Source organism: Phragmitibacter flavus, assembly GCF_005780165.1.
In the GTDB taxonomy this organism is placed as follows: domain Bacteria; phylum Verrucomicrobiota; class Verrucomicrobiia; order Verrucomicrobiales; family Verrucomicrobiaceae; genus Phragmitibacter; species Phragmitibacter flavus.
In genome coordinates this window covers 173014-229313 of sequence record NZ_VAUV01000010.1, presented here as the reverse complement: position 1 = coordinate 229313, position 56300 = coordinate 173014, and the positions used below count along the sequence as shown (strand labels likewise).

Below are 56300 nucleotides of genomic sequence, written 5' to 3'. Positions count from 1 at the left end.
CGGTCTTTGCGGGCGGTGAACTGGAGGAGTTCGGGGTTGTTGTCGATGAAGCGGGTGGTGGCGTTACCGGTTTTGAAGTCGGCGTGATGGATCACGTTCATGAGGAACGGGATGTTGGTTTTGACGCCGCGGATGCGGAATTCGCGCAGGGAGCGGTCCATGCGGTCAAGGGCCTGCTGGTAGGTGCGGCCGTAGACGGTGAGCTTCACCAGCATGGAGTCGTAGTAGGGAGTGATGATGGCGTTGGTGGCGCCGAGGGCTCCATCGAGTCGGACGCCGAAGCCGCCGGCGCTGCGGTAGGTGAGGATCTGGCCGAAGTCGGGGGTGAAGCCGTTTTCGGGGTCTTCGGTGGTGATGCGGCACTGGATGGCGTAGCCGGATTTTTCGATGTCGGGTTGCGCGGGGAGGCGCATGGGTTCTTCGTGGAGTTGGTGGCCCTGGGCGATGAGGATTTGGGAGCGAACGATGTCGATGCCGGTGACTTCTTCGGTGACGGTGTGTTCGACCTGGATGCGGGGGTTCATCTCGATGAAGAACCATTCGCCGGTTTCGTGGTCGACGAGGAATTCGACGGTGCCGGCGTGGGTGTAGTTGACTTCCTTGGCGAGTTTAATGGCGGCGTCGCAGAGTCCGTCGACGACGGATTGGTCGAGGCCGTAGCTGGGGGCTTGTTCGATGACTTTTTGGTGACGGCGCTGGACGGAGCAGTCGCGTTCGTGGAGGTGGAGGACGTTGCCGTGTTTGTCGGCGAGGATTTGGACTTCGATGTGTTTGGCCTTTCCGACGAATTTTTCGAGGAAGACGGCGCCGTTGCCGAAGGCGCGTTCGGCTTCAGTTTGCGCTTCGTCGAGGAGTTTTTCGAGGTCCTGGGGTTCGCGCACGACGCGCATGCCGCGACCGCCGCCACCGAAGGCGGCTTTGATGATGAGGGGGAAGCCGATTTTTTTGGCGATGGCGATGGCGGCTTTGCGGTTGGAGACGGGTTCGTCGGTGCCTTCGAGGATGGGAACTTCGAGTTTGCGGGCGATGTTACGGGCGGCGGTTTTGTCGCCCATCATGTCGAGGATGTCGGCGTCGGGTCCGATGAAGGTGATGCCGGCGGCGGCGCAGGCTTTGGCGAACTGGGGGTTTTCGGAGAGGAATCCGTAGCCGGGGTGGATGGCGTCGACGCCTTTTTCTTTGGCGAGGGTGACGATGCCTTCGATGTCGAGGTAGGCGCCGACGGGGCCTTTGTCGGGATTGAGTTCGTAGGCTTCATCAGCTTTGAAGCGGTGGGGGCAGAAGCGGTCTTCTTTGGCGTAGATGGCGACGGTGCGGATGCCGAGTTCGGTGGCGGCGCGCATGATGCGGATGGCGATCTCCGAGCGGTTGGCGACGAGGAGTTTTTTGAAGGACTTGACGGAAGTAGGCTTGGATTTAGGCATGGGAAATTGGGTGCGTGGCGAGATTGTGACTGGGGGTGGGGGGCATTGCAAGTGTGGGGAGGGATTCAACCACGAATGGACACGAATTTACACGAATGGGGGGAGGGATTTGGGAAGGGAGTCCGATCCTCCACAAATGCACACCGACAAACACGGATGTCTTCGTGTGTGCGACTTTTACCGAAATGGTGTCTGTCTGTGTCCTGCGACTGAGGGACTTCGCAGGGGTCTGGATGACTGCGGGTGTCGAAGACAGCGGCAGGGGTGAATGCCCGCAGCGGCGACTAGGAGCGGCTTTTTTTGGCGAGTTTTTTGCGCGACTTGATGTTGGCTTGCAGAAGGGCTTGCTGAAGCTCGGTGGTCCGACGTCGGCTCTGGGCGAGGGCGATTTTGGTTTGCTCCAGTTCTTGCAGGACGGTGATGGGAATTTCGGGTGTGGAGGGTAACTCTTCAGAAGTTGGTGTCGGTGAAGGCAAGGGCGCTGGTTCGGTCGGGGCGATGGCGGGGGCTGGGAGGGGGTCGTGCTGGGGGGCCAGCTTGAGGATTTGTTCGGTTTGATGGCGCGAGACGGCGAGTTCTCTTTCGAGTTCGAGCACGCGGGCTTGTGCAGCGGGCAGGGCGCTGCACATTTGTTTAACGGTGTCGAGTTCCAGTTGTTTATCGTCGATCTGCCGGCGCAGAGTGTCGAGTCGGCTGATGAAGGTGGCGTTTTGCAGGCGGATATCTTCGTTCTGCTTTTCGGTGAGGGTGCGCCAGGCGTTCACGTCATCCCTGGCGGCCAGGGCCAGTTGCTGGTGGGTGCTGATTTCTTCGAGCAGTTTGCTGTTGGCTTTCTCAAGAACAGCGGTATCGCGGCGTGCTGAGACGAGCGAGTAGAGAAGAAGGAACGCGAAGAACGCGAGGAAGGACGTAAACCAGATCAATTCGGCTGAATGCATAGAAGTTGTGTATGAGGGGCTGCAAGCAGAATGCGTTCCATGGTGCCATGGGGGAATGAAGCATGACGCGGCGGGGCGCTTCAGAGGTTTTTTGGTTGTTCGCTGAAGTGAATTTGGTAGAGCTGTTGGATGTCCCCCTATTCTGGTTTTGTTGTTGCTCCCAGAGTGGTGCTTTGGTGGGAGTGATCGGGGGTGTTTGTTTATTCGACATCAAACTGCTGTTCGCCGTCGACTGGACTTGGGGCGAGCCGAGGGAGATGAGAACTGGAGCACAACCACCAACTGGAGCCCTCCTCCGGCGGTAAATGGGGGGAGTTCAAGGACGATGGAAACGACGGACGGGCAGAATGCCCGTCGAACCCACAGGCTGCAAGCCTGTGTCACTCAAGGGCAGATGAGATTGACGGTGGGGAAGTATTGGCGGTAGCGGGCGGGATCGCGGGTGAGGATGGTGTGGCCTTCGGCTTCGGCGTGGGCTCCGATGAAGAAGTCGGGCAGCGGGGCGTTGCGCTTGCCGCCGGATTTGCGGTAGGCCAGGAAGGCTCGCGAGGCGGGGAAGGCGGCGGAGTAGGGGAGGGGGAGGCGTTTGATTTGAATGTGCGAGAGTGCTCGGTCAAGTTCTTCAGGGTCGCGATAAGACGGCAGGAGCTCGGTGTAGATGATGATGTTGATACCGACGGAGCCTTTGTGAAGAGCATTGCCAAGGGCCGAACGTGACCAAGGTGCCCAGTTTGGGTCGAGGTTGGCCAGATCGAGGAGAACATTGGTGTCAACGAGGATCATTTCAGTCCTCGCCGCGGGTCATGGCCATGATTTCATCCGTGGTCATGCTTTTGTTGGTAGCAGATCCTGCAAAGCGGTCGAGCCAGGCATTGATTTGATCGGACTGATCATTGTAGTCGCATTTTTCAATGACGGCCTGTCCGTTGCGGGTGACAATTTTGACTTCGGCGCCGGGATAGAATCCGTAGTGTTCGCGAATGGCGAGAGGGATGGTGATCTGGCCTTTGACGGTGACCTTCATGGCAAAGTAATACCATGAGGGGTATTACCTGTCAATTTTGCGTGGACCGAGGTTGCGTGGGAGGCGTATTCCTGCTTGGTTCGTCGCTCTTCTGATTATGTTTTTATCCAGGATCACCCATTTGACGGTTTTGTTGACGGTTTCGATGCTCATGGGGGCAGAGTTGGGAGACGGTGGGGGAGCGGTGACGAAGTCGAAGCAGAACAACATCACGGTGCCGCCGGAGCTGAAGGCGGAGGTTTGGGCGGGGGCGGCAATGCTGGCGAATCCGGTGGCTTTTGCGTTTGATGAGAAGGGGCGGATGTTTTTGGCGGAGACGCATCGTCAGGGCGTGGGAGTGCCGGACAACCGGGCGCATGCTTATTGGCTGGAGGACGATGTGAAGGCGCAGTCGGTGGAGGATCGGGTCAAAAAATATGAGAAGTGGCAGCATCGGACGCCATTGACGACCTTCACGGGGGCGGGGGAGATGGTGCGGATGATTGCGGACAGCAATGGCGACGGGGTGGCGGATTTGACCACGGATTTTGCAGGCCCGTTTAACGAAGTGCTGGATGGAACGGCGGCGGGATTGATCGTTAAAGATGGGGAGGTGTGGTTCACTTGCATTCCTCATGTCTGGAAGCTGAGTGACAAGGACGGGGATGGAAAGGCGGAGGTGAAGGACAAGGTGTTCACGGGGTTCGGTGTGCGCGACGCGTTTCGCGGTCATGATTTGCATGGGCTGGTGTGGGGTCCGGATGGACGGTTGTATTTCAGCATGGCGGACCGGGGTTACAACATCCCGATGCCGGATGGATCGCGGTTGCGGGATCCGATGGATGATGGACGTGGGGCGGTGTTCCGTTGCTGGCCGGATGGGACCGGGCTTGAGGTGTTTGCGAAGGGTTTGAGGAATCCGCAGGAGCTGGCGTTTGATGCGTTGGGAAATTTGTTCACGGTGGATAACAATGGGGACTCGGGTGACCGGGCGAGGCTGGTGCATGTGGTGGAGGGGGGCGATACGGGTTGGTGCATGACGTATCAGTATGGAACCCCAGCGATTACGGAAGGCGGGAAGTATGGTCGGGGTCCATGGGACGCGGAGGGCCTGTGGCATTTGCAGACCCCGGAGCAGGCCGCGTGGATTTTGCCGCCGGTGGCGCACATCACGGATGGTCCGAGTGGGCTGGTTTATTATCCCGGGGTGACAGCGATTGGGGATGAGAAGTATGCGGATTCGTTCTTTATTTGTGATTTTAAAGGGGCGGCGGCGAACAGTGGGGTGTGGAATTTTAGTGTGGAGCGGAATGGGGCGGGGTTTGCGATGAAGAAGATCGACAAGTTCGTGTGGAACGTGCTGGCGACGGATTGTGATTTTGCGCCGGATGGCCGGTTTTATGTGAGTGATTTTATCGATGGATGGACGGGCAAGAATGAGGGTTACATTTTTGCGGTGGCGGATGAGAAGTTGGTGAAGGACGCGAAGGTGTTGGAGGTAAAGGAAATTTTTGAGGAGGGGTTTGCGAAACGGGATGTGGTGGATCTGGCGGGGCTTTTGAATCATGCGGACATGCGGGTGCGTTTGCGGGTGCAGTATGCGTTGGCGGAGAAGGGTGGGGATGAAGTGCTGGCGGTTTTTGTGAAGCAGGCGAAGGAGGGCGTGACGGTTCCGGCGCGTTTGCACGGGGTGTGGGGGTTGGGTTCGTTGCGGCATCAGGTGACGGAAGTGGTGGAGGTTTTGGTGCCGATGTTGGATGACGCGGACGTGAATTTGCGGACGCAGGTGGCGAAGACGTTGGGAGACTTGAAGGGGGAGCCGATCGCTGGAGCGTTGTTGGCGAGGTTTGAGCTGGAGCAGGAAGCGGCGGTGTTTGCAGAGTTGGGAATTGCGCTGGGCAAGCAGTTGGCGGATTCCAAGGATGCGGTTCTGAAGAGAAAGGCGCAGGAGGTGGCGGTGGCGGTTTGGGCGAAGAATGCGGACAAGGATGTGGTGTTGCGCCACGCGATGAGCATGCTGTTGTCGGGGGTAGGTGATAGGGCGGCTTTGGCGGGGCTGAGCAAGCATGAGAACCGGTCGGTGAGGATGGGCGCAGTGCTGGCGTTGAGGCGTTTGCTGGCACCGGAGTTACGTGAATTTTTGGCGGATGAGGATGATTTGGTGGTGACGGAAACGGCGCGGGCAATTTATGATGCGAATGTGGTGGAGGCATTGCCTGCTTTGGCTGCTGTGCTTGCAAATGAGAAAACGGTCGGGGCCGGACAGGCGTTGACTTTGCGGGCGGTGAATGCGGCGATGCGGGTAGGCGATGCCAAGGTGTTGTCGGAATGGGCATCGAATGCGAAGGCTCCTGAGGCGTCTCGTCGGGAGGCGTTGTTTTTGCTGGCGCATTGGGCGGAACCTTCGCCTTTTGAGCGGGTGGTGGGATTTCATCGGCCTTTGGAAAAACGCGATGTGGCACCGGCGCTGGCAGCATTGAGTCCACATTTGTTGGAGCTGTTGGGAACAACGGGCAAGGTGGCGGACGAGGCATTGCGGGCGGCGTTGGCTTTGCGAGCCAAGTTGCCGGGGAGTTTGCTGGTGAGTTTGCTGAAGGATGGGAAGCGTGATGCTTCGACACGTTCGGAGGCGTTGCGGCTGTTGGCGCAGGAGAAGGATGCGGCGCTGGGCGAAGGGTTGGAGATATCGGCGGCGGCGGGGTCACCTGCGGAGCTGCGCATTGCGGCGGCCATTCTTCTTGCGGAGACGGATGCGGACAAAGCCGTGAAGGTGTTGGGTGAGGTGGTGAAGTCGGGCAAGACGGCGCAGCAGCAGCAGGCGGTTGCGGCATTGGCGGCGATGAAGGACGACCGAGCGCAGATGGCGGTGGTGGGGCTGATGGACGAGTTGCTGGCGGGCAGGTTGCCTTCAACGTTGAAGCTGGATGTGCTGACGGCAGCGGAGACGGTTCCGGCAGCGAAGGAGAAGCTGACGGCGTGGCAGGCGAGATTGCCGGCGGACAACATGTTTGCGGCTTTTGATGTGAGTCTGGATGGGGGGGACCCGGTGCGTGGAAAGGATTTGTTTGCGAATCACACGGCGGCTCAGTGCATGCGCTGTCACAAGGTGAGTGGTGGCGGTGGATTGGCAGGGCCAGAATTGAGCAAGATTGCGGGCCGCTTGCCGAAGGAGAAGTTGCTGGAAAGCGTGATCAATCCGAGCGCGGTCATTGCTCCTGGTTATGGGATCGCGTCGGTGACGTTGAAGGATGGTTCGTCGCTGGCAGGGATTTTGAAGGCGGAGGATGCGCAGTCGGTGACGATTTTGGATGGGGAAGGGAAAGAGGTGAAGGTGCAGTTGGCGGACATCGCATCGCGCACACCGGCGATTTCCTCGATGCCACCGATGTTCGCGTTGCTGACGAAACAGGAGATCCGGGATTTGGTGGCGTATCTGGCGACGTTGAAATAAGTCGGAAGTCGGAAGTCAAAAATTTCGGGAGCGGGTCTGGGGCGAAGTGCAACTTCGCGGTCCGCTGGCTTGTGGGCTTGTGTGGTGGCATTGGGTTTGCTTGAATGATGGTGATGCCACTGCAAATCCTCCAACATTCGCTGGCCCAGGTTTGGGTGGCGGAACTTCGTGATGTGAAAACGGAGACGGCGCGGTTTCGAAGTCTTTGCAATCGGCTGACGGCGGTGCTGTTTTTGGAGGCGACGCGGGATCTGATGCTTAGGTCTTGTGAGGTGCAGACTCCGCTGGAGGATTGCGAGGGAGCGGTGTTGGGAAGTGGGGTGGTGATTATTCCGGTATTGCGGGCGGGACTGGGGATGGTGCCACCGATTTTGGAGTTGATGCCGGAGGCGCAGGTTGGTCATCTGGGAGTGGAGCGGGATCATGTGACGGCGCTGCCGAGGTGTTATTATTCGAACATTCCGGAGATCACGGATCAAACGGTGATCATTGTTGATCCGATGCTGGCGACTGGAGGAAGTTTATTGCATGCGATTGGTGAGGCGCGGGCGGTGGGGGCCCGGGATCTGCGGGTGTTGAGCATCATTGCGGCACCGGAAGGGGTGGCGATGATTGAAGAGAAGGAGCCGAGGGTGATGATTTATACGGCGGTGCTGGATCGGTGTTTGAATGAGCAGAAGTATATTTTGCCGGGGATTGGGGACTTCGGGGACCGGTTGATGGGGACGTAGGTCAGAGTTTTAATCTAATTGACAGTGTTCTTGTGTGCATCATCCTGGGGTGAAATGAAAAAGATCACCTTCAGAGTCGAGGAGTCTTTGATCGAGCAGGGGCGGGCTGTTGCTCGCGAACGCAGGATGACGCTCAATCAGATGTTCCGTGAATGGCTGGCGGGGTTGTCAGAACCAAAGGAGCAGAATCAGAGGACGGCGGATCTGATGAAGAAAGTGGATTAGGTCGATTCTGGAGGGCGGTTTTCTCGAGACGAGATGAATGATCGCGGGTTCTTCGAGCGGGCTGTCAGAAATCCTTTTCGGGGGTGAGGGTTGCGCGGGGGGAATAGCTGTTTTATGTGAGTTGGACGATGGCAGATTCGTTCGTTCACCTTCATTTACATACGGAATACTCGATGCTCGATGGGGCGGTGAGGATTCCGGATTTGATGGCGCGGGTGAAGCAGTTGGGGATGCCGGCGGTGGCAATGACGGATCATGGCAACCTGTTCGGGGCCATTGAGTTCTATCAGGCAGCGCACAAGGCGGGGGTGAAGCCGATCATTGGCTGTGAGGCTTATCTGGCGCCGGGATCGATGGCCGACAAGAAGGATGTGGCGGGGCGCAAGCGCAGTTCGCATCTGACGTTGCTGGCGGCGACGAACGAGGGGTATGCGAATTTGGTGAAGCTGGTGACGAAGGCGCACCTGGATGGGATGTATTCGAAGCCGAGGGTGGACAAGGACGCGCTGAGGGAGCATGCGAAGGGGTTGATTTGTTTGAGCGGGTGTTTGGTGGGGGAGATCAATGAGTTCATTTTGTCGGATCGGGAGGACGAGGCACGCAAGAGCGTCGAGGAGTTCATCGACATTTTTGGGCGCGAGAATTTTTATCTGGAGATCCACAACCATGGGATGGATCAGCAACGGCGCATCATGGAGACGCTGGCGAGGTTTTCGAAGGAGTTTGGGCTGAAGCTGGTGGCGGCGAATGATGTGCATTTTTTGAACAAGGCGGATCATGAGGCGCATGATGTGATGATCTGCATCGGCACGGGCGCGAACGTGCATGACGAGAAGCGGCTGCACTATTCAGAGGAGGTGTATTTCAAGACGGCGGAGCAGATGCGGCAGTTGTTTGCGGAGTTTCCAGAGGCGTGTGATGCGACTTTGGAGATTGCGGAGAAGTGCAATGTGACGATGAAGCTGGATGCGGCGAGCATTGAGAAGTATCCGCAGTTCACTCCGCCGGATGGATCGGAGCGTGGGGAGTATTTGCGGAAGATGTGCATCGCCGGGATGGAGCAGCGGTATGGCAAGGAGCGGGCGCATGAGGATGCGTTGCTGACGGAGCGATTGGAGTATGAGCTGGGGGTCATCAACCAGATGAACTTCACGTCGTATTTCTTGATCGTTTGGGATTTTATCAAGTGGGCTCGGGATCATGGCATTCCAGTGGGGCCGGGACGTGGTTCGGCGGCGGGATCGCTGGTGGCTTATGCGTTGGGGATCACGGATCTTTGTCCGATCCGTTTTGGGTTGATCTTTGAACGGTTCTTGAACCCTGAGCGGGTGTCGCCACCGGATGTGGACATTGACTTTTGCCAGACACGCAGGCCGGAGGTGATTGAGTATGTGCGGCAGCATTATGGCGAGCGGTCGGTGAGCCACATCATCACCTTTGGAACGATGGGCGCGAAGAGTGTGGTGCGCGATGTTGGCCGGGTGTTGGGGTGGAGTTATGGCGATGCGGATCGCTTGGCAAAGATGATTCCGGCGGATTTGAAGATGACGCTGGCGAAAGCCCGGGAGCAGAATCCTGAGCTGAAGGTGTATCTGGAGACAGACGCGAATGCGCAGCAGTTGTGGCAGTATGCGACGTTTCTTGAAGGGTTGTCACGGAACGCAGGGATCCATGCAGCGGGGATTGTGATTGGGGATCAGCCGCTGGACAATTTTATTCCATTAACTCGTGGAAGTGAAGATGAGGTGGTGGCGCAGTTTGCGATGGGTCCGCTAACGGATGTGGGCATGTTGAAGATGGACTTCCTGGGGTTGAAGACCTTGACGGTGATCAAGGATGCGGTGGATTTTGTGAGGTTGAGAAATCCGGGCTTTGATCTGGATGCGGTGCCGCTGGATGATGCGGCGACTTATGAGCTTCTGAAGAAGGGCGAGACGATCGCGGTGTTCCAAATGGAATCTGGCGGGATGTCGAACACGTGTCGGCAACTGGAGCCGGACCGCATTGAGGAGATCATTGCGTTGCTGGCGTTGTATCGTCCGGGCCCGATGGATCTGATTCCGTCATTCATTGCGCGTAAGAAGGGGACGGAGAAGGTGGAGTATCTGCATCCGTTGCTGGAGGATGTCAGCAAGGAAACTTACGGGATTCTGATTTATCAGGAACAGGTGCAGAAGGCGGCCAACTTGCTGGCGGGATTCACGCTGGGGGCGGCGGATTTGTTGCGTCGTGCGATGGGTAAGAAGAAGCTGGAGGAGATGATCAAACAGCGGGAGTTGTTTGTGAAGGGGTGTGAGGAGACCAATCAGATTCCGACCAAGAAGGCGAATGATATCTTCGACTTGTTGGAGAAGTTTGCGGGTTATGGATTTAACAAGTCGCACTCGGCGGCTTATGGGATTGTGACTTATCGGACGGCTTATCTCAAAGCGAACTATCCGGTCGAGTTCATGGCGGCGGTGTTGTCGTATGAGGTCAACAGCACGGATAAGATTGCGGGGTTTGTCAGTGAGTGTCAGCGGATGGGGATTCAGATTTTGCCGCCGGACGTGAACAAGAGTGCCTTGAAGTTTGCACCGGAGTGTGTGGAGGGAAGTGAGGAGCCGAATGCGATTCGTTATGGATTGTCGGCGGTGAAGAATGTGGGCGAGGCGGCGATGACGTCGGCGATTGTGGAACGGGAGTTGCATGGACCGTTCAAGGACGTGGAGGATTTTGCTTCGCGGGTGGATTCGCGGCAGTTGAACAAGCGGTTGATGGAGGCTCTCATTAAAGTGGGAGCGCTTGATTTCTCAGGCGAGCATCGCGCGGCGATATTTGATCGGATTGACGGCGTGTTGCAGATGGCGGCGAGCCGGCAGAAGGAGAAAAAGTCGGGGGTGATGAGTTTGTTTGGGGATGATGAGATGGTGACGACGAAGGCACCGGTATCGCATCAGAGCACGGTCAAGGCGTGGAGCAAAGAAGAGGTGATGGCGTTTGAAAAGGAGTTGTTGGGTTTCTATGTCTCTGGGCATCCGTTGGACAACTTCCGGCATGTGTTTGAGAGCAAGAAGGTGACGGCGCTGGCGGATTTGCAGGATCAGAAGGAGGAGAAAGTGACGGTGCATTGTGCCGGTTTCATCCAGAAGCTGGAGATCAAGTTTACCAAGAAGGACAACCGGGCTTTTGCGACGTTTGTGATGGAGGATTTTACCGGCACGGCCGAGGTGGTGATGTGGAATGAGGCGTATGAAAAGTGTCGGGAATTTGTGGTGGACGGGGCGACGATTGGGGTGCGGGCGAGGTCGGAGCGTGATGATCGGACGGAGATGGTGCGGTTAACGGCGCAGGATGTGAAGCCATTGAAGCCGGGCAAGTCGAAGGTGGAGGGGGCTGGAGGCAATGGCTTTGGAAGGGCAAAGGGCGGGGTGAGGAAGTTTTACAAACCGGTGGTGTTGCTGCTCGATGCGGCGAAGCACGGGGTGGGGGATTTGGAGACGATTGAGCGGTTGTTGAAGGAAAATCCCGGTGAGGTGCCGGTAAAATTGTGTGTGGTCACGGCGTCAGGGGAGCGGGCGATGCTGGCGCTGCCAGGGGATTATGGCGTTTCGAATGAGGCCGTGGCGGGCGAGGCGCTGCGGAGTTGGGTGTTTGTGGGGGCGTGAGGTCCCATTTGTTCATGACCGACGATACGTCGGTGATCCGATGGGGAGAGAGCAATGATTGCCGACGACACTTCGGCACTCCATGGACTGAGCGCCGGAACGTCGCGGTCAGGCGGCACCGAGCATGTAGGCTGGTTCGGCTTCGGCTTCGGCTTGAGCCCGGGTGCGGGCGGTAGAGACGGAGGGACTTTTTTGGAGAACGGTGAAGCTCGAGCCGTTGAAAATCTCTGTCAGATCAAAGTCGGGGATCCATTGCTGGATGATGGATTTTTCATCAGGGCGGTTGCTGTCGTCGAGGATAATTAGACCGCCGGGGGTGAGATTGTTAAAGATGCAGGAGGCACCACCGCGCACTTTGGGTTTGGTGTTTTTGGGTGGTCCGTCGACCAGGATGAGGTCGTAGGAAGAGTGGCTCCAAAGACCAGTGGAATAGAATGAGTTTGAGTTGTGATCGAGGGGGCAATGATAGAGGGTCACTTGCGGAAGATCCTGGAGCTTGAGTTTGTGCTTGAGGTAGTAAGGCTCCTGATGCTCAAGAGAGGTGATCAGGGCTTGAGGGAAGGTTTCGGCAAACACGCGGGTGCTGCGGCCGGGGCCAAATTCGAGGATGCGGTCTGGGGCGATTTGTTGAGGGAGGATGTTACGAATGTATCGCTCGAGGGACCGGGAAATGCGCCAGAACATGATGGATGATAAATGACGTGATGATTTTACAGATACCTGCCTCCTGGCAGAGAACAAAGCGGTGAGATACAGCAGGGCATGAACGGCGCGATGGAAATTAACGCGGGGGCTGGTGAACTTTTTGTCACCTGACTGGAGGCGGTTTTGCGGCCAATGCTGAGGGTGTCCATATCTGAATCCGTTGTCCCCTCGCTCAAAGGTGAGATTGTCTATTTTTACGCCTGTGACATGGCTTATGAGTTGCGCAGGCCGGAGCTGAATGTGTTGCTGGGCAAACCTTTGGTGCCCCATCAGATTGGACCTTCTAAGCGGAGCCCAAGACAGCAACTTTTGTATGTGCCGAGAATTGCGCGGCTGGATCCAGTAATGATCCCGCTGGGGGAAGGGCTGGCGGAGTGTCAGCGAACGGTGAAGGTTTTGCCGATTGGTGCGGTGAGCATCACGCTACGGTTTCCATTTGAGGTGGCGGGGCTGGAGGAGTTGGTGGGGCTGCATCATTCGATGCTGGCGAAAGGGGTGCTGCATGATCAGGCGAAGGAACTGGCGGAGAAGCTGAGGGTGGAACTGGCGCCGATTTCCGTGCGGCCGGTGGCGAAGTTGCAGGAAGGGGAGGATTACACGGTGTTTTGTGTGGAGACGCCGAAGGTCAGGGAGGGGGACGCGCCGTTTAAGGGGGAGACGTGGTTGCAGGAGCATCGGAGAACGATTGCCGCATTGGTGACCCTGGAGCCGGAGAGCGCGAGGCTCTCACAGCAGGAATCGATGGAGTCGACCAGCCAGCATCTTTCCTATTATGACAGCGATCTTCTGGTAGCGGACTGGGATGCGGCGCTGGTGGTGGACAGGGCGGCGGATTTTGAGGAGACGTTGTATGTGCTGGAGGTGGCGAACTTTCAGCTTGAGGAGTTGATCGCGTATGACCGGTTGCTGGATGGGGCATTGGAAAGATCGTATGCGGATCTGTTGAAGCCGGCCAAGTTTTTCAGGAAGAAAGGGTTGCTGCCACATTTGCGCGAGGTGCGGATTGATCTGGCGAGGTTTAGTGACGAGCTGTCAAACATCACCAAGTTTTTTGGCGACTGGCATCTGGCCAGGATTTATGAGACAGTGGCGCGCCGGTTTCACCTGGCGGACTGGAACCGGACATTGGATGACAAGTTGAAGACGCTTGATGATCTTTACGAGATGTTGAAGCAGGAACAGAACCATCGCCTGATGGTGGTTTTGGAGGGGTCGATTGTGGCGATGTTCTTGCTCGATATTGTGATGTTGTTCGCGGGTTTGTCGAAGTGATGGAAACGTATGTCTGATGATTCGTCTCCCATCTTCCGCCGTGCTCGACCACAGGTGCCTGGTTCAGCGCCGGGGATTCATTTGGATGAATTGAAGGCGATGCCGAGTGGTCCGGGCAAGGTGGTGGTGACGTGCATGGATTATGACGCGCTGCATTGTCAGACGACGGTGGTGGGGGAGATGGATGAGTTTTTGAATCATCACCGACCGGAGTGGGTGAAGGTGCGGTGGATCAATGTGGCGGGGGTGACGGACATGGGGGTGATTCATGCGCTGGCCGCGAAGTATCAGCTTCATCCACTGGCGATTGAAGACATGCTGCAAGGGGGATGCCGGTCAAAGGTGGAGACTTATCCGGGCGACGAGTCGCATCATGCGAGGACGTTCATCGTGGCGAGGAAGATTCACATGGCGGACGGGACGCTGCATTGTGAGCAGATTTTTTTCTTTGTTGGGGAGCATACCTTGCTGACGTTTCAGGAGAGTCACCAGGGGGTTTGGGATCCGGTGAGGGAGCGTGTTTGCAAGGAGGGATCGCGCTTAAGAGGGCGTGATTTGGGGTATCTGGTTTATGCGTTGCTCGATGCGATCGTGGATCACTGTTTTCCGGTTTTGGAGCATTACAGTGACTTGCTTCAGGATTTGGAGATCGAGGTGCTGGATCATCATGAGCCGGCGCTGATCAAACGGATTCATCATGCGAAACGGGAAATGATGTTGTTGAGGCGCGAGTTCCGACCGATGCGTGAGGTGATTCATCAATTGCAGCATGGGGATCACGCGAATTTAACGGCGGATACGGCGGTGTTCATGCGGGATCTTTATGACCACAGTTTGCAGGTGATCGAGATGCTGGAGACTTATCGAGACATTGCGTCGAGTCTGACGGAGACTTACATGAACGCGAATAGTCAGCGGATGAACTCCATCATGAAGGTGCTGACGGTGATCGCGACGATTTTTATGCCACTTTCATTTATCGCAGGGGTGTTTGGGATGAACTTTGCGCGGATGCCGGAGTTGCAGGCGGGATGGGCCTATCCGTTTGGTTTTTGGGGGATTTGTGCGGGGGTGGCGGTGGGGATGGTGTGGATGTTTCGGTGGAAAAGGTGGTTGTGATGGGGGGCTTGTGTAAGTATCCTAAAGTTATGTCCGACGACACGTCGGACCTCCATGGTTTAAGACCGACGACACGTCGGTGGTCCCAGTGGGGGTTAGTGCCCGAGGTAGGCTTCTTTGACTTGGGGGTCTTCGCGGAGTTTTTGGGACTCGTTTTCTAAGAGGATTTTGCCGGTTTCCAAGACGTAGCCGTAGTGGGAGATGGCGAGGGCAAGGTTGGCGTTTTGTTCGACGAGAAGGATGGTGAGGCCGCGCTCTTTGTTGATGGCGACGATCTGGTCGAAGATGGCGCGGACGAGGATGGGGGCGATGCCAAGGGAGGGTTCGTCGAGCATGAGGAAGCGGGGCTTACTCATGAGGGCGCGGGCGATGGCGAGCATCTGTTGTTCGCCTCCAGAGAGGGTTCCCGCAGCCTGGTTGATGCGTTCTTTGAGGCGGGGGAAGACCTGAAAGGAATAGTCGAGATCGGCGGCAATTCCGTCTTTATCGCGGCGTAAGTAAGCGCCCATCTGGAGATTTTCTTTGACGGTGAGGTTGGCGAAAACCATGCGACCTTCAGGGACGTGGCACAGGCCTTTGGAGACGATCTGGTGGGGTGGCTCGTTGGTGATGTTTTGGCCGTCGTAGGTGACGGTGCCCCCGCGCACCTTGGCTAGGCCGGAGATGGCACGGAGGGTGGTCGACTTACCGGCTCCATTGGCTCCGATGAGGGTGACGATGCTTTTGGCGGGAACCTTCAGGCTGATGCCGTGGAGGGTCTTGATAGAGCCGTAGGCGACTTGGAGATTGTTGATCTCAAGCATCGATGGGAGTTTGTTTGGTGTTTTCGGTGCCGAGATACGCTGCGATGACTTTGGGGTCGCGCTGGACTTCGGTGGGGGTGCCTTCGGCGATTTTAATGCCGTATTCGAGGACGGCGATGCGCTGGCAGATACCCATGACGACTTTCATGTCGTGCTCGACGAGCATGATGGAAATTTTGAAGCGGTCTTTGATGAATCGGATGAGGGTCATGAGCTCTTCCTTTTCGGTGGGGTTCATGCCGGCGGCGGGTTCGTCGAGGAGGAGGAGTTTGGGTTTGGTGGCGAGGGCGCGGACGATTTCGAGTCGGCGTTGGTCGCCGTAGGGCAGGGATTTGGCGGGTTCGTCTTTGAGGGGGCCGAGGTCGAAGATGTCGAGGAGTTCGCAGACCTGGAAGCGGATGTCGGACTCGCGTTGTTGGAAACCTTTGCCGCGCCAGAGGGCGTCGCGGATGCCGTGGTCGCGGTGGACCTGGGTGGCGACGCGGACGTTGTCGGCGACGCTCATGGAGCCGAACAGGCGAATGTTTTGAAAAGTGCGGGCGATGCCGAGTTTGGTGAGGTGATGGGGGCGCAGGCTGGCGATGGATTTGCCTTGGAATTCGATGTGGCCGGAGGTGGGTTGGTAGACGCCGGTGATGAGGTTGAAGGCGGTGGTTTTGCCGGCACCGTTGGGGCCGATGAGGCCGTAGAGCTGGTTTTCTTCGAGGGTGAGGTTGAGTTCGGAGACGGCGGTGAGGCCGCCGAATTTGATGGTGGCGTTTTTGACTTGGAGGAGCGGAGAGCTCATGCTTTGGCTCCTTTCTTTTTGCCGCTGAGGGTGAAGAGACCCTGTGGACGGAGGAGCATGAGGCCGATGATGAGCAGGGCGTAGATGATCATGCGGTAGTCGGAGAACTGGCGCAGGAATTCGGGAAGGAGGGTGAGCAGGATGGCGGCGAGCACGACGCCTGCGGTGCGTCCCATGCCGCCGAGGACGACCATGACAACGATGTCGACCGACTTGAAGAAGTCGAAGCCGGTGGGCGCGAGGAATTGTTTGTGGTGGGCGTAGAGCCCTCCGGCGATGCCGGCGAAGAAAGCTCCGGCGACGAAGGCGGTGACTTTGTAGCGGACGGGATTGATGCCCATGGAACTGGCGGCGACCTCGTCATCGTTGACGGCGATGAAACCGCGTCCGTAGGTGGAGTTGACGAGGGAGGCGATGACGTAGATGGTGATGCCGACGAGGACGAAGGTCCAGCCGAAGGTGGTGAATTTGGGGATGCCTTTGAGGCCGGAGGCGGCACCGACGGATTCCATGTTTTGGACGATGACGCGGATGATTTCGCCGAAGCCGAGGGTGACGATGGCGAGGTAGTCGCCGCGGAGTCGGAGGGAGGGGACGCCTACGATGAGGCCGGCGAGGGCGGCGAGGAGTCCGCCAAGAATGAGGGCGGCGACGAAGATGAGGGGCTGGAGTTCGGGAGGGGTGAGGGGGACGACGACGAGGGAGAATTTGGCGGCGGCGTAACCTCCAACAGCCATGAATCCGGCATGGCCGAGGCTGAACTGACCGGTGTGGCCGTTGACGAGGTTGAGGCTGGTGGCGAGGATGATGGCGATGCCGCAGTCGATGGCGATGCCAAGGTAATAGCGGTTGAACTGGTCGGAGAACAGCGAGATTCCGACAGCAATGGCGATGCTGATGAACAACCAGCGTTTGGCTCCTTGGTGGTTCATACTTTCTCGACGGTGGCTTTGCCGAGGATCCCGGCGGGTTTGAAGAGGAGGATGAGAATCAAGATGGCGAAGGCGATGCCGTCGCGATAGTTGGAAAGTCCGGGAGTGCCGCCGGCGAAGGTTTCGAGGAGGCCGATGATGAGTCCGCCGATGGCCGCGCCGGGAAGGTTGCCGATGCCTCCGAGGACGGCGGCGACGAAGGCGCGGATGCCGGGTTGCATGCCCATGAGGGGTTCGATGCCGGGGGCGCGCATGGCATAGAGGATGCCGGCGATGGCGGCGAGGGCGGAGCCGAGGGCGAAGGTGAAGGAGATGATGCGGCTGATGTTGATGCCCATGAGTGAGGCGGCCTGCTGGTTGAAGGAGACGGCGCGCATGGCGGTGCCGATGCGGGTGCGCTGGACGATGAACCAGAGGGCGAAAAGGAGCAGGATGGTGGTGACGACGACGACGATGTCGTTGCTGCTGATGATGATGTTGCCGAGTTTGAAGTCGGCGGCGGGCATCAATGGCGGGAAGGCGCGGGTGGCGGCACCGAACACGGCTTCATGCTGGCAAGTGAACTCGATGAAGAGGGAAACGCCGATGGCGGTGATGAGGACGGTGAGACGCGGTCGGTTGCGCAGGGGGCGGTAGGCGAGCAGTTCGATGACGATGCCGATGATGGCGCAGATGGCGGCGGAGAGCGCCATGATGACGATGGCACCGGTGAAGGAGGGAAGGGGAATGATCGGGTGGACGACGGGGGCGAGGAAGAACGCGGCGTAGGCACCGAGCATGAGGATGTCCGCGTGGGCGAAGTTGATGAATCGCAGGACGCCGTAAACCATGGTGTAACCCAAGGCGATGAGGGCGTAGATGGACCCGAGGGCGAGTCCATTAACGGATTGTTGGAGAAACCAGTCCAAAGGGGGGAAGTTGAGAGTTGAAAGTTGAGGGTTGAGAGTCTGATCGGAGACGGCTCAACCCTTGGGATCAATCTTCTTCGGGCTTAGGGAGCGACGGTTTCGAGGAATTTGAATTTGCCGTCTTTCACTTGCAGGATGACGGCGGCTTTGACGGCGTCGCGTTTTTCGTTGATGGCCATTTTGCCGGTGACGGCTTCAAATTCTTTGGTGGCGGCGAGGGCGTCACGGAGGGCGGGGCCATCGGTGGTGCCGGCGCGGGTGATGCCGTCGACGAGGAAGTAGGCGGAGTCATAACCAAGGGCGGCCATGGCGTCAGGGACTTTGTTGTTGAAGCGTTTTTTGTAGGCTTCGATGAAGGCGAGGGCTTTGGGGGATCCGGCTTCGGTGGAGTAGTGGGTGGAGAAGTAGTGGCCTTCAACGGCGTCTTTGCCGATGTCGACGAGGGTCTGGCTTTCCCAGCCGTCGCCGCCGAGGAGGGGGATGGTGAGGCCGAGTTGTTTGGCCTGGATGGCGATGAGGGCGACGTCGGTGTAGTAGCCGGGGATGAAGACGGCGTCGGGATTGGCGGATTTGATGGCGGTGAGCTGACCTTTGAAATCTTTGTCGCCGCCGTTGAAGTCGAGTTCGGCCACGATTTCACCGCCGAGTTTTTTGATGCCTTCCTTGAAGAACTGGGCGAGGCCTTTGGAGTAGTCGCTTTTGACGTCGGTGAACACGGCGACTTTTTTGGCCTTGAGGGTGTTGGTGGCGAAGTTGGCCATCACGGTGCCCTGGAAAGGATCAATGAAACAAACGCGGAAGATGTAGTCGCCGACTTCGGTGACCTTGGGATTGGTGGAGGCGGGGGAGATCATCGGGATGCCGCTTTGCTGGGCGATGGGGGCGGCTTCGAGGGAGCGGCTGGAGGCGACTTCGCCGAGGATGGCGATGACGCCGTCTTTGGAGATGAGTTTATTGACGACGTTGGCGGGTTCACCGGCTTTCGACTGGTCGTCTTCGGTGATCAGTTTTATCGGTTTGCCGAGGACGCCGCCGGCTGCGTTGATTTCCTCGATGGCGAGGAGGGTGCCTTCGTGGGAAGAAACTCCGAACGTGGCTTCTTTTCCGGTGAGGGAGGCGAATTCACCAACGAGGATGGTGTCGGAACTGCCGCCTTTGCATTGGGTCAGGACGGCAAGCAGCGCTGCGGTGGCGCCGAACAACAGAAAATGACGTCGGAGTGTATGCATAGGATGAATTTGTGTGGCAGGTGGCGTGCCACGGCAAGGGATAATGAAAAAAATCGTCGGTCTTCGAGATGAAAGTTTTTGGAGGTTTGGGGTTTATTTTTGGGGTGGTTGGTTGTTGGTGAAGGCGTGAAGATGCCGCTGCCGATTTCTGTTTCGATTGTTTCCTGCAATGAGGAAGGCAATCTGGCGCGCTGTTTGCGAAGTGTGGAGGGACTTGCCCGGGAGATTGTGGTGGTGGATTCGGGATCGAAGGATGGAACGGTGGCGGTGGCCGAGTCGTTTGGGGCGAAGGTGACGCATCAGGCCTGGTTGGGGTATCGGGACCAGAAGAATGTGGCGCTGGGACTTTGTGAGGAGGAGTGGGTGCTGGCGTTGGACTGTGATGAGGAGTTGTCGCCGGAGTTGCGGGCAAATGTGGAGGCGTTTTTTGAGGAGGGCTTGGACAAGCGGTTTGATGGGGCGTCGTTTAACCGCAAGGTGTGGTTTATGGGGCGGTGGATTTTGCACGGCGACTGGTATCCGGATACGAAGCTGCGGTTGTTCCGTCGGGAGAAGGCGAAGTGGGCGGGCAGTCCGGAGCATGATTACATCGAGCTGGAAGGAAACAACCGCACCTGGCTGCGCGGGGATTTGCATCACTTTTCGTTTCCGTCGATCAACCGGTATGTGGAGAAGATCAACGGGTTTGCGGATGTGTTTTTGCAGAGGCAGGTTGATGCCGGGAAATCGTGGTCGCTGGCAACGAATGTGTTCCGACCGTGGTGGCGTTTTTTCCGCGCTTATGTCATTCGCCGTGGGTTTATGGATGGGTTTCCAGGGTTGTGGATCGCGGTGGCGACGGCGTTTTCGGCGTTTGTGCGCTACAGCCGGAAGTATGAGGATGAAGTCAACGAAGTGAAAAGTGAAAAGTGAAAAAGGGATTATGCGTGTTGCTTTGATTTATCACCAGTTTGTTCCTCGTGGGGGGTTGGAGGGGTATTTGATGGAGTTTGCGTTCCGGCTAAGGTCGGAGGGGCATGAGGTCTTGGTGGTGACGGCTGAGGCGGACGAGAAAGCGCTGGAAGAGTTGAAGCTGGAACTGCGGCTGGTGCCGGTGGCGAGGGGTTCGGGATTGGTGAGGTTGTGGCAGTTTGAGCGGGTGGTTTCGCAGCTTTCGAACGAAGATTTGGGGGTGGATGTGTCGATTGGGTTTGGTAGGACGACATCGCATGATCTGCATCGGGCGGGCGGGGGATGTCATAAGGTTTATTCGGGCTTGCTGCCGATTTGGAAGCGCTGGTCGATGAAAAATTTGCTGGAGTTGCAGTTGGAACAGGAGCTCTATTCGGGGGGAAAGACGCGGTTGTTTGTGGTGAATTCGGGTGAGGTGGCAAAGCAGGTGCATGCGGTTTATGGAACACCGATGGAGCAGTTTCGGGTGATTCACACGGCGGTGGATACGACCAAATTCAAACCTGCGGCGGATCGGGCGGCTTTGCGGACGAGGGTTTGTGCGCAGATGAAGTCGGATGCGGCTCGGCCTGCGGTGTTGTTTGTGTCATTGAATCATCGGCGCAAGGGACTGGATGCGCTGCTGGAGGCGTGGGAGGAGGTGGATGCCGATTTGTGGATTGTAGGAAAACCGCTGGATGCACGCTATCGGGTGCAGGTGGCGACGTATGGGCTGACGGGGCGGGTGTTTGCCTTGGATGCGAGATCGGATGTGGGGATGTTGTATCAAGCGGCGGACTGGTTTGTGCATCCGACCTTGTATGATGCGTGTGCGAACACGGTGTTGCAGAGCATGGCTTGTGAGTTGCCGGGTTTGATCTCGGTGGATGATGGGGCGATTGACATGGTGGATGATGGGGTGACCGGGTTTTTGTTGACGAGACCGAGGGACGCATCGGCGGTGGCGGGGGATGTGAGGCGTGCGCTGTCGTTGGGGGAGGCAGATCGGGTGAGGATGGGAAAGGCAGCACGGGAAAAGGTGTTGCCGTTGACGTGGTCGGCGCACATTGCGAAGTGGCAGGCGGTGATTAAGGAGATGGAGTGAGGTTTTTTGGGGAATGGGGGATGCGGGCGTGGAGACAATCGTGCCAGGCAAAATGCCTGACTCACCCACAGGCTGCAAGCCTGTGTCACATCTGTGGGATCCGGCGCTCCCAGGGGTGACGATCTTGTCACAAATGGTGAATTGTGGGATGTTTACGGAATTGACACAATGATCGAAGTAAATATTCCTGCCATGTCCGACTCCGACAAACCTGTTATTCTGATTGCTGATGATGAAGAAGATGTGCGTGAACTGGTGGGCATGAACCTGCGGCGTGCGGGATTTGCGACGGAGGAAGTCGCAGATGGTTTGCAGGCTTTGAAGCGGGTGAAGGAGTCGAAGCCGGATTTGATCGTGCTGGATGTGATGATGCCAGGTCGGGATGGTTTGCAGGTGTGCGAGGAGTTGCGGATGGTGGAGAGCACCCGATTGATTCCGATCATCATGCTGACGGCCAAAGGGCAGACGGAGGATCGAATTTCAGGACTTGAGCATGGGGCGGATGATTATCTGCCGAAGCCATTTAGTCCCAAGGAATTGGTGTTGCGGGTGCAGGCGTTGTTACGTCGTTCTGGGCCGGTGGGGGATGGGACGGAGTTGAAAGTAGGGCCGTTCGTGTTCGATTTATCAGCGGTGAAGCTGACGGTGTCAGGCGAGCCGATGGACTTGACGTTGCTGGAGTTCAAGCTGTTGCATTTGCTGGCCAATCATGAGGATGAAGTGGTGGAGCGGGACACGATTCTGCGGGAGGTGTGGGGTTATTCGGAGTCGGTGCGCACACGCACTTTGGACACGCATGTGAAGCGTTTGCGTGAGAAGCTGGGCGACTATGCGGACTGGGTGCAGACCTCGCGTGGATTCGGCTACATTTTTAAGGCACCTGCCGCCGTGTCGGTGTAGCTCTTCTGGGTGGACTTGGACATGACCGGACTTTTTTTAGGTAGCCTTTTGCTCGCGATCATTCTTGCGGTGGCATGGCGTCGCTCGTGCGACAAAATCAGGGCTCTGGAAAGAGAGATGGCGCGTCAAAAACGCGATGAGGAGGTGTTTTTGCAGCACTCGCAGCGTCGGGGGGAGATGTTGCACCGGCTGGTGGATGGGATTGATGACGGGCTGTTCATTGTTGGCAACGATCAGCAGATCTTGTTTGCGAACCGTGGGGTGCTTCGATTTTTTCCCTCGATAGCGGACCCTGTCGGACGTCCCTTTTTGGAATGTGTCAGGGATCACCGCATTGCTGAGGTGGTGGCGAATGGGGCGCGCAGCGGGCGGCGCTTGCGGGAGGAGTTGCTGGTGTCCATGCCGGGGGACAGCATGGGCGGGGAGCGTGTGTATTCGGTGGAGGCGGTGCCGTTGTCGAGCAATGAACCGGCGGGGCTGGATGGGGCGGTGCTGGTGATTTTACGGGATGAAACGCAGAAGCATCATTTGGAAAAAATCCGCAAGGATTTTGTGGCGAATGCTTCGCATGAGCTGCGCACGCCATTGTCGATCATCATTGGTTACCTGGAGAATTTGAAGGAAGGGGACATCACTGATCCGGTGGAGATCCAACGGGCGTTTACGTTGATGAAGAAACATGGGGACCGGCTGGCTTCGATCGTGGAGGATTTGCTGGTGATCAGCCGGATGGAATCCGGCCAGACGGAGGCGCTGCGATTGGAGGTGTTCAATTTCGATGCCTGTGCTCAGGACGTGGTGCATCGGTTGAGTCCGATGGTCGCGAACTCCAAGTCGAGGGCATCGTTCAAGGTCGATACGGGAGAAGATCCATCGGTGTTTGGTGACCGGTTTTACTGGGATCAAATTTTGTTCAACCTGGTGGGAAATGCGATCAAGGAAAACCAGGGGGGCGGAGTCAAGATTGTGGTGAGGCTTCGTCAGGAGCCGGAGTTTTCGGTCATTGAAGTGAGAGATGACGGGGTGGGGATTCCACTGGCAGACTTGCCGTTTGTATTTAAGCGGTTCTACCGTGTGGCGCGGCATCATTCTCAAGAGATCAAGGGGACGGGATTGGGGTTGTCGATTGTGAAGAGGGCCGTGGAGGCGCATCATGGGACCATCTCGGTGCACAGCAAACCAGGGGTGGAGACGGTGTTCACGATCCGCGTTCCGCGCAAAGGAAGTTAAAGTTCAGGGAAGGATAAGGACGAGAGAAGTGAGCACAAAAAACCCACCGGATTAAGGGTGGGTTTCGAGATTGGGATGTTTGCCTTTTCTTGAAGACTATTGCGTGTGGCGGATGTCGCGGGCGGCACCGGCGTAGACGGCGTCTTCACCAATGTTGACGGCATGGTCACCAGCGCGCTCAAGGAAGCGGGCAACGAAGACAAGGTCGATGTAATCCTTGAGGTGGCCGGTATCTTCTTCCATCCGGCGGGTGACACGGGCGATGAATTCGTTCTGCTGTTGGTCGAGTTCGCGGTCACGGGCCTTGAGGCTGGTGGCGAGTGGCATGTCCTCTTCGGTGAAGGAGCGGACGGCATCCTGCAGCAGGTTGTAGGCCTGGCTGTAGATGGGCTCGAGCATGCGGGTTTCGGGGAGTTCGGAACTGTTGATCAATTTGCGACCGCGGCGGGCGATGTTCACGGCCTGATCGCTGATGCGCTCCAGATTGCTTGAAGCTTTCATGGCGCTGACGACCCGGCGAAGGTCCTGTGCCATGGGGGTAAAGCGGGTGAGGATGGCAATGCCTTCTGCGTCGATGGTTTTTTCGAGTTGATCAACCTGTTCGTCGTCGGCGATGACCTGATTGCAAAGATCAAGGTCGCGCTGGAGCAGGCCCTTCACGGCGTCGTTGAGGTTCTGCGTCGAAAGACTGGCCATCTTGAACAGGTTCTGGCGCAGTTGGGTGAGCGCGTTGTCAAAGTTGGAGAGGATGTGACGGGGTTCGTTCATGAATGGTGTTGCGATGAGTGGCTTGGAGGGTTTTGCACCATGGCAGGGTGGGTGCCGGGGGCTATTGCGGAGTTGTGACGTTTGCGTAACAAAACCATCTTATCGTAGGAGAGAATGGGGCGAATTACCAGCAAGAAGGGAATTTGTTTTGGCGACATGGGGTTCTGTCAGGTGGCGGCCGGTTTCTCGTAGGAGCCGTGAGGCGGTGGCGATTCGGGGACCGTAGACGGGATGATGCTCCAGCTCTTCAAGGGTGAAATCCAGTCGCTCGCACCAAGTCTGGTCACCGTAGCTGCCAGGCAGATTGAAGCGCAGGGTGGTGCCCAAGAGGTCGGGAATCATCAACACGGCGAGCAGACAGGGCGTTTTGAACAGTGAGCGTTGGAGGGCTGCCAGCAGTTCCTCGTTGAGGGAATCGGGAGGGGAGGATTGCCATTCGGCGAAATTGAGGAGGTTTTGGAGGGCGAGGTTTTGTTTGATGAAGTGGTTCTGGTAGATGCTGGCGATGGGGGCGTGATCGTGATTGCCGTAGGAGACGAGGCTGAGGGGACGATAGGAACTGGCGGGGTTGATGCTGCCGTTTTCGTTGGTTTCCAAGAGTGGGAAGGTGAGGCTGGGCAACTGGAGGTCTTCGAGTGCCGTGCGCATGTAGTCGGGCATGGCTCCCATGATTTCGGCGAAGAGGAACATGGGGCCGGCGGCTTCGCGGAAAATGGAAATGAGTTCGCGGCCTTGCAGGTCGTTCATGGCCGAAGTGGTTGGATCTTCGTCTGGACCCGGGACGAAGCGGGGCATGCGTCCGCCCGTTTTTTCGGCGGCTTGATTTTCATCGAGAAGGGCAAACTCGGAGTGCTGAGATCCGCCCTGCCAGGGGAACATGTAGGCACGGAAATAACCTCGAAGGTGGTCGATGCGGCAGATGTGAAAGTATTGGGCTTCGCTTTGAACCCGGCGACGCAGCCATTCGAAATTGGTGGAGCGATGATTTTCCCAACGATAGGGCGGCAGGCCCCAGTTTTGACCCCACCGCTCGGAGTCTTTGTTGGTGTCGAAGTAAACGACGGGACGGGTGCCCATGCTCCAGTCGGTATCGAAGAGTTCGCGGTGCTGCCAGACATCGGCGCTGCTTTTTGATACGCCAAAACTGATTTCTCCCATGAGCTGGATAGCTTGGGTGTCGGCATGCGCACGCACGGCGGTCCACTGTCGATGGGCGACCCATTGAATGTAAGCGAGGGATCGGCGGGTGGTGTGCAGGCGTTCATTTTCGGGATGAGCGAGCAGCCACGTTTCAGCGCTGTCGTAACTTTGATGTTCGGGACGCCATTGTTCCCAATGCGGGTTGTTGTCATATTCGCCTACCAAAGTGCGAAACAACGTGTAACCGGGCAGCCAGTCGGATTCGGATTTTTGAAACGACTCAAATTCATCGATCAATGATTGGTCATTCTGAAGGATGAATTGATCAAACGCGTGCTGCAAAATTTGCAGTTTGAGGGAGTGAACGAGGCCGTGTTTAACTGCCCCTTCACGGACCTGGACCAGCCATGATTCAGGAGCGTTGGATTGAAGGATATTCCGTGTAAGGCCGGGAACGCTGGCTTCATCAAGATCGAGGGTAAGCAGTGTCGGTGAGAGGGCGCGTGAGCTGATTGGGTTGTAAGGGCTGTGATCGCCAACGGTGTCGTGAATGGGCAAAGTTTGCAGAACTTCAAAGCCATGACGTTTACAGAAGTCGATGGCTTCCATGACGGCCTTGGTATCGCCGATGCCGAAATCATCGGGACGGCGAAGGGCGAACACGGGAATGAGGAGGCCGGCGGCTGGGTGGGCAAAGGGGGAAGGTGATGAGGATGGCATGGCGGCTAGGGGTAAAAGAAAAAAATGCGGCGGCGATACCAGGTCATGGCACCACCGCCGCACTTGATTGGCAGGTCAAACGCTGCGGTTGCAGACAGTCAAACTACCAACAACGAAGGTTAGAGTTTTTCTTCGAGAGCTTCAGCGGCTTCGTGATGGGCACGGACCATAGGAAGGGATTTGTCGACCCAGGCTTTCCATTCACCGTCCTTGGCATCTTTCGATTGCTCTTCAAATGCGTCGATGCATTCCTCGTGGGTTTCTTGAACCGCATTGAGGAAGGCCTTGTCGAAATCTTTACCGGATTCCTTCTCAAGACTCATCACCGTTTTTTCGGCATCTGGGTCATTGGCGGCAGTGAGATCAACACCTTTGGCGGCTGCCAACGCGGCGATTTCCGTGTTCATGGCCGTGTGGTGGGCAACCAGTTTGGTGGCCAGCGCTTTCACTTCGGCATGCTCTGCTTTTGCGGCACCCAGTTCGGCAATTTTCACTTCTGCCTTACCTTGAATGGCAGCTTTTTTGATGGCGTTGGCGTCAGCCATGTTCACGGCGCCTTCTTTATCGGCAGCGGAAAGTGGTTGAGCGATGAACAGGGCGGCTGCGGCAAGGGCGATGGCCTTGCCAGCATTTCTGATGATGGAGTTTTTTTTCATAGTGGTGTTTTGTTTTGGTTTGGTTTGTTTTGGTTTTCGGGGATGGGTTGCAGCCATGCATCGTTCAAGGAGTCGTCGTAAAGACGGCAAGGGAACGGGAAGGCATGGTGAAGGGGGCGGCGTCTTTCAGGCCGTTTTCAAAATCGATGTCAGCCGTGGCAAGCCGGAATGTCCATGACTTGCCATCAATCGAAGGAAGAACGGTTCTCATGTCTTCGTAGTGACCATTCATCATGACCAATACCGTGTTGCTTTGGCGCGGTTTCCCGTCGTCATCGATCTCCAGCAAAGCTGAGCCGGGGAGAAGCATGCCGAAGCAACGCACATAACCTGCATGCCAGTCTTCGTCGCTCATCTCGCGACCGTCATGGTTCCACCAAAGGACATCTTTAGGCAGACCTTCTGCAGGTGATTGACCGGTAAGAAAATCTTTGCGGGACAAAACGTGTTCCGACAGGCGGAGCTGGATCAGCGCCTTGGTGAAATCCAGCATCTCCTGCTGATCGGCATCCCATTCCCAAGAAAGCCAGGTAAGATCGTTGTCCTGGCAGAAGGTGTTGTTGTTGCCGTTCTGGGTATGCCAGCGCTCATCACCGGACAGGATCATCGGCACGCCTTGTGAAAGGAACAGGGTGGCGAGCTGGTTTTTGGCCTGGCGTTTGCGCAGTTCACGGATGCCTTCGTCATCGGTCTCGCCTTCGACGCCGCAATTCCAGCTTTCGTTGTCGTTGGCACCATCGCGATTGCCTTCGGTATTGGCCTCGTTGTGCTTGTCATTGTAGCTGACAAGATCGCGCATGCAGAATCCGTCGTGGGCGGTGATAAAGTTGATGCTGGCATGAGGCTGGCGACCGCTGTGATTGTAGAGGTCGGCGCTGCCACTGAGGCGTTGGGCAAGTTCGTTGGCGCGATCAGTGCCTTTCCAAAAGCGACGGACTTCATCACGATAACGTCCATTCCATTCGGCCCATCCGGTGGGGAAATTGCCGACCTGATAACCGCCCATGCCAATGTCCCATGGCTCTGCGATCAGCTTCACGCGTGACAGCACAGGATCCTGTGCGATGGCGTCGAAGAAGGAACTGAGTTTGTCCCATCCGTAAAGTTCGCGGGCAAGGGCGCTGGCGAGGTCGAAGCGGAATCCGTCAACGTGCATCTCAGTGACCCAATAACGCAGGCTGTCCATGAGCAGACGGAGGCCGGCAGGGTTTTGCATACTCAAGGTGTTGCCGCATCCGGTGAAGTCTTCATAATAGCGGGGATGCTCTTGGGAAAGTCGATAGTAGGAGGCGTTGTCCAGACCACGGAATGATAGGGTGGCCCCGCGTTCGCTGCCTTCGGCGGTATGATTGTAAACGACGTCGAGGATGACTTCGATTCCGGATTGATGGAGACGTTTGACCATGCCCTTGAACTCACTCATCGCCGCATGCGGGTCATCGGTGGAGGCATAAGTGGGCTCGAAGGCGAAGAAGGAGAGCGTGTTGTAACCCCAGTAGTTGGTGAGGCCACGATCAGTAAGAAACGAATCGTCAAGATGATGATGGATGGGCAGAAACTCCACCGCCGTGACGCCGAGATCCTGAAGATAGGACATGGCTTCATCGGACGCAAATCCGGCATAAGTTCCCTGAATTGATTCGGGAATCCCGGGAAGTTTTTTAGTTAGTCCTTTGACATGGGTTTCATAGATGACCGTGCGGTGCCATGGAGTAAGTGGCGGTGTGTCATCTCCCCAGTCGAAGGAAGAGTCCATTACCATGCCGAGAGGCGCTACGGCAGCCGAATCTTGTTCGTCGAAAGTGAGGTCGGCACCGGGATCGTCAATGCGATATCCAAACAACTCGGGGGTCCAGGCTTCGAGCTTTCTGCCAATGGCTCTTGCATAAGGATCGAGCAAGACCTTGTGGGGATTGAACCGATGTCCTCGGGCGGGATCGTAGTCGCCATGAGCCCGATAGCCATAGAGCTGGCCGGGTTTGATGCCGCTGATGTGTCCATGCCAGATGTGGTTGGTGCATTCGGGCAACGGGATGCGGGTTTCTTCATGGGTTTCTGCGTCAAACAAGCACAGTTCCATTTTGACGGCATTGGCTGAGAAAACGGCGAAGTTCACGCCATCGGAATCGGGAGTGGCACCAAGAGGATGCGGGAGGCCTGGACGAACAGTGGGATCGAAGCTCATAGTTATTTTGAGTGATTTAGCAGTGGTGGGTTTGAGGAAGACCGTGTTCGAGGGGAAGTTATTGGGCAGTTAGATGCTTGATGTCGAAATCAGGGCGTGTTGAGAATTGCCTCGATCTCTTCGCGGGTTTTTCCGAGGCGTTGCTGAAGGCGACCGAGTAACTCCTCCTCCTTGCCTTCCTGGTAGAGAAGGTCGTCATCGGTAAGGTCGGCAAAACGTTGTTTAATTCTGCCTTTGGTTTCGTTCCAGTTGCCTTTCCATTGGAGGGAGTCCGGCGAAGATGTGGCGGTGTCGACGACCTCGCGTCTCGCTTCAATGGCTTCATCCTGCATCTCGCGGACCACTTCACGCGCCTCCTCGCGAACTTCTTCACGAGTGGTCACTTCGTTGTCGCGGCAGCTGACCAAGAAACCGAGAACGAAAAGGGTGGTAAGGGTGTAAAATTTCATGTTGGATGAGGTGCAAGTTAGATCGTTTGAATCGAAGCAAACAGGAGGGGCAACTTAGCTTTTAGTGATCGTTTCCTGTAAGTGGTTTCGGAAGGGGGAGCTGTTCTGGTTGTATGATTGGACTTTCATCCTTGGAGAAGCGACTGGCCGCCATCAATGAAGATTTCGGTGCCGGTGATGTGGCTGGATGCGTCTGAGGCAAGGAACCACACCAGTTCGGCGACCTGACCTGATGTGCCCGGCGCTCCATGGTTGATGGGGACTTCGCCATCGGGAAAGTCGACGGGTAGGCGGTCCGGGATTTCCTTTTGTTCGGTGGAGTCGTCGATCATGCTTTCAATCGCTCCAGGGCAGATGGCGTTGATGCGAATTTTCGAAGCCGCCAGCTCCAGCGCAAGCATCTTCACCAAGGCAACCTGGCCTGCCTTTGAACAGGCATAGGCGGTGGCGCCGGTGTTGCTGAACATGCGGGTTCCGTTGACGGAGGAGGTGACGATGATGGAGCCGCCATCGCCATGGGCCTTCATGTGCGGCACGGCATGTTTGATGGTGACGAAGGTTCCGCGCAGGTTGATGTTCATGGTCTGATCCCAGTCGGCTTCACTGAGTTTTTCCAAAGGTGCCCAGACGCCGTTGATGCCTGCATTGGCAAAGACGATGTCGAGCCGGCCCCAACGTTGAACCGTGGCTTCGATGGCGGCGCAAACCTGGTCGCTGTGGGAGATGTCGGCCAGCAGGGCGATGGCGTTTCCTCCGTTGCGATTGATTTCAGCCACGGTGGCATCAAGCTCATCCTGCGTGCGTCCGACGGCGGCGACATAGGCACCGGCATGAGCGAGGGCTTTGGCCGCCGATTTACCAAGGCCAGAGCCCGCTCCGGTGACCAGTGCAACGCGTTGATGGAGGGAGTCGGAAGGGATTTTCATGAGTTGGATGGGGTTAAACAGTGGCTCTGTTGCATCGCCTGGCGTCCGGGTTCTGGATGTGCGAAGAGGGGCTGCGAGGATCATCACAACCATTGAGGGGCACGCCTCCGATTTCTTTGGGAGCACGCGTTGGTTAACCGGCGTGGGAACTTCCTTATGAAAAAAAAATCGTCTTCCAAACTTGCGGATCAGCTGTGGACCATTGGGCTGACGGCGGCAGGAACCGGGCTTGCTGCGGTGATCGTGAACAATCTCGTTTCTTCCGAGAAGAAGGTGAAACATCACATGCCGCATCGTTATGCAGTGGAGGACGAGCAGTTTGAGAGGTCGATTGGCCAGTTGCTTGGTCCTCCGTTGGTTGGTGGCAATCGGGTGGAGCGATTGACGAATGGAGATGAGATTTTTCCTGCGATGCTGGAGGCCATTGAGTCAGCCGAGGTCAGCATAACTTTTGAGAGTTTTGTGTTTTGGCGGGGCGAGATGACGCGTCGTTTCGCCCAGGCGCTGGCGGCCAAGGCAAGAGAAGGCGTTGCCGTTCATGTGTTGCTGGACGGGGTGGGCTGTGATTGTGTGAAGGGAGCGGATGTGCGTGCGATGGAGGCGGTAGGGGTGGAGGTGCGCATTTATCACATGTCGAACTTTGCATTGTTCAACTACCGGACCCATCGCAAGCTGCTGGTGGTTGATGGAGTCGTGGGCTTCACGGGCGGAGTGGGCGTGGGTGATTTTTGGATGGGGAATGCAGATGCTGAGGATCATTGGCGGGATTCGCACTATCGCGTAGAAGGTCCCGTGGTGGCGCAGTTGCAGGCAGCGTTTAATGACAACTGGATGACCACCCAGGGAGAGGTGCTTGATGGTGAAAAATATTTTCCCCGGTTGCAGGAACAGGGGGAGCAGCCATGCCAGCTTTTCAAGAGTTCACCACAGGGAGGTAGTGAAAGTGCGCGGCTGATGTTTTTGCTGTCGATTGCGGCGGCGCAAAGGCGGATCCGCATTGGCAATGCGTATTTCGTGCCGGACGATTTGACCACGCAGACCTTGCTTGATGCTTGTGACCGTGGCGTGGAGGTTGATGTGCTGTTGCCGGGTCCCTTCCAGGATTCCCGGCTGGTTCGCCGGGCTTCGCGAGCGAGATGGGGCAAGTTGCTGAAGCGGGGTGTGAGAATCTTTGAGTATCAACCGACCATGTATCATGTGAAGTGCATGATCATCGACGATTGTTTGACGTCAGTGGGTTCAGCGAATTTCGACAACCGTTCCTTCCGACTCAACGACGAGGCGAATTTGAATATTTTGGATCGCGACTTCGCGTTGCAGGAGGGGGAGATTTTTGATGAGGATCTCGGGCGTGCGAGGGAAGTGACGTATGAGGACTGGCGCAGAAGGCCGCTGTTGGAAAAACTGAGCGATCATGGCGCGGCGCTGTTTCGTTCCCAGTTGTGAAAGGTGCTTTCCAGAACCGGCCTGCGGGTTTGTGGTCACGACAACAATAGCGGTCATAGGGTCTCTCGTCGCGGCGCAGCAGGCTGCGCCCACCTACAGCGGCGGCAGGCCGCAGCAGTCCAGGACGACTGCGTCGTAGGCCAAGACAGGCTCGCGATGATTCTTCTGTTTCAGCGCGATTAAATCGTTGAGGTCGGACTCAGCGCTGCCAGAACCACTTGAATTTTTTCTTGGAGTCCTCGGCTTGGATTGGAGGTTCGACGGTCCGGGGTGGAGTTTTGGTGGCAATGACAGGGCGGGGGATCGCCTTGGGGCCTTCGATGACCACCGTCATGCCTTTGGTGAGCATTTTGGAAAGTCGCACGACATCCCAGTTGGCGGTGCGCATGCAACCAGCGCTGGCGGCGCGGCCGATGGTTTGCGGTTGGTTGGTGCCGTGGATGCCGATTCCTGGTTTGTTGAGGCCGATCCACATGACGCCCACCGGGTTGTTCGGTCCCATGGGGAGTTGGTAATAATTCTCGCTGCGAACGCCATATTTCAAGACGCTGTCGTCCCAGCGGAAGGTGGGCATCTGCACGATGTTGACGATTTTCCAAGTGCCGGGAGGGGTGGCGACATAACCGCTGCCGGGGGTGATGGGCAGGCTGGCAAGGAGGGTCCCGCCTTCGAAGAGTTCCAGGATGCGTTCGCGGGTGTCGATTTTGAGGGTGCGGGTGAGGAACTCGGGGGTTTCGGGATAAATCGCGACGGAGAGTTCTTCGATGAGGAAGGGCTGAACGTTGGGGACTTTGACCGTGTCGCCCGGTTTGAGGGTGCTCATTTTGAGCGGTTGGTTGATGAAGGCGAGCAGGTCGGGGGAGCTGTGGAAGCGTTCTTCGAGGAATTCGAGAAGGGAGGCGTAGGGAAGGTATTTCTTTTTGCTCTGGGCGGCAGGCTTGCTGGGGTAGTCGCCGACAAATTTGAGGTCTTCCTCGCGGATGGTGTAGGTGGTGTAGATCTCACCCACCGAGCTGAGATCGAGGGTGTGGGCGGTGTGTTCAGTTTCGGGAATGGCCTTCGAGCGTTGGTAGCGTTGCAGCGCCTTGGTGGTGAATTCTCCCGGGCGTCCGTCCAGTTTGCCGGGTCCGAAAAGCTGGGTATCGAGGAAGATTTGCAGGCGCAAAATGTCTTCGACGGGCTCAGGCGCGGGGGGAAGCACTTCCACCGGGAGAGCGGTTGGAACGTTTTCCGCAATTGGGATGGCTGATGGCACCTCGACCGGAATCGGATTTGCCAGGAGGGGAAACGCGGTGAGGGAAATGAAGGTGAGGAGGAGGTTTTTCATTGAAGGGAGGACGCTAAAACAACTAAGTGTATGGGCATAGTATGCAGCGGATTGCGAGCTTCGCAATGGCTGCTGCTAAGTCGTTGGAACCTGAGTGAAGAGATTCCCTTCCTTGATGTCTAGGTGGAAGCGATTGTGACTTGCTTCACTTGATCGATGAACGCGGCATCCGAGGCGATCAGATTTTCTGACGCAGGGAACCGGCCTTCGTTGACATCAGCAATGTATTCTTTGAATGCGGCGATACGCTCTTGCTGAAGGCGGCGGTGTTCGGCGGCGAAATTGCGGTAGGTTTTGGCGTGACGGGGTGGGCGTTCTTCATAATCCCCGAGGATGTCGTCGGAAAAGAGGAATTGGGTGTCACATCCAGAGCCGGAACCAAGGGACATGAGCAGCATTTTTGTCTGGGAACTGAGGAAGGTGGCGAGGTTGTGCGGGACGACTTCGAGTTCGGCGGCGTAGGCTCCGGCGCTTTCGAGGGTCTTCATGTTGTCGTAGAGCTGTTTGGCTTCTTCCACGGTGCGGCCAATGGCGCGGTAGCCGGTCCAGGTGACGTGGCGGGGGACGAGTCCGAGGTGGCCGACGACAGGGATGCGTTCGCGGGCCATGGCTTCAATGATGAAGGGACTGGCGGAGCAGTAGACGGAGCTGGCTCCGGCTTCGAGGGCGCGGAAGGCGACACGGATGGCTTCTTCGGGCGAAGCGAGGCCATGGGGAGTGGCGGCAGAGAGGAAACTGTGAGGGGCGGCGGCGACCAATTGTGGGAGGCGGGCTTGGGCTTCGGGAGAGTCGAAGCTGCAACTCATCAGGTCGACCCCGGCTTCTTCGGCGGCAGCGGCTTCCTCGGGGGATTTGACGTGGATGTGGGTGAGGACGCGTTTGCCTTTGAGCTGCTGGAGATCGTAGACGGTGTATTTTTTACGTGGGCGAAGGGCCATCGGGAAAGGCTAAAGGATAAGGGCTAAAGGATAAGGGCTAAAGGATAAGGATGAAGGTGCGCAAATGGGGGTTTTGAGGAAACGCGGTCCAATTTGCCCATTACGTCATGCCCCTGCCCACCTCGTTCGAGGAGAGGAATGATGGTTTGCGGATCTAGCAGCAAACCCAGGTTTCGCGCCCAATCAAGAAGACTTTTTTCCTGGCTGGCAAGAGGGGGCGTCCCAAGTGAAGTTCGATCTGGCGACGAAACTCCTCCGAGGTGATGGAACGCCGCGAGGGTAAGATCTTGTCCATCTGCTCCTGCGTGAGCAGCGGTTTGACCGAGGGGAAATTTGAAGAGGTGGCCGGCATCGGAGGACATGGGAGTTTAGCCGAAAGATGGAATTTGGCAAGACGTCAGAAGAGGCTGAGCGGATTGCGGCGTTCGGTGAGGGGGAAGGGGATGCGGGCGCTGTTTTGGCGTTGGGATTCAAACACGGCGCTGATCATTTCCACGGTGGTGTGGCCTTCTTTTCCGCTGCAAAGCGGGTCGCGGTTTTCCTTGATGGCGGCGATGAGATCGAGGGCGGGGGCATGATGGCCGCCCACTTGTTGACGAATATTGGCGATGGTTTCGGGTTTGCCGATGCCTGCGGTGGTGATGGGGGTCCAGGTGCGGGGTTGTTTGGTAGGATCGAAGGGATGGCCAAGTTGCAAATGGGCGAGAGGTTCTTCGTCGATGCGCAGGTCGATGATGCCCTTGGTGCCGATGATCTGGACGCCGAAGCCGGATTCTTTGCTACCAGCTTCCATGATGGAGTCAAAGAAGATGGGGATGCCGGAATGGGTTTCGAAGCGGGCATGGATTTGGCTTCCGGCGAGAGGTCCGATGCCTTCAGCGCCTTCCATGACGTCGGCTTTGGTGATGGGGCGTCCATCTTGGTAAACGGTGGCGGTGCAGGCGGTGGGAGCTCCGGTGAAGTAGACGGCGAGGTTGAGAACGTGGGAGCCGAGCACCCAGAGGTCGAGTCCGCCGCCGCGCTTGTCTTCCTTGCCGCGGGTGCGGATTTCAAGGATGCGGCCGAGTTCGTCTTTGGCGAGGAGATCTTTGATGACGGGCAGGACCGGGTGGTAGCGGTTGCGGTGGGCGAGGGCGAGTTTGGTATTGGATGATTTGCAGGCGGCGAGGATGGCGTCGGATTCGAGCAGGGTCCGGCAGAAGGGTTTTTCGAGGTAGATGCCTTTGGCCCCGGCGGCGGTGGCAGCGAGGATCATGTCGTGATGCTGATCGATGTGGCGCGGCCCGATGGCGACAAGGTCGGGTTTGATGGCGGTGAGCATTTCCTGGTAGCTGGCAAATCCGCGTTCGACTTTGAGTCGGGTAAGAGCTTTGGCGAGACCAGCGGGATCAGGATCAGAGACGGCGACGATTTGAGTTTGCTGGGGAAGTTCGAGCCAGAGGGTGTCGAGTCCGTGACCGTAGGCTCCGCGTTTGGTGTCGCCAATGACGGCGACGGTCATGGGGGTGGATGAGGCGGCGTGGAGTGGGAAGGTGGCAGCGCTTGCAATGGTGGTGGTGAGGAAGTGGCGGCGGTTCATGGGAAATGGATGGTTGATGGATGATGAAGCGAAGTGAAATGAAACTTCGCGGTCCTTGGTTTTGTGCCTGCTATTTCTGGTAGATCGGCAGGTAGTGGTGGTGAATAGAAAGGCTGAGGACGGCGAGGGCGGTGGCGTAAACGGGTCCGGCGCTTTTTTCATTGCCGTTTTTGGGGTGCCAGGAACCGTCGGGTTGCTGGAGAGGAAGGAGCAGACTTTCAGTAATCTCACGTGCCGTCGAGGCTTGTTCGCCGCCGCACTGGTGCATGCTTTGGGAATAATAATAGGTGCCGTAATAAAACCAGGGTTCTTTGGTTTCGGGAGGGTTCTTCATGAGGAAGTTGGCTCCGCCGATGACCTCGGGGGCATCGTATTCGGCACAGACCTGAAGGGAGAGGAGTCCGGCGGCGGTGGTGGAGAAGGTGCGCCGTCCGCCGTTGGGTTCGTAGGTGAATCCGGATTCCATGTCGAGGGGCAAACCTTGGGCATCGCGATCGCTGCGATAGCTGCGTTTGATGTAGGCGACGGCTTTGTCGATGGATTCTTTGGGGACTTTGAGTCCGGCGTTGTTGGCGGCACGAAGGGCCATGACCTGCCAGACGCTGACGGAGATGTCGGAGTCGCTGCTGCCAGGTTCGTAGCGCCAACCGCCTTTGTTGGAATCGCTTTTGATGACGTCTTGGGCACGCATGATGAGGTCAATGGCGTTCTGGAGTCGGTTGCGGAGGAGGGGATCGAGTTCCTTGTCCTGATTTTGGCCGATCATCTCGGCGAACATGAGGGTCATGATGCCGTGTCCATACATTCGGGAGCGGTCGCTTTGACCGAGATAGCCGTTTTCGGTGGGCTTGATGGCGTCAGTCATGAAACGCAGGGCACGTTCGACGGCGCGGCCTTCGGGGGTGGGATCGGAGGGCATGTGTCCGATGCTGCTGAGCGCCATGATGACGAGGGAGGTCATCGCTCCGCTGTGTTGGGGGACGGGGTCGTCTTTGTTTTCGTCGAGGAAGCAGCCTTGCTGGCGTTGTTGGGTAAGGAGGTAAGTGAGGCCTTTGTCGATGGCGTTTTTGACCTCGGGTCTGACGGTCTGGACCTGAGCGTCGGCGTGGTCGGGAAACGTTATCGAAACGCTCAGCAGGAGTAGAAAAAGCAGGAAGGACGGTTTGGAGAGGAAAAACATGATGGCGCTGTCAGGTAAACGGAGGGACTTGGGGTTTTTAGTAGCCGGGATTTAAAGATGTGAAAGTTTTCGATAAAGGGGAGTGCGGTTCGGAGACAAAAAAAGCCCCGGTCCGCAGTGGGCTGCGAACCGGGGGTGTGTTTTGTTTTGTCTTGGAGTGAGGGCAGCGTGCGAGGCGGCCCACAGTTTTTGCTTGCTCGGTGATTACACCACGACGGTGACACCGGGAACGGCGATCTCGTAGCTGCCGTCTTCCTTCGGCTTGCTCGGTGGCTCGGTTTCCCAGGTGACCTTGGCGGGCATGAGCTGGATTTTGGAATTGATCGCCGCATCCCATTTGACTTCCTTACCGCCGTAGGTGGCCATGCGTCCGAGGACGGAGGCCATGGTGCTGTCGGCGGTGTAGTAGGCGTCGTTTTTGGGTTTGTTGTTGAGGATGGCGTCCTGCAACACGTTGTGCTCGACCTGATAAGGATCAGGATCTTTGCGGTCGGGGGCTTCGGAGCGGTAGCGCCAGATGGTTTTGCCTTTGTGGTCGACGGCGTGGCTGCCGACATAAAGGATGCCTTTGGTGCCGACGAGTTCTTCGCGAACTTCGTTTTTGCAACCGGCCTGGTGACGGCATTGGCTGTTGATGCGGACGCCGTTGGGGTAGGTGAATTCGACGTAGTGGTGGTCGAAGATTTCGCCGAATTTTTTGTCCGTGCGAACCTGACGTCCACCCATGCCTTGAGCGCTGATGGGGTTGGCACCGATGAACCAGTTGGCGACGTCGATGTTGTGGATGTGCTGTTCGGCGATGTGGTCGCCGCAGAGCCAGTTGAAGTAATACCAGTTCAGCAATTGGTATTGAAGTTCGGTCTGGCCGGGAAGGCGATCCTTCACCCAAACGCCGGTGCTGTTCCAGTAGACCTGGCCGCCGACGATGTCGCCGATGAGATCGTTTTCCTTGACCTGCTTGAGGGATTCAAGGTAGGAGTTTTGATAGTGGCGCTGAAGGCCGCAGACGACCTTGAGGCCTTTTTGATCGGCGATCTTGGCGACCTCAATGACTTTGCGCACGCCGGGGGCGTCGACGGCCACGGGTTTCTCCATGAACACATGCTTGCCGGCATTGATGGCGGCTTCGAAATGGTAGGGGCGGAATCCGGGAGGGGTGGCGAGGATCACGATGTCGCAATCGGCGAGCACTTTTTCATAAGCGTCGAGGCCGACGAATTTGCGTTCATCGGGAACCTTGACGGAGTCAGGAAATTTGTTGCTGAGATTGCTGTAGGCACCGTCGAGACGGTCCTTGTGGGCATCGCCCATGGCCCAGAGGACCATGTTTTTGTTGCCGGTGCTGAGAGCCTGGGAGGCGGCACCTGAGCCACGACCACCGGAGCCGATGAGGCCGATTTTGACCTGGCTTTCGCTGGCGGCATGGGCATGCGTCGCGGCGCTAAAGGCGAGGCCGGTTCCTGCGGCAATGCCACCGCGAAGGAAATCGCGGCGCGATGGGGTTTGGGGCACGTAAAGGCCGTGGTGGTTGGGTTCGTGGGTGGTCATGGTTTGCGTTTGGATAATCTTGCGGGCGTGGATTTGATGACTTAGGCCTCGTCGAGCGTCGAGCGGATGAGTTGGTAACCTTCGGTGTAAACTTCTTCCGGGGAGGAAAAGAAATCGCGCCAGACACGGGTGGCGGCTGCGAGGTCGGGAAGAGAACCACCGAAGGCTTCGATGGTCAGCCAGCCATTGTAGCCGATGCTTTTGGCTTTCCGGATGGCTTCGCGGCAGGGGGCGTGTCCACGACCTGGGGTGCCGCGATCATTTTCGGAAATGTGCATGTGGAAAAGTTTGCCGGTGTCGTTGAGCGTGTCGATGCAACCGATGGGATCTTTTTCTTCGATGTTGGCGTGGAAGGTGTCATACATGGAACCGAAGTTCGGATGATTGACGCGTTTCACATAGCTGGCGGCCTGCTCCATGGTATTGAGAAGATGGGATTCGAAACGGTTGAGGGCTTCGATGGCGCATTTAACGCCGGCATCTTGAGCGATGGGAGCGATGGTGCGGTGAACTTCGGCGGCATAGTCGAGTTCCGCTTCGGTGGGGAAAAGGCCGCTGAACTGGCCAAGCACCTGATAATAAGGGCCACAGAGAACCTGCACGTCGGCATTGTTGGCACATTCGATGACCGCTTTGAGGTGATCGACGGCTCCAGCACGGTTGGCAGCGTCGGAACTGATGGCGTTGTGGGCATCGTCAGGGCAGACGGTGACGGCTGTGGCTTGGAGGCCGTTGTCTTTGAGCGCCTGTCCGATCTTTTTGAAGTGGGCGGGATCGCTGGTGTCGAAGATGGGAATCTCGACGCCGTCGTAACCGATGGCCTTCAGTTTTGGGAACAAGGAAAAGTTATCTTCGGTCACGTGACCTGTCCAGAGGAGCAAATTAAATCCAATTTTCATGGGGCTGTCAAACTAGGGAGTCCGCGAGAAGGATGCAACATTGCTGTGAAGAAATCGCGGCATGACACGTCATAAAAGGCGGGAAACATAGAACGTTCGTTCAAACGGCAAGTTTTCGACGTTTATGCGTGGAGACAAAAACCTTTGCATTATTTGACATTTCTTAATAGTTTACCTAATTGTTGCAACTTTTGACCATGATGAAATGCTCTTCTTCAACCACTGGTTCAGTGAAATCGCTTTCGCTGTTGTTTGCCGCTGCGGCTCTGGCTTTTGTCGGCACGTCTTGTAAAACGACGAGCGCTGCAGCGGGCGGGGAATATCCGGAGTATGCTTCCGATGGTGGTTACAATCCTTATCCTGGTTCCTCGGGTGCTGCCGCTGGCGGTGCTGACCAGTATCAACAATATCAGCAGACCCAGCAGCAACCGGCGTATCAGCAGCAGCAGTATCAGCAATACACGCCTCCTCAGCAGAGCTACACGCCCCCAAGCTATGAGCCGGAACCTTCGTATTCTGCTCCGGCACCCAAAAAGAAAAAGCAAAGCAGCGGTGGTGGCGGATACACAGTCAAGAAGGGGGATACCTTGTATCGAATCGCCCTGAACAATGGGGTGACCGTGAGCAAGTTGAAGAGCGCAAATGGATTGACCTCCGACATCATTCGACCTGGACAGAGTTTGGTGATTCCTTGAGTTGAGGGAGACAGTAATGAAGATCCAAGTAGGCAAAGCGCCACTTGGGTTTTTTTCGTCTCAGCGTTGAAGCGTTAGCGCGATCGATTCCGCGATGGCCGCTCCGATCTTCTGATAGGTTGAGATGGTTCCGGCCGCGTGATTCCAGGGAATGTCGATTTGCCAGGAAGTTGATTTATCAATGGGGGATTGTTGGACGGGGATGACTGAGGAGAGGGAATGGGTGAGGAGATTGTGAAGGTAGGGATGAGGATTTTGTTCGGGAGATTGAATGTGGATGTTTGTGGCTGTCGGACTCGCCTGGCTGAGCTCGATGAGCAGATGGTGACGGTCTTCTTGGAGGATAGATGCTTTAATGGCGCTGATCGCATGCATGGAAACCTCGGGGCGCGCTGGATGCATCGTTGGAATGACCAAAACTTCGGCGTTTTGGCGCAACCACACCGCGTCGGGCGAAGCGCTTGCAAGCCATTGGCTCAATCCGATGGCCGACCAGGATGCCACTGGTTTTCGATCTCCTCGGATGATGACGCCAATGCGACGTGCTTCCACGCGGTCGCCTTCGCAGAAGCGCAGCAGGGGAACTTCAAACTTTGGAGGCCCGACTCGGTTGATTTCGATGCCTCGATTGTTTTTGGCGAGTTGCTCCATGATGCCTTCGACCATCGAGAGGGTGAGTGGGGGCTGACTGGCGAATAGCAGCGAGGCTTGTCTTGGCTGAATCGCATAGGTCATGTCGCCATTGATGATATGACCTGGCGAGGTGAGTTCCCAACTTTGACCAGCGTCGAAGGAGACACTGGCTCGAGTTGGGGTGTTTTCAGTCACCGGCGTGGTGAGGGTCAGCGGTTGATGGGGTGTGAGGCCGGTGATGCGGAAATACCAGTGTTCGTTGCCATCGTTGGCGATGGGGGTGAATCGGAGGGGTTTGCCACCGGCTTGCGATCTCGCGACTCCGACTGCGGCTCCTTCAAAGTCGGTGTCGACGATTTGGGCGCTGACGGTGGTGGTCAGAAGCAACAGGCTGGCAACGAACTTCCACCGCATGATGCGGTATCTCTAGTCCCGGCTCGGGGCCCGTGCAATCAATCAACGGAGTTGCTGACACCGGGAAAGGTGACGCTGGCAACGGCCATGGCGGCGACGCCTTCTTCGCGACCGACAAAACCCATGCGTTCATTGGTGGTGGCTTTGATGCCGACGCGATCGGTGGTGATGCCAAGCGCGTTGCCAATGCAAAGTTTCATGGCGGCCGTGTGCGGCATGATCTTGGGGGCTTCGGCGATCACGGTGCTGTCGATATTTTCAATGGTGACGCCCTTTTCGGCGGCGATGGCGGCAGCCTTCTCAAGAATTTTTAAGCTGCTGATGCCTTCGATGCTGGCATCGGAAGGGGGAAACCAGAAACCGATGTCAGGTTCACCGAGAGCCCCGAGCAAGGCATCGGCAATGGCGTGACACAGGACGTCAGCATCCGAGTGACCTTGAAGGCCCTGATGATGAGGGATGTGAACGCCGCCGAGAATGAAGGGGCGACCTTCGGCATAACAATGGACGTCGTAGCCGATGCCTACACGCGGACAGGCGGGCCGGGTTGATGATGGAGTTGACGAAAGAAGGGCCTTCAACATTTGGATCAGAGATAGGACGAGAGATCGACCTTGCCGTTGGTGGCGTAGACGAACAGCTTGCCGGGATGGACTTCGCTGGGGGTGACATTGAAATCTCCACCGGCGGCTTCGAGGAGGAGTTTGCCAGCGGCGATGTCCCAGTCGCTGATTTGTTCTTCAATGTAGGCATCGAGCCGGCCACAGGCAATGTAGGCGAGGGCGAGGGCGGCACTGCCGAGCATGCGGGTTTTGCGGACGTCGACAGCGATGCGTTTGAATCGATCAAAGCTGGCTTCGAGGGCTTTGCGGCTTTTGGAGAATCCGACGGTGACGACGGCGTCGCTGACGTGAGCGCGGGAGCTGGTGCGGATGGGTTTGCCGTTGAGGGTGGGGATGCCGCCTTTTTCAACTGCCCAGGTTTCATCCTGGATGGGGTCGTAGATGACGCCGACGACCAGTTCGCCCTGATGACGGGCGGCAATGGAGACGCAAAAATGGGGGATGCCGTAGAAGTAGTTTACGGTGCCGTCGATGGGATCGACGATCCACTGCGTGTCGCTGCCGACGGTGCCCGCGTCGCCTTCCTCGCCGAGAATGTGATGGTCGGGAAAATGTTTCAGCAGGATTTCAGTGATGAGTTCCTGGCTGCGGACGTCAAGGTCGAGCTTGATGTCGTGCTTGAGCATTTCGTTGACGGCGAGATCGGAACCGAAGTGTTCCTTTTGCAATTTACCGGCGGCGTGTGCGGCTTCAAGAGCGGCGCTTAACAGGGAACTCATGATGATGGTTTGTCGATGGCGAAAGCGAGGGCGGTGAGGCGCTGGATAAGGTTGCGGGCGAGGTCGTGTTTGGACTGCCTGGGCAGGGTTTCGGCACGACCGTCGGGGAAGCAGAGAATGACTTCGTTTTGATCGGTGTCAAACCCTGTGTCGCTGCCGCTGACGTCGTTGGCGATGATGAGATCGCAGTGTTTGCGCTGGAGTTTGTCCATGGCATTGGCGATGAGGTTTTCGGTTTCGGCGGCGAATCCGACGAGGAGTCCGCTGAAGTTGAACGGCTGGCGCATCGAGCCGAGGATGTCGGGGGTGCGTTCAAGTTCGAGGGTGAGGCTATCCTGATGTTTCTTGATCTTCTGGTCGTGCTGGAATTTGGGACGGTAATCGGCGACGGCGGCGGCGAGGATGGCGATGTCGGGAGCTTCGTCGCGCAGGAGTTCGCGCGTGGTTTCCCACATTTGCTGGGCGGTTTGGATCGAATGAATGGTGACACCCGCAGGCGCGGGAAGATTGACGGGACCGCTGATGAGAACCACCTGATGACCGGCTTCAGCGGCGGCCGTGGCGATAGCATAGCCCATTTTGCCAGAGGAGCGGTTGCTGAGGTAGCGCACCGGATCAAGGGGTTCCCGGGTTGGGCCTGCGGTGATGAGAAAACGCATGGCGATTGGGTTTTACTCGTCGGTGGGTTGAAGGAGTTTCAGCGTGATGTTGACGATGAGATCGACGGGGGCGAGGCGTCCGACGCCTTCATAGCCGCAGGCAAGCATGCCTTCGTCGGGATCGATGAACTGACAGCCCCACGATTTAAGTTTTTCGACGTTGAGCTGGGTGGCAGGATGCAGCCACATTTTGCCGTTCATGGCGGGGGCGATGAGGATGGGCGCGCGGGTGGCGAGGGCAATCGCGCTGAGGGCATCGTGGGCAAATCCATTGGCCAATACGGCGAGCTGGTTGGCGGTGGCGGGGGCAATGAGCAGGAGATCCGCGTTGTCGGCGAGCTGGATGTGGGTGGGCCGCCAGCTTTCTTTTTCGTCGAGGAGGTTGGTGACCACGGGGTTTTTGGAAAGGGTTTGCAGGGTGAGTGGGGTGATGAACTCCTGCGCGTGCGTGGTCATGATGCAGGTGACCTGGCAGCCGGCCTTGACGAGCTGGCTGGTGATGTCGGCGGCCTTGTAGGCGGCGATGGAACCGCTGATGCCGAGGAGGACATTTTTCATGGGAATAGGATCAGATACGCTGGAGCGAGGCAAAGTGGTGCGACTCGTCCGGCTTCGCAGTGTGGCTGGTCACTGCAAGGATGCAAGCAACTAGCGATCGGTGGCAATTAAAAGCGCTGGAAATGATCGGCAGGCTGGGTAATAGGCGATTTGCCCATGATCGCTTCCGTTCTTCGCTGTTCCTTTTTGCTGGCCTTGATTGCCATTGGAGTCACCTCGCTGCGGGCGAATGACTATGATTTGTCTCCAGAGCAGGAGGAGCGCATGAAAAAATTCCTGCCGCGGACCTATGCCAAGCTGGCAAAGCGCAATCCGGTCCATGTGGTTAGTTTGGGCGATAGCGTGATGACCATGTATGGGTATGGCGATGAATACAACAACACCCTGCTGGCTTATCAGACGGTGTTTTTGAATGAGTTGTCCTCGCAGTTTTATTATCCGGGCGGGGTGAGGGTGATCCGACCCGGGAAGGGCAAGCCCGAGAAGTTGAACGAAGTGGTCGGGGTGGAGATCACGCTGCAAAATTTGTCTCGCGGCGGGAAGCTGATGTTTCATGCGCTGCAGCCGCTGACCACGCAGGCTTTCGAGAACAAGCCGGATCTCGTGATGGTGAGTTTTGGGATCAATGACGCGACGCTGAACGAGGGTTTGGAGAAATACCGCAAGTCGCTGGAGGAGATCATTGCTCTGGTGCGTGCCAATGGGGCTGATCTGTTGTTGTTTGGGCCTTCGTTGACGGTGGAAGATCCGCCAGAGGAGCTTTTAGCGCTGACGCGTCCCTATGCCAACGCGATGCGTGAAGTGGCGGTGGCGAATGAAGTGTGGTTTGCGGATTTGGGGGATTTGAACTGGTTTGTGAGGTTGGATGATCGCAGTGCGCATTTGAATGCGGCGAAGAAAGAGGCGGAGAAGAGAAAGGCTGAAGAGGCCAAGGCTCAAACGGAGACCGAGACTGGGGCTCCGAGCCCTGTTACTGCTCCTGTGCACAAGAGTCCGGTAATCAGCCCGATGCTGGAGCAGCTCGATCCTGACCCCGAGAAGCGGGCGGCAAAATTGTTCAATCAGGTGGTGGATGACTACCGCAAATTTTTCAATCACGGCGAGATTGTTGATTGGGTTCACCCTGATGCGAATTTTCACCGTCAGTTGGGCAAACGCATTTTCAAGGAGTTGCTCAACGGAGAGAAAGCTCTGCCCTGGAAGGTGTCCAATTCCAATTTGATCATGGAAGGCACCAAACAGTGCGTGTTGACCTACGATCTGGAGAACACCACCAAAGACGAGCAAACCATTACCCTGTTGCCATTGGTGGCCAGGCATTGGAAACCTTTGCAGGCTCCCACGCGGCTGGTGCTGCAACCGGGCAAAAAGACGGAGGTGAAAATCACCTGGCTGCCGCGTTCTGAGGAGACCTTCGCAGGCGGGATGCCTTTCTCGGATGCGTCGATTTGTTTCTCGATCATGCATGCGAACACCGAGATGGTTCACATCAATGACATTGATGCCATGATCCAGCCGCTGGCGGTGGTTTGGGATTTGGGCACGCGATTCAATCTTGAAAACACGGTGGAACTGCAGGCACGCGTGGCCAATACGTCGAAGAATCCTATCAAGGGAACCTGGGAGGCTGCATTTTCGGGTCAAAAGTGGAACGGCACTTTCAACGCAGCCGGAGGTGAGGCTTCGCCGATCAATCTGCCGTTTGCATTGCCTTCGACAGGGGCAACCCGCTTGAAGGGCATCCTCACAATGACTTTGGTGAGCGAAGGGTTGACCTATCGATTTGATCGCAAGGTTGAGCTGTCGCGCAACATGGGTTTGAAGCAGGAGGTGAAGCTGGTGAAGGGGAATCCTGCGACGGACTTCGGCCAGCCGATCGATGAGAAGATGCCCGACGCGGACAATCCGGGGGTGCGTTTCCGGGCGGATGCTGACAGCAACGCACTCTATCTCACCTGGGAGGTGTTTGGTGCCAACATGATGGATGCGCCGGGCGGGCAGCCGGCCTACCTCATTGATACCAACATTGATGCCCGCAGCTATGGCAAACGATTGACGCCTGGGGCGACGGATTCCCTGCGAATCAGTGGTGCGGCAGCCGATGGAGACGGGCGGGTGGGCGCATTGCAACCTTGGGTGTTTGGCACGGGGTATGCGATGTTTTACGATGCCAAGAAGGTTCAGGCCAAGCTGAGCAGTCGCCCTGACGGCTCGCGGCGCATCTCGGTGGCTTTGCCGCGCGCCTACCTCTATTTGCATGAATGGAAGATTGGAAACGGCAACAGCCAGCTCGGATTCAATACCTATTTGTCTTTGTGGCAGAAGGACGCGGCTTCACCGACGGGCGGGGCGTTTGAGACGTATTTTATCACCCTTGGCGGCCTTCATCGGGATCAGGTGGATGCGCTGAACGTGCTGGAGTTGACCGACAAACCCACCAACCGCTGGACCATGCGTCTGTATTGATCGGGCGCGGGTGTTTTGACCTCCTGATTGTCGAGACCATGCAGCACCACCCGATGCTGTTTGAAGAGTTTGCGGTGGAGGCGGTGGTCGCAACAGGTGTGATGGATCATTTGTGGCAGCTGGGCTGGCGACATTTTGGAGCGCAGTTCTTCCGCTACAGCATGAACGTGCATGCCGGTGAGTGGCAGCACATCGTGCCGGTGCGGATCGATCTGGAGCGCTTTGAGTTGAGCAAAAGTCAGCGGCGGGGTTTGCGTAAGAATGAAGACCTCGTCTGTGAATGGCTGCCGGCGTCGGTGGACGAAGAGCTGGTGCAGGTTTTTGAGGCCCACAAGAATCGATTTCACGACAATGTGCCGACCAGTTTGCACGACTTCGTGTCGTTGATGCCTGGCAATTTCCCGTGTGCTTGCGAATTGTTGAGGTGCCGGTTGGGGGGCACTTGTGTGGCGGCGAGTTTTTGTGATGTGGATGAGCTGGCAACGTCAAGTGTGTATGGATTGTTCGCACCGGATCATTCCATCCGAAGTTTGGGGATCTTCACCTTGTTGAAGGAAATCGAGCGAGCCATGGAGCAGGGGCGGCGCTGGCACTATCTTGGTTATGCCTCGCATGAAGCGGGGATTTACGATTACAAAAAACGCTTTGCGGGACTGGAGGGCTTCGATTGGGCATCGGAGACTTGGGTGAGGAATCCGTTCGATACTGGACAGTTGATTTAACCTGTGGCCTAGCGGAGCGTGGTCGATGTCCGCCTCTTCCGACCGTGCTTCGATTGATCTCAGTCCCCGACGTTATTCGCTGGTGATGGAGACGGCGAAGGTGTTGCGGGAGACCATCAATCAGGGGAAATGGCGCGAATTTTTGCCGGGGGAACGGGTGCTGTGCGATCTTTGGCAGATCAGCCGACCAACGCTGCGGGCGGCGATGCAGATGTTGCAAAAGGAAGGATTAATCGAGATCACCCAGGGGTGTCGGACGAAGGTGTTGATGACCGCGCCTGAGCAGGTAAAAGGCCCCATGTCGGTGTGCCTGCTGTCTCCGGAACCTCTGGAAATGATGCCGCCGTTTGTGATGCTTTGGTTGGATGAATTGCGTCGTCAGCTTGCGGCGGCGGGGAATCTTTTGCATGTGCAGGTAGGCAAGGCCGGATTCTCGAGCGAACAGCCGGAGCATGCTTTGCGCCCCTTGATCGAGTCGGCCTCTTCAACCGTTTGGGTGTTGTATCAAAGCACTGAGGCGATGCAGCGATGGTTTGCCGCGCAATCCGTGCGTTGTGTGGTGGTGGGTTCGGTGTTTGAGGGGGTGAAACTGCCGTCAGTCGACAAGGATTACCGCGCTGCGTGCCGGCACGCGGTGGGACTGCTGGTGGCGCGCGGCCATCGGCGTTTAGCCATGCTGATCCAGCAGCAACGGTTTGGCGGCGACTGGGAGAGTGAAGCAGGATTCGAAGAAGGGCTGGCTGCGTTGCGCCAGAATACGGTTCAAGGGCGCATCGTGCATCATGATGGTTCTCTGGAGCAGATCGAGCGCGCAGTGCAGCGATTGATCCGGCAGGTGAATCGACCCACAGCCTTGTTGGTGGCGCGCTCGGCGCATGCCTTGACGGTGCTGACGGTGCTGTTGGGGCACGGCATTCGCATCCCGCAGGACATGGCGCTTCTGTGCCGCGACGATGATGCGTTTCTGGATCATGTGGTGCCGCGCATGGCTCGCTACACGGTATCACCAGGTGGATTTGCCAAACGCATCTTCCGACTGGTCATGCAGCCAACGTCGGATGGTCATGCCACCAAATCAGGGGGGCAGGTGATGCCAAATTTCGCATCGCGTGAATCCTTGTGATCGCCCTTTAGGAACCGCTGAGCTTTTTGAAGGCTTCGTCGGCAACGGCGAGATCAGCCGCGTCAACGTAGAGGACGCCTTTGCCACCATGAGTGCGAGTCAAGCGGATGATACGGCCCTTGTGCTCCAGTTGGAAAACTCCTGCGGAAGGTTCGGGATTGGGGGTGGCATCCTTGAGCCGGTTGGAAACAAAGGTCCTCATCGCGCCAAAAAACGCATCGGCGGCATTGCTGTCGCGCCAAAGGCTCTGCCAAACGACGTGGTCCCGACCGGGATTCTGGTTTTCGTAAACCATCAGTCGGTCGTTGAGCCAGCCAGGAACCGTTTCTGCGGCCACAGGTTCGGGGATGTGTTGTTTCAGCAGCAAAACCACGCCAATAGGACCAAGGGTGTCGTTCCAGAAAGGTTGAGCTCCATTGATGCTGATGTCAGGCCATTCCAGAGGCAGCAACGAAAACGGAACGTCCTGAAGGTAAACTTGGGAGTCGAGCAGCTCGGCGCTGGAGATGGGAGGTCGGGTGTAGGTGGCATCAACTTGCTCCCAGTTGCCGATGCTGTGCATGGCCTGCATGAAATCAAGTCCCATACTAAACGGGAGAAGCTCCAGTTCGCGCAAAAAGTTCGGAATCGGGACGAGACGCGACGGATCATCAGGGTCTTCGCCTACCCCACCGCCGCCACCCGTGGCGGGATTTTGCAGGGCATGTAGAAAACGCAACTGGGCAGCGTCACCTGCGAGGATCGATTCTCTTCCGAGTCGTGCGTCAAGGGTCAGAGGTTTGGTGTTTGGCGGGAAAAGAGTGGAGCCTTTTTGTTTGAACAGATAACCATAGCTCAGGGCCATGGCGTTTTCTTTGGCCGGGCCGATGGCGTCTACTCCTTGTGCAAGATAAAGAGTGGCATCGCTGGCATCATACCATCCACCAATCTGGTAACTGAGAAACGCAGCCTTCAAGGCGATGGTGTCAACGGGGCGGGGGATGGCTCCAAGGGCGGCCAGTGCACGACCTTGTTTGCGACCGTGATCAGCAGCAAACTGGGTGCTTAACCATTTGGAGATGCGTTTTTCAACTTCCGCTGGAGGCACCAAGGCCGTGGGGATCGGGATGTCGGTAATGCCGCGAATTTTTAGCAGTTCCATGCCAATCCCGGCAAAATCGGGATCGGGCGCGCTGCCCTTTTCTGTAGATGCATCGGGAGCGCAAGCCATGGGTGCTGGCGATGGAGTGGGCGTGGAGGTGGATCCGCCAGGTTTGCCACGGAGGGCGGCGAGTTGATCGATGAGTTGCGAGTTTTCCGACTGCAAAAGTTGATTCTGTTCCTCAAGATATTCGATCTGGCTTTGCAGAATGTTGACTTGAAGGTCGCCTCCTTCGCCCGCCGGGGAGGCATTGGGATCCATGCCAGTGAGCGGAGCAAGGTCTTGAGCGCTGAGTTTGCCTGTCGCGGATTTTTTGCCAGTGCTGGCCGTGGCGGACTCATAATTTTTCTGGAGAAAGAAGCCAGCGGCAACACCTCCGGCGGTGATGAGCAAAAGAACGAGAAGCGAACGAGACATGATCAGGCGAAATGGGTCGGATGAGGGGAGGGAGAGGCTTCTTGGATACGTCAGGGACGGGTCAGTTTGCAACTTGAATGCCGCTCTTTGTCGAATTTGTCTTGATTACTGCAAAGGAAGGTGGGAGTTTACGAATCACTTTTTTCCACTTCATCCAACATCATGGGACAACAACTCAGAAAAATCGTCAAACGCCGCCGTCTCAAAGCTTACATTGAACGCAAGAAGGCACTCGCCAAGCAAGGTGTCGCCCGCAAGATCAGCCGCCCCTCAAAAGCCGCCGTTGAAGCCGATGAAAAACCTGCGGCCAAAAAAGCCGTGAAAAAGAAAGTGGCCAAGAAAGTTGCCGCGAAAGCTCCTGAAGCCGAAGCTCCCGCAGTTGAAGAAACGGTGGTTGAAACTCCCGTTGCTGAAGACACTCCAGCGGTTGAAACCCCAGCAATCGAAGAATTGGAAGCTGAAGCTCCTGCGGTTGAAGAATCCCCTGTCGAAGCCGAAGCTCCTGAAACTGAAAAAGCAGCCGAGTAGGCCATCGCTTGGTCAACCGACCAATAGTTTTAAAAAAGCGGAGCCGAACGGCTCCGCTTTTTTTTGTTGAGATATTGTCGCCCGTGTATTTTCACGCGGATGAGTTGAGTGTTCCCTGAAGTGGTAAACACTATACAACGTCTCGGGGACAACGACTTTCGGGAGCCGCTTGCTTAGCCTGCTTTTTTCAAAACACCATCAAGCGTTTTGGCAAACTCGGAGGCACTGGAGGCACCGATCTGGCTGTCGAGGGATTTTCCGTCAGCTGAAATGAACTGAATGTGGGGGATGCCGCTGACTTTGTATTTGGCAGCGTCTTTGGCGTTGGATTCGATGTCGGTGTCAATGTAAACCCAGACGAACTTGTCCTGATACGCTTTGATTTCTTCACTGGGATAAACGTCTTTTTTCATCATCTGGCAGGGTGGGCACCAGACGGCGGAGAAGACGGCGATGACAGGCTTGTTGCTGGTTTTGGCCTCGGCAAGAGCGGCGTCCAGTTTGTCGTTGAACTTGGGGCTGCCCTTGGGGAAGTCGGCGGCAACGGCGAGAGAGGCGGCGGCGAACAGACTGAGGATTGAGAATTTAAGGATGGATTTCATGAGTAGGTGTTTGGTCTGAGTTTTGTGAGACAGTGGGTTGGAATGATTCATTCAAAAAATACCGGTCAGTCGGCCGATTTTTCTAAAGCGAGCACTTCGTAACGGGCGGCATCTTTGCCGAGAGTTTTTACCACGTCCTCTTTGGCGAGCGTGGTGGAGGCGGCATTGAAGGAGACGACTTGGGTGCCTTCTTTTTCACCTTTGGCGAATCGAACTTCCTCGACTCCGGGCAATTTTTTGAAGGCTTCAGTGACATGGGCTTTGCAGGAACCGCAAACAACGCCGGTGACGGTGGCAGTATAGGGAATGCTTTTTCCTTCGTCAGCCGAGTGACCGAGGGAGTTCAGGGTGAGAAGCAGGGCGGCGGTGCAGAGGATGGATTTCATGGGGAAAGGAGCAACAAGCAAAGGTGGCACTAGGTAGGAGGGGATTCAGGGAAAATATTCCCGAAAATAAAGAAGCCTGGCGGAAGGTTGGTTCCGTCAGGCTTCCATTAAAGACTACGAATCGAAGCGGCTTATTCGGCGGCTTCAGTTTTTTCGCCAGCTTCTTTCCAGCCTTTCAGACCTGCGGAAAGGTGTTTGACGTTGGTGTAACCGAGGTCTTTGGCTGCTTGAGCGGCTCTTTTGTAGGCGGAGCATTTTTCGCTGCCGCAATAGGCGACGACGAGGGCGTCTTTATCGGCAGGGAGTTTGGAGGCGAGTTCGTCCTTGGCTTCAGCGAAGTTGATGGAGGTTGGGACGTGGCCTTTTTTGTAGGAATCGGAGCCGTTCACGTCGATGACGGTGACTTTTTTGGCTTCGATGGCGGTTTTGAGTTCGGTGACGCTGATGTCTGGATACTCAGCTCCGAAAGCAGGAGCGGCAATGAGGGCGGCGGCGAGAAATGCGAATAATTTTTTCATGTGTAGTGTCGTGTTTTGTTTTTTTGATAGGTTTTTGGTTATCAAATACTCTTTTGAGAGCTTTTTTACGACATCCCGTGCGTTGCACCCAATCTGACGACGATGAGTCTCCAGCGCGGTGCGGCGCATGAGATGTTGCACCCTCTAAGACAACTCAACGGCCAATTGTTGGACAATATTTATGATTTTTTTCCAGCGCCCCAAAATCGTTGGTCCTCAGTAATTGAACAGGTCGCGCACCCGGTATTGCGTTTCGCGGTTTTGGGCGCGAATCCAGATGTTGAGGGTCTCGGTGATGCGCACTTTCATCTTGGGTGTGAGGCGCCGGCCTTTGCGGGCGCGTTGCATGGCTTTGTGAGTGAGGCCTTCGCCGCAGAGAGCGACGAGATCGTGATTGTTCAATTGCAGCTCCGTCAAAACGGTGTCGATAGGCTGCTGGCCGAGGTTGCGTTCAATGATTTGATCGCCATTAGCGGTAGGTTCTGCTGTCATCTTTCTGGACACTAGCACTGGTTCTGCTATTTGCCATACTGATCATGACACGCGTTCTTCTCACCACCACCTCCTATCAGGACACTCCAGGCGCTCATCACGAGCTGCTGGCGTCGCAGAATTTTGAAATTCATCGCGAGCGTGGGCCACTGCCGGAAAGCCGCATGCTGGAACTGGCGGGAGATTTTGACGCGTTTTTGTGCGGGGATGACGAGATCACCCAGGCGGTGTTGGACAAGTCGTTGCCGAGATTGAAGGTGATCAGCAAGTATGGGATCGGCTTGGACAAGATTGATGTGTCAGCGTGTTCGGCGCAGAAGTTGCCGGTGCTTTTCACTCCTGGGGTGAATCACACCACGGTGGCGGAACATACGTTTTGTTTGTTGCTGGCACTGGTGCGGAATTTGGTAGATTCGGCCAACGCGGTGCGGGCAGGGGAGTGGAAGCGGGTAACCGGCCATGAGATTTGGAACAAGAGCATTGGCATTGTTGGGCTTGGAAGGATCGGACAAGAGGTTGCCAAGCGGGCACTTGCTTTTGGCATGAAGGTGCATGGTCTGGATCCTTACTGGCCGGAGGCTTTTGCGACGGAACACGGGGTGACGCGTCATGAGAAAATCGAGACGATGTTGCCGGAGATCGATGTGCTGAGTCTGCATGCCAACTTGAGTGAGTCGACGCGGCATTTAATCAATGCGGAGCGCATTGCGATTTCGAAACCGGAGTTACTGGTGATCAATACTTCGCGTGCGGAACTGGTGAACATGCCGGACATGATTGCCGCCTTGGACGCGGGCAAGTTGGGCGGCTATGGGACGGATGTGTTGGATGAAGAACCACCTCCTGCGGATCATGCTTTGTTGAGGCACCCGAAGGCGCTGATCACGCCACACATTGGTTCACGGACTTATGAGAGCGTGCCGCGTCAGGCGATGCGCGCGACGTTGAACTTGGTGAACTATTTGAATGGCGAGAAGGACTTCATTCAGGCGAACAAGTGGTGATAGTGAACGGAATTCGGATATTTTTTTCGCGAGCGAGTTCACACGGGAACTCGCTCCGATGAACATCTAATTGCTTTCATCCGAGGAAAATCGCGTTTGCAGCCGGTTCTAAATGTCTTTATAATGCTCATGATACGTGATTTGATACGCATCGACAAATCCTTGACTTGTTTCTCCGATTGAAGTTCAGATCTATGTCGAACACCAACGCCACAACTCCCAAAACCAAAACGCAGATCATTACGGATCCAGCGGTGCTGCGGCAGATTGCGCGAAATCAGCCGCGCGCCTCGCTGGAGGAAATGAGGCGTTCCGTTTTGGAAGGGATCAACTCAAGCAATTCGCGCAAAGTCGTTCCCAGCAAATAGCCGAGTTGGCGGCATTTGCTTCGATGGGTATTGATAAGCTTCCGCTTCTTGGTGTTGGAGGTAAGCATGAGGTTTTTGCGCTTCAACTCAGCGAGCAGGATCGGGTGTTGAAAGTGACCTTGCCGGGCTATTACGGGAGGACGATGGATGAGGATGTGTTGTTTGATTCGAGGACTTTTTTGAATGTCTCCAAGCTCAAACTGAGGGACGCATTGCCTGCTGAATATCTGGCGAGATGGGCACTGCTGGATCATGTATTTGGACTCGAAACAGAATTCGAAGGGATTGTGCGATTGGGAAATGCGGAGCCTCGCATGGCGATTTCCCAGGCTTTCATCGGTGTGGGCCAGACGGTGCCGGAACTTGAAGACGTGGAGGCGCTGATGATGGCGATGGGCTTCGAGAAGGTGGATGCGAAGTTGATCGCGAATCCGGAAAACCAATATTGCACTTGGTATCGACAGCGGGATGGGATTTTGATCACGGATGCGTTTCCACGCAATTTTCGTAAGGACGGGGCGACGGGGGCGGTGATGCCGGTCGACTTAATGGTAAATGTGGTGCCGCCGGGAGGGAGCGTGCTTCTTGCGGATGCAATTGAACCTTTCATATTGCCTCTTGTGCCACCTTCGGCTTGAATGACAGCCCACTGTTTTTCCAATCGATCATGCCGACCTACCGAATTCTTCCCACTGACGCCCACAACGATCTTGTCCGCAAAGCTTATGTGCATCGCGGTTACACGGCAGCGGAGGCTGAGGATGCAGCGCGTTTTTGTGAACTGGCTTCGGTTCATGGCATTCGGACTCACAACGCGATCAAGGCATTGCACCTCGATCACCTGTTTGGTTCGGCGGTGGGTGGCTGCAAGCCCGGAGCTGAGGTCGAGGTGATCAAAAAGCCGTTTGCAGCCAGCGAAGTTTGGGATGCGAAATTGAAGTTGGGTCAGAGCGTGGCGTTTGCGGCGATGGACCGTTGCATGGAACTGGCGGACCAGTATGGCATCGGGCAGGTGAGCGTCGACAACGCCTTCCATTATCTGTGGGGCGGTGGTTATGTGATGGAGGCGGCGAAACGCGGTTACATTGCTTACACGAATTGCACGTCGACCCTCGGCGAAGTAGTGCCTTTTGGCGGGAAATTCCCGGTGTTGGGAACGAATCCACACTCCTGGGGATTGCCGACGACAGAGGCGATTGGATATCCGATTGTGATCGATTGGGCGACCTCAACCGTGGCGATGGGCCGGGTGCAGCAGCTTCGGCGTGAGGGCAAACCTTTGCCTCCAAACGCGGCGGTGGATGCGGACGGGAATCCGACCACCGATCCTGACAAGGCGCAATGGTTGCTGCCGTTTGGGGCACACAAAGGGTATGGTTTGTCGCTGTTGATCGAGGTGTTTGGTGGATTGATCGGCGGTTCGCTGCCGACGATTCGTGGTGGGGGCGGTCATCCAGATTTTAAGGACAAGCCTCTGGCTGAAGGTGAGAAACGCACCTCTTCGTTCTATTTCCAAGTGATTCATCCCGATGCGATGGGTTCGGGTCTGTTTGCCAAAGGGCGCAGTCAGCAGGAGAACGTCAAGGCAGTGATTGATGATATTCTTGGTCACGGCAACGAGAACTGTTTGCTTCCAGGGCAGCCTGAAGCCGACAATGCCAAACATACCGCGAAGGCGGGCGGATTGTTGTTCACCGATGCCGAAGTTGATGCATTGAACGAGATCGCTGAGGAGTGTGGCTTGCCGAAGTTTGATACGGCAGCGTTGCCAACTTACGACGTGTGAGCAGAACGGATCGCTCAAGGGGTCGATTGCACCACAAGGTTGTCGCCCTTGAGCTCCTGCATCTTTTTGACGCATTCAATGACGGTCTGGGTGCCTAAAGCGACCTCGTCCTGCGTGTTGAAGCGAGAGAAAGAGAAACGGATGGAGCGTTGGGCGTCTTCGGCGCTCACGCCCATCGCCTCAAGCACATGGGAGGGATGCAACTGGGCGGTGTGGCAGGCGGAACCGCCGGAACAGGCGATGTTTTTGGCATCGAGCATGATCAGCAGACCAGCCGCGTCGATGTTGGGAAAGTAGAGGTTGCTGGTGGTGCCGAGTCTGATGGCGGATGCGCCATGCACGCGACTGCCGGGAATCGCGTTCAGCAAGGTTTGCTCGAAGGTGTCGCGCAGGGTGGCGATGGCGGCACTGGTGCCTTGCGAAAGGTGGTTCATGGCCAGTTCGGCGGCTTTGCCAAGGGCGATGATGAAGGGAACGTTTTCGGTGCCGGATCGGCGACCGTTTTCCTGACCGCCACCAAGCATCCAGGGTTTGAACCTGACGCGTTTGCTGACGTAGAGGGCACCGATGCCTTTGGGTGCGTGGAATTTGTGACCGCTGAGGGCGAGATAATCGATGGGCAGTTTTTTGACGGAGACGGGCACTTTGCCGATGGCCTGGACGGCGTCGGTGTGAAACAAAGCACCATTTTCATGAGCGAATCCAGCGGCCTGGGCGATGGGGCCGATGACACCGGTTTCGTTGTTAGCCCACATGATGCTGAGCAGGGCGGTCTGGTTCGGGATGATGCAGTGACCGAGTTCGTTCAGGTTGACCTGTCCGTCGTCGGAGACGTTGAGGAAGCTGACCGGCTGGCCTTCCATCATCCAGCGTTTGGCCGGCTCAAGAACGGCGCTGTGCTCGGTTTTGGCGGTGACGAGGTGAGTTTTGTTGGGATAGTGAAGAGTGAGGGCGGAGAAGACGGCGGCGTTGTTGGCTTCGGTTCCACCGCTGGTGAAGATGATCTCTTCGGGTTCGGCGTCGATCAAGGCCGCCACCTGTTGGCGGGCAATGTCGATGGCTTTCCGGACCTGCCTTGCCTGACGGTAGGACGCGGACGGGTTGGCGTATTGCTCCTTGAGAAAGGGGAGCATGGCTTCAAAGACCTCTGGGTCTACCTGAGTCGTGGCGTTGGAATCGAGGTAGGGCAAGATCGGGAAAGGCTAAAGGATAAGGGCTAAACGATAAACCGATGAGGCTACGCTTTGGGGGCGAGGCGGATGAGGCGGGCGGCGTAGAAGCCGTCGAAACCTTGTTTGTCGGGGCGAAGATGAATCTGGTTTTCGAGGGACCATTCGCCGCCGTTT

55 protein-coding genes (2 of these 55 only partly in view) are annotated in these 56300 nt (G+C 56.7%); 20 read left to right on the top strand and 35 right to left on the bottom strand.

Features of this window, described 5'->3' with window-relative positions; translation table 11 throughout:
* The 4 genes from FEM03_RS15200 to FEM03_RS15185 form a co-directional block, all read right to left on the bottom strand.
* On the bottom strand, positions 1-1424 hold the start of the coding sequence (locus FEM03_RS15200; RefSeq protein ID WP_138087133.1) for a pyruvate carboxylase. The gene continues 2086 nt to the left of window position 1, outside the view; the window shows 1424 of its 3510 coding nt (coding positions 1-1424); the start codon lies at positions 1422-1424; the stop codon falls past the left edge of the window.
* Positions 1425-1708: 284 nt separating this feature from the next.
* Positions 1709-2362, bottom strand: coding sequence for a hypothetical protein (locus FEM03_RS15195; RefSeq protein WP_138087132.1), 654 nt, complete (start codon positions 2360-2362; stop codon positions 1709-1711).
* A gap of 384 nt (positions 2363-2746) precedes the next feature.
* On the bottom strand, positions 2747-3145 hold the full coding sequence (locus FEM03_RS15190; protein WP_138087131.1) for a type II toxin-antitoxin system VapC family toxin: 399 nt from the start codon (positions 3143-3145) through the stop codon (positions 2747-2749).
* Position 3146: 1 nt separating this feature from the next.
* Positions 3147-3386: an AbrB/MazE/SpoVT family DNA-binding domain-containing protein gene (locus tag FEM03_RS15185; protein WP_138087130.1), complete on the bottom strand. Its 240-nt coding sequence runs from the start codon at positions 3384-3386 to the stop codon at positions 3147-3149.
* A 97-nt stretch (positions 3387-3483) separates the two neighbouring features.
* Between FEM03_RS15185 and FEM03_RS15180 the strand changes: the two genes are divergently transcribed.
* The 4 genes from FEM03_RS15180 (at position 3484) to dnaE (ending at position 11419) form a co-directional block, all read left to right on the top strand.
* Positions 3484-6816 (top strand): DUF7133 domain-containing protein, encoded by a 3333-nt coding sequence (locus tag FEM03_RS15180; RefSeq protein ID WP_138087129.1) that lies wholly within the window; start codon positions 3484-3486, stop codon positions 6814-6816.
* Positions 6817-6929: 113 nt separating this feature from the next.
* A complete protein-coding gene (gene upp / locus FEM03_RS15175) occupies positions 6930-7547 on the top strand; it encodes a uracil phosphoribosyltransferase (RefSeq protein WP_138087128.1) in 618 nt (205 codons plus the stop codon).
* 54 nt (positions 7548-7601) lie between these two features.
* Positions 7602-7772: a hypothetical protein gene (locus FEM03_RS24480; RefSeq protein ID WP_166442889.1), complete on the top strand. Its 171-nt coding sequence runs from the start codon at positions 7602-7604 to the stop codon at positions 7770-7772.
* Positions 7773-7900: 128 nt separating this feature from the next.
* Entirely contained in the window at positions 7901-11419 is a 3519-nt protein-coding gene (dnaE, locus tag FEM03_RS15170) for a DNA polymerase III subunit alpha (protein WP_138087127.1), read from the top strand.
* A gap of 108 nt (positions 11420-11527) precedes the next feature.
* On the opposite strand, the gene FEM03_RS15165 is transcribed toward dnaE, so the two are convergent.
* Positions 11528-12103 carry a class I SAM-dependent methyltransferase gene (locus FEM03_RS15165; protein WP_138087126.1) on the bottom strand — a complete coding sequence of 192 codons (576 nt, stop codon included), beginning with the start codon at positions 12101-12103 and terminating at the stop codon, positions 11528-11530.
* 153 nt (positions 12104-12256) lie between these two features.
* Here FEM03_RS15165 and FEM03_RS15160 point away from each other — a divergent pair, with 153 nt between their 5' ends.
* Both FEM03_RS15160 and corA read left to right on the top strand, forming a co-directional pair.
* The gene (locus tag FEM03_RS15160; protein WP_138087125.1) at positions 12257-13396 is read left to right on the top strand and encodes a hypothetical protein; all 1140 of its coding nucleotides are present in this window, start codon (positions 12257-12259) and stop codon (positions 13394-13396) included.
* Between the two features lie 9 nt (positions 13397-13405).
* Positions 13406-14515 (top strand): magnesium/cobalt transporter CorA, encoded by a 1110-nt coding sequence (gene corA, locus FEM03_RS15155; protein WP_138087124.1) that lies wholly within the window; start codon positions 13406-13408, stop codon positions 14513-14515.
* Positions 14516-14610: 95 nt separating this feature from the next.
* On the opposite strand, the gene FEM03_RS15150 is transcribed toward corA, so the two are convergent.
* The 5 genes from FEM03_RS15150 to FEM03_RS15130 all read right to left on the bottom strand — a co-directional run bounded on the left by FEM03_RS15150 (position 14611) and on the right by FEM03_RS15130 (position 19174).
* Positions 14611-15318, bottom strand: coding sequence for an ABC transporter ATP-binding protein (locus tag FEM03_RS15150; protein WP_138087123.1), 708 nt, complete (start codon positions 15316-15318; stop codon positions 14611-14613).
* Positions 15311-16105 carry an ABC transporter ATP-binding protein gene (locus tag FEM03_RS15145; RefSeq protein WP_138087122.1) on the bottom strand — a complete coding sequence of 265 codons (795 nt, stop codon included), beginning with the start codon at positions 16103-16105 and terminating at the stop codon, positions 15311-15313. The genes FEM03_RS15150 and FEM03_RS15145 overlap by 8 nt, the downstream gene beginning before the upstream one ends.
* Entirely contained in the window at positions 16102-17037 is a 936-nt protein-coding gene (locus FEM03_RS15140; RefSeq protein WP_138087121.1) for a branched-chain amino acid ABC transporter permease, read from the bottom strand. The genes FEM03_RS15145 and FEM03_RS15140 overlap by 4 nt, the downstream gene beginning before the upstream one ends.
* Positions 17034-17945 carry a branched-chain amino acid ABC transporter permease gene (locus FEM03_RS15135; RefSeq protein ID WP_138087120.1) on the bottom strand — a complete coding sequence of 304 codons (912 nt, stop codon included), beginning with the start codon at positions 17943-17945 and terminating at the stop codon, positions 17034-17036. The genes FEM03_RS15140 and FEM03_RS15135 overlap by 4 nt, the downstream gene beginning before the upstream one ends.
* Positions 17946-18028: 83 nt before the next feature.
* Positions 18029-19174 carry an ABC transporter substrate-binding protein gene (locus FEM03_RS15130; protein WP_138087119.1) on the bottom strand — a complete coding sequence of 382 codons (1146 nt, stop codon included), beginning with the start codon at positions 19172-19174 and terminating at the stop codon, positions 18029-18031.
* Between the two features lie 132 nt (positions 19175-19306).
* Here FEM03_RS15130 and FEM03_RS15125 point away from each other — a divergent pair, with 132 nt between their 5' ends.
* The 4 genes from FEM03_RS15125 (at position 19307) to FEM03_RS15110 (ending at position 23339) form a co-directional block, all read left to right on the top strand.
* The gene (locus FEM03_RS15125; protein ID WP_138087152.1) at positions 19307-20086 is read left to right on the top strand and encodes a glycosyltransferase family 2 protein; all 780 of its coding nucleotides are present in this window, start codon (positions 19307-19309) and stop codon (positions 20084-20086) included.
* A 10-nt stretch (positions 20087-20096) separates the two neighbouring features.
* Positions 20097-21209, top strand: coding sequence for a glycosyltransferase family 4 protein (locus FEM03_RS15120; RefSeq protein WP_138087118.1), 1113 nt, complete (start codon positions 20097-20099; stop codon positions 21207-21209).
* Between the two features lie 192 nt (positions 21210-21401).
* Positions 21402-22109, top strand: coding sequence for a response regulator transcription factor (locus tag FEM03_RS15115; protein ID WP_138087117.1), 708 nt, complete (start codon positions 21402-21404; stop codon positions 22107-22109).
* Positions 22110-22226: 117 nt separating this feature from the next.
* Positions 22227-23339, top strand: coding sequence for a sensor histidine kinase (locus FEM03_RS15110; protein ID WP_138087116.1), 1113 nt, complete (start codon positions 22227-22229; stop codon positions 23337-23339).
* Positions 23340-23435: 96 nt separating this feature from the next.
* Here the strand turns inward: FEM03_RS15110 and phoU are convergent, their stop codons facing one another.
* The 6 genes from phoU to FEM03_RS15080 all read right to left on the bottom strand — a co-directional run bounded on the left by phoU (position 23436) and on the right by FEM03_RS15080 (position 30183).
* Positions 23436-24107, bottom strand: a complete 672-nt coding sequence (phoU, locus tag FEM03_RS15105; protein WP_138087115.1) for a phosphate signaling complex protein PhoU — start codon at positions 24105-24107, stop codon at positions 23436-23438.
* 99 nt (positions 24108-24206) lie between these two features.
* On the bottom strand, positions 24207-25967 hold the full coding sequence (locus tag FEM03_RS15100; RefSeq protein WP_138087114.1) for a 4-alpha-glucanotransferase: 1761 nt from the start codon (positions 25965-25967) through the stop codon (positions 24207-24209).
* 119 nt (positions 25968-26086) lie between these two features.
* The gene (locus tag FEM03_RS15095) at positions 26087-26623 is read right to left on the bottom strand and encodes a DUF4142 domain-containing protein (RefSeq protein WP_166442888.1); all 537 of its coding nucleotides are present in this window, start codon (positions 26621-26623) and stop codon (positions 26087-26089) included.
* Between the two features lie 64 nt (positions 26624-26687).
* Positions 26688-28808 (bottom strand): glycogen debranching protein GlgX, encoded by a 2121-nt coding sequence (gene glgX / locus FEM03_RS15090; protein WP_138087112.1) that lies wholly within the window; start codon positions 28806-28808, stop codon positions 26688-26690.
* A gap of 89 nt (positions 28809-28897) precedes the next feature.
* A complete protein-coding gene (locus FEM03_RS15085; protein ID WP_240772795.1) occupies positions 28898-29257 on the bottom strand; it encodes a CsbD family protein in 360 nt (119 codons plus the stop codon).
* A 125-nt stretch (positions 29258-29382) separates the two neighbouring features.
* Positions 29383-30183, bottom strand: coding sequence for an SDR family oxidoreductase (locus tag FEM03_RS15080; RefSeq protein WP_138087111.1), 801 nt, complete (start codon positions 30181-30183; stop codon positions 29383-29385).
* A gap of 156 nt (positions 30184-30339) precedes the next feature.
* Here FEM03_RS15080 and FEM03_RS15075 point away from each other — a divergent pair, with 156 nt between their 5' ends.
* On the top strand, positions 30340-31629 hold the full coding sequence (locus FEM03_RS15075; protein ID WP_138087110.1) for a phospholipase D-like domain-containing protein: 1290 nt from the start codon (positions 30340-30342) through the stop codon (positions 31627-31629).
* A gap of 199 nt (positions 31630-31828) precedes the next feature.
* On the opposite strand, the gene FEM03_RS15070 is transcribed toward FEM03_RS15075, so the two are convergent.
* From FEM03_RS15070 to FEM03_RS15040, 7 genes are all read right to left on the bottom strand, one after another.
* Positions 31829-32956: a L,D-transpeptidase family protein gene (locus FEM03_RS15070; RefSeq protein WP_138087109.1), complete on the bottom strand. Its 1128-nt coding sequence runs from the start codon at positions 32954-32956 to the stop codon at positions 31829-31831.
* Between the two features lie 119 nt (positions 32957-33075).
* The gene (locus tag FEM03_RS15065) at positions 33076-33894 is read right to left on the bottom strand and encodes a 3-methyl-2-oxobutanoate hydroxymethyltransferase (protein WP_138087108.1); all 819 of its coding nucleotides are present in this window, start codon (positions 33892-33894) and stop codon (positions 33076-33078) included.
* Positions 33895-34048: 154 nt separating this feature from the next.
* The gene (locus FEM03_RS15060) at positions 34049-34246 is read right to left on the bottom strand and encodes a hypothetical protein (protein ID WP_138087107.1); all 198 of its coding nucleotides are present in this window, start codon (positions 34244-34246) and stop codon (positions 34049-34051) included.
* Positions 34247-34291: 45 nt separating this feature from the next.
* Complete coding sequence (locus FEM03_RS15055) at positions 34292-35473, bottom strand: Gfo/Idh/MocA family protein (RefSeq protein ID WP_138087106.1); 1182 nt, start codon at positions 35471-35473, stop codon at positions 34292-34294.
* Positions 35474-35543: 70 nt separating this feature from the next.
* A complete protein-coding gene (locus FEM03_RS15050; protein WP_138087105.1) occupies positions 35544-36653 on the bottom strand; it encodes a prenyltransferase/squalene oxidase repeat-containing protein in 1110 nt (369 codons plus the stop codon).
* Between the two features lie 204 nt (positions 36654-36857).
* On the bottom strand, positions 36858-38201 hold the full coding sequence (locus FEM03_RS15045) for a Gfo/Idh/MocA family protein (RefSeq protein ID WP_138087104.1): 1344 nt from the start codon (positions 38199-38201) through the stop codon (positions 36858-36860).
* A 41-nt stretch (positions 38202-38242) separates the two neighbouring features.
* On the bottom strand, positions 38243-39100 hold the full coding sequence (locus tag FEM03_RS15040) for a sugar phosphate isomerase/epimerase family protein (protein ID WP_138087103.1): 858 nt from the start codon (positions 39098-39100) through the stop codon (positions 38243-38245).
* 230 nt (positions 39101-39330) lie between these two features.
* Between FEM03_RS15040 and FEM03_RS25625 the strand changes: the two genes are divergently transcribed.
* Entirely contained in the window at positions 39331-39795 is a 465-nt protein-coding gene (locus FEM03_RS25625; RefSeq protein ID WP_276609657.1) for a LysM peptidoglycan-binding domain-containing protein, read from the top strand.
* A 60-nt stretch (positions 39796-39855) separates the two neighbouring features.
* Here FEM03_RS25625 and FEM03_RS15030 read toward each other — a convergent pair whose 3' ends face one another.
* Genes FEM03_RS15030 through FEM03_RS15010 form a run of 5 tightly spaced genes read right to left on the bottom strand, consistent with a single transcriptional unit; the run spans position 39856 to position 43401 of the window.
* Positions 39856-40842 carry a hypothetical protein gene (locus FEM03_RS15030; RefSeq protein ID WP_138087101.1) on the bottom strand — a complete coding sequence of 329 codons (987 nt, stop codon included), beginning with the start codon at positions 40840-40842 and terminating at the stop codon, positions 39856-39858.
* A gap of 38 nt (positions 40843-40880) precedes the next feature.
* Entirely contained in the window at positions 40881-41426 is a 546-nt protein-coding gene (gene ispF / locus FEM03_RS15025) for a 2-C-methyl-D-erythritol 2,4-cyclodiphosphate synthase (protein ID WP_138087100.1), read from the bottom strand.
* 5 nt (positions 41427-41431) lie between these two features.
* Positions 41432-42184 (bottom strand): inositol monophosphatase family protein, encoded by a 753-nt coding sequence (locus FEM03_RS15020; RefSeq protein ID WP_240772794.1) that lies wholly within the window; start codon positions 42182-42184, stop codon positions 41432-41434.
* Entirely contained in the window at positions 42181-42843 is a 663-nt protein-coding gene (locus FEM03_RS15015; RefSeq protein WP_138087098.1) for a phosphopantothenoylcysteine decarboxylase domain-containing protein, read from the bottom strand. The genes FEM03_RS15020 and FEM03_RS15015 overlap by 4 nt, the downstream gene beginning before the upstream one ends.
* Positions 42844-42855: 12 nt before the next feature.
* Positions 42856-43401, bottom strand: a complete 546-nt coding sequence (locus FEM03_RS15010) for a flavoprotein (protein WP_138087097.1) — start codon at positions 43399-43401, stop codon at positions 42856-42858.
* A 156-nt stretch (positions 43402-43557) separates the two neighbouring features.
* Here FEM03_RS15010 and FEM03_RS15005 point away from each other — a divergent pair, with 156 nt between their 5' ends.
* Genes FEM03_RS15005 through FEM03_RS14995 form a run of 3 tightly spaced genes read left to right on the top strand, consistent with a single transcriptional unit; the run spans position 43558 to position 47712 of the window.
* Positions 43558-45867 carry an SGNH/GDSL hydrolase family protein gene (locus FEM03_RS15005; RefSeq protein ID WP_138087096.1) on the top strand — a complete coding sequence of 770 codons (2310 nt, stop codon included), beginning with the start codon at positions 43558-43560 and terminating at the stop codon, positions 45865-45867.
* Positions 45868-45905: 38 nt separating this feature from the next.
* Positions 45906-46589, top strand: a complete 684-nt coding sequence (locus FEM03_RS15000; protein WP_138087095.1) for a GNAT family N-acetyltransferase — start codon at positions 45906-45908, stop codon at positions 46587-46589.
* A 25-nt stretch (positions 46590-46614) separates the two neighbouring features.
* Entirely contained in the window at positions 46615-47712 is a 1098-nt protein-coding gene (locus FEM03_RS14995; RefSeq protein WP_138087094.1) for a substrate-binding domain-containing protein, read from the top strand.
* Between the two features lie 7 nt (positions 47713-47719).
* Here FEM03_RS14995 and FEM03_RS14990 read toward each other — a convergent pair whose 3' ends face one another.
* Complete coding sequence (locus FEM03_RS14990) at positions 47720-49270, bottom strand: hypothetical protein (protein WP_138087093.1); 1551 nt, start codon at positions 49268-49270, stop codon at positions 47720-47722.
* A gap of 162 nt (positions 49271-49432) precedes the next feature.
* On the opposite strand from FEM03_RS14990, the gene FEM03_RS14985 reads away from it, so the two are divergent.
* A complete protein-coding gene (locus FEM03_RS14985; RefSeq protein ID WP_138087092.1) occupies positions 49433-49798 on the top strand; it encodes a hypothetical protein in 366 nt (121 codons plus the stop codon).
* A 173-nt stretch (positions 49799-49971) separates the two neighbouring features.
* Here FEM03_RS14985 and FEM03_RS14980 read toward each other — a convergent pair whose 3' ends face one another.
* The 4 genes from FEM03_RS14980 to FEM03_RS14965 all read right to left on the bottom strand — a co-directional run bounded on the left by FEM03_RS14980 (position 49972) and on the right by FEM03_RS14965 (position 51796).
* Positions 49972-50400: a thioredoxin family protein gene (locus FEM03_RS14980; protein ID WP_166442887.1), complete on the bottom strand. Its 429-nt coding sequence runs from the start codon at positions 50398-50400 to the stop codon at positions 49972-49974.
* Positions 50401-50465: 65 nt separating this feature from the next.
* Positions 50466-50786, bottom strand: a complete 321-nt coding sequence (locus FEM03_RS14975; RefSeq protein WP_138087090.1) for a heavy-metal-associated domain-containing protein — start codon at positions 50784-50786, stop codon at positions 50466-50468.
* Between the two features lie 131 nt (positions 50787-50917).
* Positions 50918-51304 (bottom strand): rhodanese-like domain-containing protein, encoded by a 387-nt coding sequence (locus FEM03_RS14970; protein WP_138087089.1) that lies wholly within the window; start codon positions 51302-51304, stop codon positions 50918-50920.
* Between the two features lie 216 nt (positions 51305-51520).
* The gene (locus FEM03_RS14965; protein ID WP_138087088.1) at positions 51521-51796 is read right to left on the bottom strand and encodes a hypothetical protein; all 276 of its coding nucleotides are present in this window, start codon (positions 51794-51796) and stop codon (positions 51521-51523) included.
* Positions 51797-51840: 44 nt separating this feature from the next.
* Between FEM03_RS14965 and FEM03_RS14960 the strand changes: the two genes are divergently transcribed.
* From FEM03_RS14960 to FEM03_RS14950, 4 genes are all read left to right on the top strand, one after another.
* Positions 51841-52800 (top strand): phosphoglycerate dehydrogenase, encoded by a 960-nt coding sequence (locus FEM03_RS14960; RefSeq protein WP_138087087.1) that lies wholly within the window; start codon positions 51841-51843, stop codon positions 52798-52800.
* Positions 52801-52994: 194 nt separating this feature from the next.
* On the top strand, positions 52995-53168 hold the full coding sequence (locus tag FEM03_RS24780) for a hypothetical protein (RefSeq protein WP_206171023.1): 174 nt from the start codon (positions 52995-52997) through the stop codon (positions 53166-53168).
* 23 nt (positions 53169-53191) lie between these two features.
* Entirely contained in the window at positions 53192-53806 is a 615-nt protein-coding gene (locus tag FEM03_RS14955; protein WP_206171022.1) for a hypothetical protein, read from the top strand.
* A 29-nt stretch (positions 53807-53835) separates the two neighbouring features.
* On the top strand, positions 53836-54954 hold the full coding sequence (locus FEM03_RS14950) for an Ldh family oxidoreductase (RefSeq protein WP_138087085.1): 1119 nt from the start codon (positions 53836-53838) through the stop codon (positions 54952-54954).
* A gap of 14 nt (positions 54955-54968) precedes the next feature.
* Here FEM03_RS14950 and FEM03_RS14945 read toward each other — a convergent pair whose 3' ends face one another.
* Together FEM03_RS14945 and FEM03_RS14940 are read right to left on the bottom strand one after the other, a co-directional pair.
* Positions 54969-56144, bottom strand: a complete 1176-nt coding sequence (locus FEM03_RS14945; RefSeq protein WP_166442885.1) for a cysteine desulfurase family protein — start codon at positions 56142-56144, stop codon at positions 54969-54971.
* A gap of 47 nt (positions 56145-56191) precedes the next feature.
* Positions 56192-56300, bottom strand: partial view of an RsmB/NOP family class I SAM-dependent RNA methyltransferase gene (locus tag FEM03_RS14940; RefSeq protein WP_138087083.1) — the 3' end only. 1136 nt of this gene lie beyond the right edge of the window; only the last 109 of its 1245 coding nucleotides appear in the window; its start codon lies off the right edge, out of view; the stop codon is at positions 56192-56194.

Coding starts and splice junctions, on each gene's coding strand:
- FEM03_RS15195 (WP_138087132.1), bottom strand. CDS start 2,362: ATGCATTCAGCCGAATTGATCTGGTTTACGTCCTTCCTCGCGTTCTTC.
- FEM03_RS15190 (WP_138087131.1), bottom strand. CDS start 3,145: ATGATCCTCGTTGACACCAATGTTCTCCTCGATCTGGCCAACCTCGAC.
- FEM03_RS15185 (WP_138087130.1), bottom strand. CDS start 3,386: ATGAAGGTCACCGTCAAAGGCCAGATCACCATCCCTCTCGCCATTCGC.
- FEM03_RS15180 (WP_138087129.1), top strand. CDS start 3,484: ATGTTTTTATCCAGGATCACCCATTTGACGGTTTTGTTGACGGTTTCG.
- upp (WP_138087128.1), top strand. CDS start 6,930: ATGCCACTGCAAATCCTCCAACATTCGCTGGCCCAGGTTTGGGTGGCG.
- FEM03_RS24480 (WP_166442889.1), top strand. CDS start 7,602: ATGAAAAAGATCACCTTCAGAGTCGAGGAGTCTTTGATCGAGCAGGGG.
- dnaE (WP_138087127.1), top strand. CDS start 7,901: ATGGCAGATTCGTTCGTTCACCTTCATTTACATACGGAATACTCGATG.
- FEM03_RS15165 (WP_138087126.1), bottom strand. CDS start 12,103: ATGTTCTGGCGCATTTCCCGGTCCCTCGAGCGATACATTCGTAACATC.
- FEM03_RS15160 (WP_138087125.1), top strand. CDS start 12,257: ATGCTGAGGGTGTCCATATCTGAATCCGTTGTCCCCTCGCTCAAAGGT.
- corA (WP_138087124.1), top strand. CDS start 13,406: ATGTCTGATGATTCGTCTCCCATCTTCCGCCGTGCTCGACCACAGGTG.
- FEM03_RS15150 (WP_138087123.1), bottom strand. CDS start 15,318: ATGCTTGAGATCAACAATCTCCAAGTCGCCTACGGCTCTATCAAGACC.
- FEM03_RS15145 (WP_138087122.1), bottom strand. CDS start 16,105: ATGAGCTCTCCGCTCCTCCAAGTCAAAAACGCCACCATCAAATTCGGC.
- FEM03_RS15140 (WP_138087121.1), bottom strand. CDS start 17,037: ATGAACCACCAAGGAGCCAAACGCTGGTTGTTCATCAGCATCGCCATT.
- FEM03_RS15130 (WP_138087119.1), bottom strand. CDS start 19,174: ATGCATACACTCCGACGTCATTTTCTGTTGTTCGGCGCCACCGCAGCG.
- FEM03_RS15125 (WP_138087152.1), top strand. CDS start 19,307: ATGCCGCTGCCGATTTCTGTTTCGATTGTTTCCTGCAATGAGGAAGGC.
- FEM03_RS15120 (WP_138087118.1), top strand. CDS start 20,097: ATGCGTGTTGCTTTGATTTATCACCAGTTTGTTCCTCGTGGGGGGTTG.
- FEM03_RS15115 (WP_138087117.1), top strand. CDS start 21,402: ATGTCCGACTCCGACAAACCTGTTATTCTGATTGCTGATGATGAAGAA.
- FEM03_RS15110 (WP_138087116.1), top strand. CDS start 22,227: ATGGCGCGTCAAAAACGCGATGAGGAGGTGTTTTTGCAGCACTCGCAG.
- phoU (WP_138087115.1), bottom strand. CDS start 24,107: ATGAACGAACCCCGTCACATCCTCTCCAACTTTGACAACGCGCTCACC.
- FEM03_RS15100 (WP_138087114.1), bottom strand. CDS start 25,967: ATGCCATCCTCATCACCTTCCCCCTTTGCCCACCCAGCCGCCGGCCTC.
- FEM03_RS15095 (WP_166442888.1), bottom strand. CDS start 26,623: ATGAAAAAAAACTCCATCATCAGAAATGCTGGCAAGGCCATCGCCCTT.
- glgX (WP_138087112.1), bottom strand. CDS start 28,808: ATGAGCTTCGATCCCACTGTTCGTCCAGGCCTCCCGCATCCTCTTGGT.
- FEM03_RS15085 (WP_240772795.1), bottom strand. CDS start 29,257: ATGAAATTTTACACCCTTACCACCCTTTTCGTTCTCGGTTTCTTGGTC.
- FEM03_RS15080 (WP_138087111.1), bottom strand. CDS start 30,183: ATGAAAATCCCTTCCGACTCCCTCCATCAACGCGTTGCACTGGTCACC.
- FEM03_RS15075 (WP_138087110.1), top strand. CDS start 30,340: ATGAAAAAAAAATCGTCTTCCAAACTTGCGGATCAGCTGTGGACCATT.
- FEM03_RS15070 (WP_138087109.1), bottom strand. CDS start 32,956: ATGAAAAACCTCCTCCTCACCTTCATTTCCCTCACCGCGTTTCCCCTC.
- FEM03_RS15065 (WP_138087108.1), bottom strand. CDS start 33,894: ATGGCCCTTCGCCCACGTAAAAAATACACCGTCTACGATCTCCAGCAG.
- FEM03_RS15060 (WP_138087107.1), bottom strand. CDS start 34,246: ATGCCGGCCACCTCTTCAAATTTCCCCTCGGTCAAACCGCTGCTCACG.
- FEM03_RS15055 (WP_138087106.1), bottom strand. CDS start 35,473: ATGAACCGCCGCCACTTCCTCACCACCACCATTGCAAGCGCTGCCACC.
- FEM03_RS15050 (WP_138087105.1), bottom strand. CDS start 36,653: ATGTTTTTCCTCTCCAAACCGTCCTTCCTGCTTTTTCTACTCCTGCTG.
- FEM03_RS15045 (WP_138087104.1), bottom strand. CDS start 38,201: ATGACCACCCACGAACCCAACCACCACGGCCTTTACGTGCCCCAAACC.
- FEM03_RS15040 (WP_138087103.1), bottom strand. CDS start 39,100: ATGAAAATTGGATTTAATTTGCTCCTCTGGACAGGTCACGTGACCGAA.
- FEM03_RS15030 (WP_138087101.1), bottom strand. CDS start 40,842: ATGCGGTGGAAGTTCGTTGCCAGCCTGTTGCTTCTGACCACCACCGTC.
- ispF (WP_138087100.1), bottom strand. CDS start 41,426: ATGTTGAAGGCCCTTCTTTCGTCAACTCCATCATCAACCCGGCCCGCC.
- FEM03_RS15020 (WP_240772794.1), bottom strand. CDS start 42,184: ATGAGTTCCCTGTTAAGCGCCGCTCTTGAAGCCGCACACGCCGCCGGT.
- FEM03_RS15015 (WP_138087098.1), bottom strand. CDS start 42,843: ATGCGTTTTCTCATCACCGCAGGCCCAACCCGGGAACCCCTTGATCCG.
- FEM03_RS15010 (WP_138087097.1), bottom strand. CDS start 43,401: ATGAAAAATGTCCTCCTCGGCATCAGCGGTTCCATCGCCGCCTACAAG.
- FEM03_RS15005 (WP_138087096.1), top strand. CDS start 43,558: ATGATCGCTTCCGTTCTTCGCTGTTCCTTTTTGCTGGCCTTGATTGCC.
- FEM03_RS15000 (WP_138087095.1), top strand. CDS start 45,906: ATGCAGCACCACCCGATGCTGTTTGAAGAGTTTGCGGTGGAGGCGGTG.
- FEM03_RS14995 (WP_138087094.1), top strand. CDS start 46,615: ATGTCCGCCTCTTCCGACCGTGCTTCGATTGATCTCAGTCCCCGACGT.
- FEM03_RS14990 (WP_138087093.1), bottom strand. CDS start 49,270: ATGTCTCGTTCGCTTCTCGTTCTTTTGCTCATCACCGCCGGAGGTGTT.
- FEM03_RS14985 (WP_138087092.1), top strand. CDS start 49,433: ATGGGACAACAACTCAGAAAAATCGTCAAACGCCGCCGTCTCAAAGCT.
- FEM03_RS14980 (WP_166442887.1), bottom strand. CDS start 50,400: ATGAAATCCATCCTTAAATTCTCAATCCTCAGTCTGTTCGCCGCCGCC.
- FEM03_RS14975 (WP_138087090.1), bottom strand. CDS start 50,786: ATGAAATCCATCCTCTGCACCGCCGCCCTGCTTCTCACCCTGAACTCC.
- FEM03_RS14970 (WP_138087089.1), bottom strand. CDS start 51,304: ATGAAAAAATTATTCGCATTTCTCGCCGCCGCCCTCATTGCCGCTCCT.
- FEM03_RS14965 (WP_138087088.1), bottom strand. CDS start 51,796: ATGACAGCAGAACCTACCGCTAATGGCGATCAAATCATTGAACGCAAC.
- FEM03_RS14960 (WP_138087087.1), top strand. CDS start 51,841: ATGACACGCGTTCTTCTCACCACCACCTCCTATCAGGACACTCCAGGC.
- FEM03_RS24780 (WP_206171023.1), top strand. CDS start 52,995: ATGTCGAACACCAACGCCACAACTCCCAAAACCAAAACGCAGATCATT.
- FEM03_RS14955 (WP_206171022.1), top strand. CDS start 53,192: ATGGGTATTGATAAGCTTCCGCTTCTTGGTGTTGGAGGTAAGCATGAG.
- FEM03_RS14950 (WP_138087085.1), top strand. CDS start 53,836: ATGCCGACCTACCGAATTCTTCCCACTGACGCCCACAACGATCTTGTC.